The sequence below is a fragment of the Ruegeria sp. CF5 genome (assembly GCF_056537325.1).
The window spans coordinates 112266-168436 of sequence record NZ_JBQFRI010000005.1 but is presented as its reverse complement, the minus strand read 5'-3'; the positions used below and the strand labels follow the sequence as shown (position 1 = coordinate 168436).

Genomic DNA, 56171 nt, shown 5'->3' with positions numbered 1-56171 from the left:
GCGGGGCGAAGTTCGTCAGGACTTTGCCAGTGCTCGTTCGACGGTTTGGGCAAAACTGTCCAATGCACCTTCATAGCGGCCAAAGGTCAGATGCGTGTTCGCGCCCGAGGCCAGGCCCGCCTGAATCCCTTCGCCAATCGCAAAATCCTCTGCAAGCGTGATCCGGGTGATCTTTTGGTTTTGCGCCCAGTGCGTATCAAGATCCGGCCCGGCATCTGCGGGAACAACAGTGCTGATGCGCAGCTTTGATCGACCGGCGGACAGGGGCTCCAGATTGATCCATGCGATATGGTCCTGCTGCACCAACAGCTGATTTGCCGGAAAGACCGTATAAAGAAGGTTGGTGTGCTTGCGGATATCCCATTGGTCTTTGGGCACATCGCGCAGATCAGGCATTGTTGCACGAGGCAGAACTGATCGCATGTGCTGTCCGAAAATTTGATAGCTTGACAGATTGTCTTGAAAATACGGCCCGATGGTATCGGCATGCGCAACCTTGAAGTGATAGGCCTCGATCCCGCCTTCTACCAGAATCTTCCAGTTGGTATTCGATGTGATTTCGTCCGACTGAGCGACGCGCATGTTCTCCATGTTCAGCCACGCCAGATCAGGGGCGATTTCTGCTACGAAACCGTCAAAGTCGAATTCTCCGTCGACCTGCGGCAAAACCCAGATCCAGCCGAAACGCTCCCACGCCGGTAGCCGCTTCAGTCCCATCTTCGTCTTGTCGATATCCGGAAAGCCCTGCCGACCATGGGGGATACCGCGCAATTGGCCGGAATTCGTGAATGTCCATGCATGGTAGGGGCAGGAAAACAGGTGTTTGCACCCGCTTTTTTCTTCGACCAGTCGTGCGCCACGGTGTCGGCAGACGTTGAGAAACGCGTGAACTTCGCCGTCTTTGTCGCGGGTCAGCAGCCCAGGCAGGCCGGCAATTTCCCTTCGCATAAAAGATCCCGGTTCTGGCAACTCGCTGGAATGAATCACGATCTGGGGATGGGCGCGAAATACAGCCTGCATCTCGCGTTGGAAATGCGCCTCGTCCAGATAGTGAGCAACGTCCGATGTTGTAACAGTTTCGTCCAGATAGGCTGTTTGGCTGGCGTCCAGATCCAGCAACTCACTGATTAGCGCCAGTTCGGTTTCCCGTTGCATATTGCGTCTCCACCTGCTGCGTGCTTACCGATTGGTAAGTAACTTGCTTACCAATCGGTAAGCTGTCAAGACTTGCTGTGTGCCCGAGCAAATCCCGGAGCGGTAAATGGCCCAGACCCAAGATCAGATCATCACCGTCGCAACGCGGCTTTTCGCAGAGCGGGGGTTTTATGGCGTGAGCCTCGCCAATATCGCAGATGACCTGAACCTGACCAAACAGGCGCTGATCCATCACTTCGGAACCAAGGAGAAACTGTACGGCGCGGTGCTGCAGCGGATATCGGAACGTTTCATGAAGTCAGTGCAACGGGCGGGTGACACTGCAGGAGCGCCCGAAGATCGCCTGAGAACCTTCTTTGACAGATTCTTGTCCCACGCGTTGGCTCATTCGGGCGACACCCGCCTGATTTTGCGGGAACTTCTGGATAACAGGCATAGGGCGGAACAGGTTGAAAAATGGTACCTGAAACCGTTCCTTGAGGTGCTGATTTCGAATGTCCGGGAAACGCGGAAATGGGCTGACGCACCTGATGCACAGGCGTTGGCGGTCGCCTATCAGTTCTTTGGATCAATCAGCTATTTTGCGGTTTCGCAACCGACACTTTCCAGCATGTTCAGCGAAGAATTTTATCTGCAGCTGAAAGAACATTATGTCCGCGAATTCACCAAAGTCCTGTGTCTGACCTTTGAAAATTCGGCTGATACTACCTGAAGTAGTGCCGCCGCTGCAAAAGAACGGCGGCACCAGCTGATCAGACAGACATGCAGACGTATTTCATCTCAAGATAGTCTTCCATGCCGTGATGGCTGCCTTCGCGGCCAAGTCCGGATTGTTTGACGCCACCAAACGGGCCCAGCTCGGTCGAGATGATTCCTGTATTCACGCCAACAATGCCGTATTCAAGCGCTTCGGCCACCTTGTAAACGCGGCTCAGATCCTTGGCATAGAAGTACGAGGCCAGACCAAAGATCGTGTCATTGGCCATGGCGATCACGTCATCCTCATCCTCGAATTTGAACAGCGGGGCGAGCGGGCCAAAGGTTTCATCCTGTGCGACCATCATGTCCTGGGTTACGCCTGTCACGATCGTTGGCTGGAAGAAGGTGCCGCCCAAGTCATGTGGCAGACCGCCGGTCAGAATGGCGCCGCCCTTGGATGTAACGTCCTCGATATGTTCCTGCACCTTGGCAACCGCTTCGTCGTTGATTAGCGGGCCGGTTGTGGTGCCTTCGGCCAGACCGTCGCCGATTTTCAGCGCTTCGACGGCAGCCTTCAGCTTGGCGGCAAATGCGTCATAAACACCGGCCTGTACATAGATCCGGTTGGCGCAGACGCAGGTCTGGCCGTTGTTGCGGAACTTGCACAGCATCGCGCCTTCGACAGCTGCATCCAGATCGGCGTCGTCGAACACGATGAACGGCGCGTTGCCGCCCAGCTCCATCGAGCATTTCATGACCTGATCGGCGGCCTGCTTCAACAGAATGCGTCCAACTTCGGTCGAACCGGTAAAGGTCAGCTTGCGCACGCCGGGATTTTCGCAGAATTCCTTACCGATCTCGCTGGCGCGGGACGAGGGCACCACGTTGAACACACCCGCCGGGACGCCAGCCTCATGCGCCAGAACGGCCATCACCAACGCCGACAGGGGCGTTTCCTTGGCCGGGCGAGCGACAAATGCACAGCCGGCAGCCAGTGCCGGAGCCGCCTTGCGGGTGATCATCGCATTGGGGAAGTTCCAAGGGGTGATCGAGGCCGCAACCCCAATCGGCTGTTTCAGCACCATGATCCGCTTGTCGCGCTGGTGGCCGGGGATGGTTTCGCCATAGACGCGTTTGGCCTCTTCACCGAAGAATTCGATGAACGAGGCGCCGTAACCAATCTCACCCACGGCTTCGGCCAATGGCTTGCCCTGCTCAGCAGTCAGAATCTTGCCCAGATCCTCGGCGTTTTCCATCATCAGGTCGTACCAGCGGCGCAGGATCGCCGCGCGTTCCTTGCCGGTCAGTTTGGCCCATTCTTTTTGCGCCGCCTCCGCCTGTGCAATCGCACCCGCAACCTGCGCGCGGCTGACATCGGCCACTTCGGCCACCACATCGCCACGTGCGGGGTTGGTTACCTCGAATGTGCCATTGTCGCCATCCACCCATTGGCCGCCAATATAGGCCTTGGTTGCCAACAGGTCGGGGTTTTTCAGGATCGATTTCAGATCGGTTGTTGCGTCCAGCATGATAAGCCTCCGGCGGAAATTGGATTGCGCGCACCCAAGCAGGTGGCGACGCAATTGTCTATGGCCACTCTGGATGTGGAATCACTCCAGATTTGATCAAAATACTATTAACATGTTAAGTTAATCAAGTGTTCAAACTTAAAGACCCGCCAACATGCGATCTCGTCTATCTTTTTGTCGATGAGTTTGCCAATCTTCGCGGGAATTGTAGGCCCGAGGGGATGTAAATGACCGTAACATTCCCTATCTTATTGGGTAAATAAAGAAAATAGGGATAGAAAAGATGGCGAACCAGCAATTTGACGCGTTGATTCAGGAAACTCAGGCCAAAGTGCGTGAGAGTCAGTCGCAGATCGAAGGGCTGACCTCGCGGATCGAAGCGGCGCGTGCCAAGATCGGTACCGCCGAGGCGGATATCGACATCGAAAACGCCACGCTTGAGGATGTACATGCTCATACCGAGGTGATGAACGCCAATATCGCCGAGCTGATCATGGGCCTGGACGACGTCACCAACGCCTTTTCCAAGGATTTCGACGAGATGCGTTCGAAAACCGGATGGGAATCGTTCGTCGGCATCTTTTCCAAGGGCAAGTCCGAGTCGCTGCGGCAAGAACGGATGCGCACGGCCAATATCGACGACAAGCTGCAGGATCTGATCGCCAAATCGGATGTGATCGTGAAGCTATTGGAGGGTCAGTTGTCCGTTCTGGAAGAGCAGCGCGTGAAGGTTGAGGACAACCTGACCGTCACGCTGGACGACCGCGAAGCAACCGTGGCCGAGCTGGAGGCGTTGCGCACCGAGATTCAGGGCATGGACCCGACAATCATCACGCTGGAAAACAAGATCAGCGTCGAACAGGACGCCGCCGCGCGGACGCAGCTGGAAACCGAACTGGCCGAGCTGAACAAGCAGTACAACGCCAAGGTTCAGGAAGAGCAGGTCAAGCTGGCCAAGTCCCAGACGCTGGAGCGCTATATCGAAAAGGGCAAGACCTGGGTCGATTCACTGCAGAACCAGGCGGCGACGCAGATGGTGCTGATCAACAAGCTGCAGACAGACACCCAGCAGCGTGTGGTCCTGTATGACGCCCTGACCAAATCGCTGAAAACGGCGCAGCAGCAGGACGTTGCGCACCGCATCAACGAGATCGGCGTGCAGACGGACCAAGAGGCGCAGACCGCGATGGCCGCCATCGGTACCGCCACCAACCAAAAGATGGCCGATATGCTTGAGGCGCATGAAGACCACATGGTCTTTGCCCGCGATGTGCTGGAGAAAAAGGCCAAGGCTGATGAACGCTTTAACCGCCGGTTCGCGTCGATTGTCGAGAAGCACGATAAGAATTTGTATGGGGGTTGAGCTAGTTGCGCTACTCAACACGTGATGTCCTGAACACTATTCCCTTGTTGTTGCTAACCGCATTTTTAATAACGTTTGTCGTGGGTTTGACCTCGGGAATGCCAAATCTGAGTGCTTTTGCGGTTTGGGCCATGGTCGCACTTTCTTTGTATATGTCGATCTACTTAAACCCGAAAATGGAAGGCTTTGTAGATCCTGATCGCCGATTGAGCTTTATGGAAGCAATCCAATCAAGGCGTTTTTGGCGTATGTTCCTGAAAAAATATGCATGGTTGTTTATTGTCATGATGTGGGGGATGTCGAACTTTATTGATTGGGGGCTTACGGTTACTGCCGCAATTGGCCTTTACCTGTTCGCATTCCATCGACAGATAGAAGACTGCAGAATGCGACTAGAACGCCTAGACATTCCCAATGACTAACCCCACCCAAGACCATGTCGGCCTGACCGACACCTTCGCCTCGCGCCGGTATTTCCGCAAATTCGAGGTGATCACCGTCCACCTTCTGCGCGTGGCCGCGACGATGGAGGCTGAGGGCGCGATTAGCAAGCAAGAAGTGCGGATTATTTCGCGTTACCTTTCGGGGCTGCTCTATACCTTCCGCGCGCTTTCGATGAAATACTTGCTGGTCGGGCGCGATACGGGACGGTTTTTTGGCAGTCTCGCCATGGACAAGCGCGACAGCGGCTTTCCGGTAGCGGCTGAGCTGCTGACCATGGCTAATGACGCGCAGCAGGCGCAGGTGCATCTGGCGAACATGCCCTCGGAAGACGACCTGAAAACCGACATGGTTCGCACCATAATCGGTGATCAGGAAATCCCCACCAAACTGCAATTCGCGCTGTCCCAAAGGCTCTATTACGAGGAATTGCTGAAAGGACAGCTTTTTTGGGCTCGCAACGATCCCGAATGCCATTGGATTGGGAACGACGGCGAGCGGCGTAAATTCCTGATCCATTGGGCGGTGTATGACAGCCAGATCAACCTACCCGTGATTTATTTGATGCAGCTTGAGGACAGCGGAAAAACTGCGTTGCCCAAGGATCAGCGCCGCTGGCCCGAGGTGCAGGCGCATCTGATGGCGCAAGCGCTGGGTGGGTTGAAGCTGGTGACCATCGCCAAAGGTTTCGATCAGGATTTCGACGACCTGCACCCCAAACACCTGCGCCGCATCCATGTGGGTCCGATGTACTCCTCGGTCTATACCGAGCAATCCGGCCCTTTGCGCCAGGTGTTGGAAGATGCGCAGGCGCCCGAAGGGCAGGACTGGGCGCTGGCCTGGACCACTGAGGAGTTGGAAAGCGAAGAGGTGATCGAAGAGCGCGCCGGGTGGTTTTCCACCGTCGAGCGTGAGGTTTTTGCCCTTGACCCATTCGGCGGGCAGGGGGCCGAAACCGGGGCCACGCGCACGCAGCGGTCGATCATCCTGCCGCAGCGCCCGTTTCAGGTTCTGGCAGAACGCAACCCGCCGGGTTTTGCCGATGTGAACAAGTTCGTCGTCAGCAAGACGGGGCAAGTGTTGCGATATTGAAATTTTCACCCCGTTCGGACCCTGGAAGGGTCCTGCCGGGCAGCGGGACGACCGTAATTTGAACGAGAATAAGTAGGGTTGAGCAAATGAGTTTGACGTCAGATCAGATGGAATTGCGTGAGGCGGATATTCGCAAGCATTATCCGGCGGCGACCGCTTTGCTGAACGGTTTCGAACATGCGCCCCGAATTGCCAAGGCCGCTGAAGCGTCGACTACGCGGTCTCCGGGGGTATCGACCGGCCGGCGGTTTCGGTCCACCACGCCGGGTTTGGTGACCCGACGCACAGTGCGCGCCGACGGGGTGCATCTGGTCGAGCGGATAGAGGCGTCAGATGATGGCGATACGCTGGTCTCTCCTCCGCAGGCGACTGTGCAGCAGGCGATCCGGCGCGCCATTGCAATCGCTTTGGCCGTGGCCGAGGCCTATGCGGAACAGACCCCGTTGGCCGACCTGAAACGCGCGAACCTCGCCGGGGATTTGCCAGCCGCCCGTAAGACGGAATTCTCGGAACTGTTGGCGGCTGAGGCTCTGATCACTTCCCATACGTTCGGCAACGCGCTGGCCTATTTGATGTCCTCTCATCTGGGCGAAACTACGGTTGATATTGGCGAGATCGAAGAGGTTCTGACAGACAACGGCCAACTCGCACTGCACGGCGCGCTGTGGGAGCTGGACCAGACCCTTGCCAAGCACGCCCCCGACGATGCCCACCTTATCGCGGCAGCCAGCGCCTATGCCGAGCAACTGTTGGAAAAGGTCGCTCTGCGCGCCCAGTCCGCTGGCCATTTGGCCCCATTCCAGAACGCCGCTTGGCATATCGAGGCGGATGATCTGACGATCCGGGGGTTCGAACCAGCCTCCAAGGCCAAATCCACCACGCTTACCATGACGTTCAAGAAACCGAACGAGGTGGTGGGCAACCATATCGCCAAGTATCAGGCAATGAAGCTGGCCAAGATGCTGATGGCCTATGACTTCGACCGCCGCCTGAATCCGTTTGCCGAGCTTGGCGGGTTCATCTTCACCTTCATGGGTGACGGCAAACCGGGCACCGGTAAGACCACTCTGATCCAGATGATGGCCGGGCTGATCAACGACTATTGCCAGAACGCGGGCTATCCGTTCCGCTATCAGAACCTGAGCACCGACAATATCGACAGCTATCAGGGCAAATCCGGCCAGAACGCCAAAGCTTTCATCAACACGATCATCGACCCGTCGGTTATCGGTTTCGGCACCATCGACGATATCGACCAACTGGCGGGCAAACGCGGCGATCGGCAGTCGTCAGCCGGCCAATTGGAAATCACCGCCGTGCTGATGGAGAGCTTTGCAGGCGCCAACACCGTCGTGCGTGGCAACTGCACCTTTGGCATGTTCTCGAACTACCCCGAGAATGTGGACGACGCCTTGCGCCAGCGGGCGGGTGCGCGATTCTTGGTGGACGGGCCGCAAACGCGCGAGGATTACATCGACATCCTACACCTGCTGATGGGGCGCAACCACGACATCCCGCTGGGCGCACACGAAGCCTATGCCGCGCAGGAAATCAAAAAGGCCGTCGCCGCCAGTTTCGAAAGCCATTCCCGCCCGCATGAGGACGCATTGTTGCAGGTCTATGACCGCGTTTCAGGCGATATCGGCCAGATGGACACGATTGCCAAACTGGGCACCTACCTCAAGGCGATCCAACAGGCCGATGAGCGCTTTACCGGCCGCGCGATCAAGAACATCACCGACGCGGTCAAGGTTCGTGCGATGGACTTCGAACTGCCCGACGAGTGGATGGAAAACCCCGACCTGTTCCTGTTCCGCGACTACGACACCAAGAAGGCGATGATCGAGGACCTGCGCCAGCCGATCACGGTCGAGATGGTGATGCAAGAGATCAACCGCTACGCCGACAGCGAGTTCCGCTATGCCGACAAGAGCGACGAGGTCGCCATCGAGAATGCCGTCCGCGAGATGGGCCGGATGGAAGAAGCTAAGCGGCGGTATTTGGAGGGGAAGGGGTGATCAGTTTTATAGCGTTTCTGCTCCCACTCATCCTCGGAGTGCTTCTTTCAATATTGATTGGCAAGAGAACAAACAGAGCTTTGAAAGAAACCTTTGATCGAAATGAACGCCTGCTTCCTGTCGCAGTCAAATACACTGCTTCAGCCGTTGTTGCTGTTGTCGCGTTAAGTTTTGTTCTGGCAGCAATATTTGCGGACGTAACCGATACCCTAGACGGGAATGCTTCGCGTGAGCAGTTTGTTGGATATGCTAAATTTCAAGCGATTTGTATGTCGGTGTTCTTAATGCCTACGATGCTAATGGCGCTTCTTCTTGGGCGAAAGGGCGAATGAGAGTTTGATGTTAATAGGAAACATGAAACATAGGATGTTCGAGCTTGCGCAACAGTATTGTGCAAAAAAAGGTGTGCCATGATCCGCCTCATCGAAAAAGGCCTGATGTTCGGCAACCTCGTCCACATCTCCAGTCCGGCCCTGGTCGAGCGGTATAACCGCGCGCTGCAGCATCTGGCGGGCAAGACCACGGCGCTCACGGATTTTCACGTCGATATCTCGGGCTATTCGCCGGAGGTGGGGATTGAGCTGGAAGACGAGCTTTACCTCAACCCCAACGGGGTCAACCGACAGTTCATCCTGCTGACGACTGAGCAGAAGCGCGCGCCTCTGCTGAACGTCAAATTCTCGACCTCGCGCGATATCTTGCGGGAATTCATCGAGATGAACGAGGCACAGCTTTTTGCCCTGACCGCCACCGATGCGGTGGCCGGAGAGCTTGTGAACTCGGTCATCAAGCTCACCACGCCGCGCGATCTGTTGAACCTGCGCAAGATCGAGATCGAGGCCGATACCGCTGGCGGCACCCTGCGCAAGGCTCAGCAACTGGCGGGCATGGTCGAACGCTTCAAGTCCGAAGAGGACGCCTGGTTCGACGATGTGCTGATTGCAAAGATGATCGAAACCGCGAAGGAAACGGGCGACGTGACGCGCAATCCGGTCCGCCTGGGCCATACCGCGTTTGAACAGCGCAACTTCTGGACGGCGCATTTCGGCGGCCTGTACCTGTTCCCGGATATGGATCACCCGGCGGCGATCTGTATGGGTGACAAACCCGACGATCTGCCAATCAAATATGTCTTTGACCTGTCACAGCGAAACCAGATTGCAAAGTTCCTGGGCTACAACGATCTGGTCGAACCCATCGTCAAGGCGCGCGGTGTCGATGCCGCTGCGATCCTGCAGCAAAAGATGGACTTTCTGACCATCGACGCGGCGGCGGATGCAGGAGTTGATCTGACGGGGCTGGATCGCGGCGACATGCGGCGGCTCGCCCGCAACCACGCCGATCGTCTGCCCGAGGCTTATCACGGTCTGGCGCAACTGTTGCGCTGGGCCAAGGATGGCGGGCCGTGGCCGCGCATCACTTCGGATCATCCGGCTTATTTCTATACGTTGCGCGCCGCCGATACGCCGGACCGCGATCTGGTGAACATGTTGCTGGCCGAGCTTGCGCCTCTGGACCCGCGCCAGATGTTTATCTGCCATAAAGAGCTGTTTTACGGCACTTTCGCCACATGGCCGGACACCAAGAAAGCCTATGTTGCCGACTTCCTCGCGCGCGAGTATCAGGTGGACAAGGCAGGCGCCCGTGCCGCACTGTTCGGACATGAACCCGACATGAGCGGTGAGGACCGGATAAGCGAAACAATGATTTCGCGTGTCGGACCGTGGGGTGCCGTTAGGAGTAACTGAATGTTCGTCGCGCTGCGATTTCTTATCCCTCTGCTGATCGTACTGACGATCGTCTATGTCGCGGTGTCGCTCTATTCTCGTTGGGTTCGTCGCGGAAAGCTGATTGCGCATTGGGAGAAGAAGGGCATGACGGGCGATCGGGATGCTTTTGTTGAACGCGGATTGAAAAAATACGACAATTCCTTTCGCCGCAAGCTGATCCTGGGGGTCTATATCGTGCCATTGGGGCTGATCGCGATCCTGATCTATGTCACTAATTTCATGTAAGGTTTCTGCAAATGCGTTACATCAAATGGGCTATCGTCATCCTGTTCTGGGGCACCATTGCATCGGTATTGAACTACACCCTGCCGCAGCACGACATCGTTCGCATTTCGGACACTTATGAAAAGCGGATTGATCCGGGTGAAAACAGCATCTTCTGGTCGGTTCAGGACGTTGGCAGCGATCCGACCACGCCGAACCGCGACGTGTTTTTCATTCAAACGCGAAAGGCCAATGGTAAGGTCATGGTCTATCGGAACGAAGATACCGGCTGGGGTTGGCCACCCTATTTCAAACTGAACTCTTCAAATCTGCAGGCTGAAGCGGCGGATCTGAAATCAACGACTGAGGCACCGCGTTGGGTCGCGGTGCGCCATTACGGATGGCGCAGCGAGTTTTTGTCGATCTTCCCAAACGCCGTGAAACTCTGGCAGGTCGAGGATCCCGATGTTCGGATCATCCCCTGGTTCAACATTATTTTCCTGACCATATTTGCCGCAATCGCCTGGGCCATTCATGTTCGCTGGCGCCGCTTTCGGGTGTCGCGTATTGATCCCATGATCGAAAATGTCGAGGACGGCCTGTATGCGGCCGGGGACGCCATCGAGGAACGGCGCGGCAGGCTGCGCAGGTGGCTGGACAGTTGGAAATCGAAATAACCGCCAGGCGTTTCCTGGTAAACGGCCCTACCTAACGACGAACTCGGCATGTAAGGCACCTGCAGCTTTAATCGTTTTCAGAATGTCGATCATGTCGCGAGGTGAAACGCCAAGTGCATTCAACCCGGCCACGACCTCGGACAAGGTCGTGCTTTCGGCCAGTTCCGCTAATCCGGTGCCTTCGTCCTCTTCAATTTCGGCAACGGTTCTGGGAACGACAACAGTTTGCCCGTCAGCAAAGGGGTTGGGTTGTATAACGATTGGCGCTTCTTCGACACGAAGGGTCAGATTGCCCTGAGAGACCGCAACGCGCGAAATCCTTACATCGTCGCCCATAACGATTGTGCCCGACCTCTGGTCGACGACGACGCGGGCTTTGCGCTCGGGCTCGACCAGAATATTTTCGATCCGGCCAATCGCATGCGCGGTTGAAAATTCTCTGGTCGCTTCGACGTTCAGCTCGACGGTTCCGGAATCCCGCATGACGGCAACCGCGCGATTGAATTCGCGGTTGATAGCGGTTTCAATGCGGCCCGCCGTCGTGAAATCCGGTTCGCGCAACGCCAATCGCAACTGCGTCAGTGAATCCAGATCAAAGTCGATCTCGCGTTCGACCCGCGCCCCAGCCGGGATCACGCCCGAAGTGGGCACCCCGCGTACGACCGAGGCCGCGTCGCCCTCTGCGACTGCACCACCAGCCAGAACTGTGCCTTGCGCCACCGCATAAATCTGTCCGTCCGCCGCATTAAGAGGGGTCATGATCAACGTGCCGCCTAGCAGGCTTTTTGAATCTCCGATGGCCGAGACGGTGATGTCGATCTGGCCTCCGACGCGCGCGAAAGGTGGCAAGTTGGCAGTAACAAGAACGGCGGCCACGTTTTTGGGTCGAAAATCCTCGCCATTCACATTGACCCCCAAACGTTCGAGGATATTCGACATGATCTCTTCGGTGAAAGGTGCATTACGCAATCCGTCACCAGTACCGTTTAGGCCAACAACCAGGCCGTACCCGACAAGGTCGTTGCCGCGCACGCCATCAAAATCCACCAGGTCCTTCAGGCGGATTGCCCCGGCGAACGCGAATTCCGGTAACAGGAAAGCCAGCAGGAAACACAGAACCCTCATCTCAGGAAATTCACCAGAGAAAGGTTCGCATTGCGAACGGTGACAGAGTACAGGCTTTCCAATTGGAACTGAATGGTTTGCAATCGGGCTGCGGTGTCATAAGGGTCGGCGCCAATCAGTTCGTTCCTGGAGATTTCAATGCTGGTCTGAGCCGCCGAGTTATGCGATTGCGCATTCTCGATGCGGGCCTGGGCAGAACCGACTTCGGCGCGTAGGGCTACATTTCTGTCATTTGAATTCGCCAATCGAACGCCGATATCCTTGAACAATGCGGTTCGCTGATCCGTACTCAACGGCAGTGCTGAGTCCGTGGCAAGAGCTGCTACCGCCACATCGCGCAGCGCATCGCGAAATTCCGGATCGTCAGCCCTGATTGCCAGGGTAATATCTTCGGTGTCGGAAATCCGTATCGGAGCGAGGTCAGTGTTCGACCCCTGATAGATTATGGCCTCAAATCCGGTTGGATCATTGAACCAGTTGTCAGCGGCTTGCCGGACATCCGCCGCCGTTGTCAGTCCCGTCAGTTCACTTCGCAACGTGTTGAGCAGAGTATCGGCACTGGCCAATGGGGTCTGATCCGTGGCAGTTCCGGAAAACAGGCTGCGCCCACCGACACGGGTGTTCAATGCGGATATCATAGTATCCAGTTCGTTGCGGGCCTGAACGCTTGCGTGTTCGTGAGTTACGGTCTGGGTTGAAGTGCCGAACGCCAGTAGAGATGTGGACAAGGCGGCCACCGAGTCGCCGAATTTTGTCAGGCTGATCTGCATCCCATCAGTCAACAGTTTGGTTTCGGAATTCGCGACGGAATATGCATCCAGACGGGTTAGACCGCGTTCCAGATCCGCAATGTGCGAATAGTCGCCTTTCAGCCGGGCGGAAATACCCTGCACCTTCCCTGAGGACATCTCGTACGAAAGCGTCTCGATTTCCGTTTTGATTTGATGGCCACGCGCCTGAAGGGTAAGGCCTCGTGCCAGATCGCCAATTGAACTCAATGTCACATCTAAATCCTCAGCAGTGTTTGCATAAGTTCATCGACAACCGAGAGAATCCGGGCGTTGGCCGAATAGGCCTGTTCAATCCGCATCATGTGCTGCAACTCGGTGTCGGTATCCACGCCCTGTTCAGCCTCAATCCGCTGCATCTCCAGTTGTGCCGATGCGGCCTGCGTTTTTTGTTCTGACGCGTAATGGGCGTTCGTTCCAACCTTGGACATCAGCGCTTCAGCGATTTCGGCCGCGCTCATGTTGGCGGTTCCGAATGCCGCACCCGGTATCGGGCGCGCTTCGGTCAGAGCATCGCCAAATGCGCTGAGTTGTCTGGCATTTCCGGGATCACCCGGTCCGGCCGCTCCAAGACCGGAGCGAAGTTTCCAGCTATCGCCGCCAACCCCAGGATCTATGAGGGAATTGATTTCGATCCGTTCTGCCAGACCGACCGTTGCAGTTGGATCGAATCTGCTTCCGCGATCAGTGAACACGCCTGCGTCGGTGATCGAAACTGTCGGGTCGAGGCCCGGGTTCTCAAACCGCTCAATCAGGTCGCGCGCGACCGCATCGAGATCCGCCTGAGCTTCAACCGCAAGATTGTCACGGATTTCAAACTGGGCGGCCAGTTTGCCGCCGCGGATACCGGAATTCTCGCCCGTCGTTCTGACAGGCTGCCCGTTGATCTCAAGCCCGGACAGCAGCCCGTTCGAGATCGACATATGCGGCATAGTCTCTCCAGTGACGGAAAACGTGAATTCGGCTGCGGACCCTTCCAGAAGGATCAATCCGCCATCGGAATAAAGTGATACGCCGTCGTTTTCCCGTGCGATCGCATTGACGGGAATCAATTCGTTAATCTGGTCAATCAGACCTTGTCGCTGATCCAGCAGTGCACCAACATCACCGCCTGAATTGCGGATCGTCAAAATCTTTGCGTTCAGAGCCTCGACATCAGTGAGCGACCGGTTCAGTTTTTCGACTTCGGAGCCGATCTCCCGATCAGCCTGTGAGCGTAACTGGCGCACCCCCTCTGACGCCTTACTGATGTTGGACGCCAGACTCTTTGCCTGCGTTACCACGTCGTCGAGCCGCTGTTTCGATCCCGGCAGGCTGGCGGCAGTGATCAGACTGCTTTCAAAATTTGCCAGTTTGTTGATGATCGAACCGGGGTCATCGGCCGTCCCGACAAGTTTTTCGAGGTTGGTGTAATAACCTGATACAGCAGTCGTATTCGCCGCTTGAGCATCCGCGTTTCGCCGATTCGCCGTCAAAACCGGGTCCTGATGCCGAGTGACGCCAACGATTTGCACGCCGTTTCCCGACACCGGGCTGGTCGCCAGTTCCAGTGAACGCCGTGCGTATCCCGGCGTAAGAGCGTTCGCGATGTTTCCCGAGACAACGGCAGCCCCCCGGCTGGCTGCGGTCAGACCGCCAATTGCGTTGTTCAGGGCCGTAGACATATTCATTGGCTTAACTCCAATCTGTGATCACCGGCCGGTTCAACGTTTGATATTAGTTGTTTCCTGCAACATCTCATCAACGGTCTGGATGACTTTGGCGCTGGAGGAATAAGCCCGTTGGGTTTGAATCATCGCGGTCAGTTCCGTCGCGACATCCGTGGTCGATTCTTCGCGCGCGAATGAGACCAGATCACCGGTTGGTCCATCCCCGGCATTCCACAGAAAAAACGTGCCGCTTTCGCGGGAAGGGGCATAAGTCTGGCTGTCCAGCGCTGTCAGCCCGTTGGGATTGGGAACATCCGCCAGCGGTATCTGAAACATACGGCGGCTGATGCCGGTGTCATAGAAGGCGTATACAAACCCGTTTTCGTCTACTTCAACGCTGGTCATCGTGCCGACTGCGGACCCGTCCCGGGTAATGGAAACCGGGGCAAACGTGTCCGACAATTGGGTAATGCCGTTGGCGTCACCTATTTGGCCGATATTGACCTCCATGGGGCCGCCCGCCACGTTGACCAAGAAGCTTCCGGTGGCAGGATCATATGCACCTCCGGATACGGTGGTGACACTGGCCAAGGTTCCACCGGCTGTACGGCTGTCGGTGAAAGTCAGAGTGTACTCTCCGATCACGGCACCGCCCGATGCGGTATCCCGCAGTGTCATGGTCCATTCGTTGCTTGTACCAGTTGCGGGAACTGTGGGCACCAGTTCGATATCGACGTTTTCAGATTTGCCGAGGTTGTCGAAGTATTCGACCGACAGGGGCTGCGTATCGCCGGGAGATCCGGCCTCGGTCGCAGTGGCAGGAAGGTTCATCCGCAGGTTCATGCGGGTCGTTGGCGATCCCGACAGTTGATTGACGCTGAGCTGAACAGGCTGCAGTGCCGCAGGTGTGTCGCGCGGCACACTGGGAATCGATCCGTCTGGCTGCGCAGGCCATCCCAGAAGAACCAACCCGGATTCAGTGACCAGATACCCCTGTTCGTTGGCCCGGAAAGACCCGGTGGTCGTCAACAACATCTGCGATGAGCCGGAACCAATTTGTGAGCTGGGCCTGACCGGTAACATCCCGCGCCCACGTACCGCCAGATCGGTCGAATTGTTGGTAGTGACCAAAGATCCGCTCTGATCGATCAGGCGTTGGCTTGTCGTGCGAACCCCGCCAGCGGAATATGCGCCGCCAGAGCTGGAGGTGACCATGGAATGAAAATCCGTTTCGACCCGCTTGTACCCGAACGTCGAAGAATTCGCGATATTGTCGGAAATGGTGGCCAACCTGTTGGCATTGGCCTTCAGCGCCGCCACGCCCGCATTCAGCGAAGAGGAAATGGTCATCTGCACGCCTTTCTGTTGCGTCAATTGTTGTCGCAACAGATACCGCACGTCCCCTTAACAGCCCGCTAACAGATAAAATCCACGCGATTCTCCGAGTTCACGGGCTTCTGAGAAAGATGATTTCTATCCGGTTGTTGCGGGCTGCCATCGGATTGTCGACAGCGAGTTTGCGGTCCGCGTGACCGGTAATCCGTTGCAATCTTTTCGGGGCAACGCCCTTGCTTTCCAACATTTCCCGTACCGCCATTGCCCTGGATGCCGACAAGTCCCAAACCGGGTTCTGCACCAGAACTACGGGGTTCGCCCTTACATGACCTTCAACTGAAACGTTGTTTGTCACCAGATCTGACGATCTTGCCACCAACAGCGCAAGCGCCCGCATCATTCGGGTTGGCCTATCAGAGCCCTGTTCGAACAGGGCCGATTCGTCCGTGTCAAAAAGTTCAACGATCAGTCCTTTGTCTGTCACCCGGGTCACGATGTGCCTGAGCATTTTCTCGGAGACGCTGCTTTCACCGGTTCGACCGAGCAACCGCGCCTCAAGCGTCGAGAAATCCTCGTTCACGCCGCGCCCGCCACCATCGGCATCGACACCGGTCGAGCCGCGTGCCCGCTTGGCTTCGGTTGGGTTACGGTTGGTCGCACCGGATCCGTCCATCACCATCGTCTTCTCGGAAAACATGTTTTCGCCACCAAAGGCCCCGTCGCCGCCGCCCGAAACCGGGTTGACCGGAATGGTTGGCGAAAAGTAGTCCGCCAGTCCCTTGCGTTGTTTCTCCGTCGTTGCGTTCAGCAGCCACATCAGCATGAAGAAGGCCATCATGGCCGTCACGAAGTCCGCATAAGCGACCTTCCACGCGCCGCCGTGATGACCATCACCGCCAACGACCCGTTTCTTCTTGATGATGATTGGCGCCGCATTCGATTGCGCACCCATTTCCACCACCTGTCTTATCACCCGACAACCGGGATAGCAGAGCAGGTCTTAAGGGATATCTAACATCTAAAGTTGTTCGGAATTCCCCGGATGATCCCGAATACCGTTATTGCAGCGGCATCGCTCGGGCGCGGCGTAGGATCAGTGACAGCCGGTTGAAACTGTCCGCAACATTTTCCGATTCGGTCTTGCCAAAAAACGTATCCAGATCCGCGTGCGCGCGCACAGCCTGATCCAGAAGCGGGTCCGCGCCTTCGGAATACAACCCCGCCTTTATCATGACCTCGGATTGCTCGTAGCTGCCGACCAGTCTGCGGGTTTGGGTGATCAACTCGTTCTCTTCGGCCGTAGCCGCCTCGGGCAGGCTTCGCGAGACCGACCGGCTCAGATCGATGGCAGGAAACCGTCCGCGTTCGGCAATTTCACGGCTGAGCACGATATGCCCGTCCAGAACGCCGCGCAGGATATCTGCAACCGGCTCATCCATGTCGGAGCCGGCGACTAGAACGCTGAAAATCGCGGTGATATCCCCCTGTTCCTCTGTGCCTGGCCCCGCCCGTTCGCACAGACCCGAAATGAGAGGTGTCAGAGAAGCGGGAAAGCCCCGCAACGACGGTGCCTCGCCTGTTGCAACCGCGATTTCCCGATGTGCTTCGGCAAATCTAGTCACCGAATCCGCAAGAAACAAAACGTTCAACCCCTGATCGCGCAGGTGTTCTGCGACAGCCATCGCCGACCAGGCACAGCGGCGGCGCACAAGGGCGGACTGGTCCGAGGTTGCGGCCACAACGATTGCCCGCTTCATACCTTCGGCGCCCAGTGCTTTCTCGACAAACTCGTTCACCTCCCGGCCACGCTCTCCGATCAGAGCCACTACGACGGCATCGGCCTGCATGGATCGTGCAAGAGTTGCCAAAAGGGTTGATTTACCAACACCGGACCCTGCAAACAGTCCGACGCGCTGTCCGCGCACGATTGGCAGGACCGTGTTGAGCATGGTCAGTCCCGTGGTCATGCGCGGCCCCAGTGGCTTGCGTCGGACGGCAGGAGGCGGGTCCTGAACTATGTCTCTTGTCACCTCTCCCCCCAACAGGGGTTTTCCGTCCAGAGGTCGCCCGAACGGGTCAATGACACGGCCCAGCCAGTTCATCGCCGGTGCGAAAGCGGGAGTTTGTTCCAGCACCACCCTGTCGCCAAGTGAAACGCCGTCAGGTGCACCTGCAGGCAACATGTGGACTACTTGATGCGCGACATTCAGCACTTCGCCGGCCAGATGGGGGCCATGTTTTCGTTCCAACCGCAGATGATCCCCGGTTCTGGCCTGATCCGCCAGACCGGCAATCGTGATAAGCCCATTTGTGACCCCGGCAACGCGACCGACCTGGCCCAGAGGATTCAGTCGGTCAAAAGCGGCTTTCAGAGACATTGGTTCGGGCGCGGACATTGTGACTTCTCCAATCGAGTTCTGAAAACGGTTTCTAAAGGAATCGGGGTTAAGCCTTGATTGAAATTGATCGAGGGAGAAGCCCCGATGTTCTCGGACCTGAACGTCTTTAAGATATCGTACGCAATGGCAACACATGCCGGTCAACGACAAGCTGTCATATCCCGGAACATGGCCAATGCAGACACCCCGGGATACCGCGCACGCGATCTGGTGGCCTTTCAGACGGCCTATGGAAAGCAGGGTGCCGACTCCGAAATGACTGCTACGCGCAGCGGCCATCTTCAAGGCGCGTCATCCGATGCCCGGGTATGGGCAGAGGTCGTGCGGGACGGTGCCACAGATCCCAATGGAAACGGCGTTTCGGTCGAGCAGGAAGTGCTCAGGGCGGTTGACGTCAAGCGACAGCACGACCGAGCGCTGGCGATCTACCGGTCGTCGCTGAACATTCTGCGTACCGGTCTAGGCAAAGTGTAAGGAGATTGCGGGATGAGTGATTTTGCAAATGCCCTTGCCGCCTCGTCCAGCGCTCTGCGCGCGCAGGCGACCCGATTGCGCCACGTGTCCGAGAACATTTCGAACGCTGACACGCCGGGCTATCGGCGCAAGTCCGTTCCGTTTGAAATGGTCAGCGAAGCAGGCGCTGATCTGGTTCGCACCGGGAAAGTGCGTCTGGACCAAAGTGAGTTGACGCGGGTTTACGACCCCGGTCACCCATTGGCTGATAATGCAGGATTTTATCACGGCTCGAATGTCGATCTGATGATCGAAATTGCCGACGCGCGTGAGGCGCGCCGCAGTTACGAAGCCAATCTGAAAATGTTCGACCAGACCCGACAGATGTCAGCCAGTCTGATGGATCTTCTCCGCAAATAACAAGGACGACCAGAATGGATATCCGCTCAATCAGCGCAGTACAGAACTATGCCTCGGTACGCCCGGCAACGCAGGCCGACCCGAATTCCACAGCGGGGGTTCGTGAGGTTTTTAAGGACTTTGCAGCAACACTGCAACAAAGCGAGCAGGTGGCCCAGTCAGCCATGGTGGGTCAGGCCGATCCTCATGCGCTGGTGCAAGCGCTGGCTCAGACCGAACTCGCCGTCGAAACGGCTGTGATCGTGCGGAACAAGGTCGTCGAGGCCTATCAGGAAATCCTGCGTATGCCGGTTTGAGCGATGTTGAGTGAAGGTCTCTTTTACGACGTTCTGCGTCAGGCGCTTTGGGTCGCGGTGATAACCTCGGTTCCGATTCTGACGGTGGCGTTGGTCGCAGGGCTGGTTGTCGGCCTGTTTCAGGCGCTGACCTCTGTCCAGGAAATGACCCTAACATTCGTGCCAAAACTTTTGGCCATAATCGCGGTTTTCTGGGTCTCGATGGGCTTCATGACCCAAACCCTGGTCACCTTCTTCACCGCCACAATTGTTCCGCTGATTTCAGGAGGCCGCTGATGGATACGGCATATATCACTTTGTCCCGTCAATCGGGTCTGATGAATGAAATACGAGTGGTCGCCAACAATATCGCCAATGCCAACACCACCGGGTACCGGCAGCAGGGGCTCGTGTTTTCTGAGTTTGTCAGGGACATGGGACATCAGCCATCACTCTCGATGGCGCGGGCACAGACCCGGAGCACATCTCAGCAGCAGGGTGTCCTGACCCAGACCGGCGGACAGTTTGACTTTGCGATCGAAGGCGAGGGGTTCTTTATGCTGGAAACCCCATCCGGTCCCCGCCTGACCCGGGCCGGAAGTTTCACACCGAATGCTGAAGGCGATCTTGTTTCAGCCGACGGGTTTCCCGTTCTGGACGCGAACGGCTCTCCGATCTTCATACCGCCGGACGCCACTTCGATTGATGTTGGAAGTGACGGAACGCTGAGTGTCGAAGGCCGCCTGCTGGGCCAGATCGGGACCTATCGGCCTACGGACCCCCACAGTCTTGTCCGGGAGGGCGGCGTTGGATTTCGAATCGAAGGCGACGCGGAACCGTTGGAGGAACCTGTCGTCCTTCGTGGGTTTCTCGAGGGGTCAAATGTCAATGCCATCGAACAGGTTACCCGGCTTGTCGAGGTCCAGCGCGCCTATGAACTTGGGCAAAGCTTCCTCGAGGCCGAGGATGAGAGGGTGCGTAGTGCGCTCAAAACTCTGATGCGCTGATCAATAATCAAAGGAGTTTCCGACATGCGTGCCTTGCAAATTGCAGCTACCGGAATGACCGCACAGCAGATGCGGGTCGAGACTATTTCGAACAACCTCGCGAACATGAACACGATGGGTTACAACGCACGGCGGGCCGAGTTCGCCGATCTGCACTATCAGCAAATGGTCCGGGCGGGCACCGTGAATGCGGCAGACGGCACAGTTCTACCCACCGGCATTCAGCTCGGGCTTGGTGTTCGGCCGGCCGCAGTTACGGTGCAGTTGGCGCAGGGGACATTGTCCGCAACAGGCAGCGATCTGGATATCGCCATCGAAGGCCGGGGATATCTGGAAGTCACGCTGCCCAACGGACAATCTGCGTATACCCGTGATGGCAGCCTCAAGAAATCCGCCGAGGGGCTGATCGTGACGGCCGACGGTTTTGTTGTAACGCCCGAGGTCACAATTCCCGACGATGCACGCTCAATCTCGATCAACGCCTCGGGCGAGGTCTATGCCTATTTCGATGACACGGCCGAAGGGCAGCTGCTGGGTGAACTCACTCTGGCGAGCTTCTCAAATGCCAAGGGGCTGGAGGCGCTCGGCGGCAATCTGTTCAAGGAAACCGAAGCCTCGGGGAGCCCGGTTGTCGGGACACCCGGCGAGGATGGTCTGGGAACCCTGCGTCAGGGATATCTCGAGGATAGCTCGGTCGATGCGGTCCGCGAGGTGACGGAGCTGATCGAAGCGCAGCGTGGCTATGAGATGAACGCCAAGGTCATATCAGCGGTCGATCAGATGATGGGCGCAACGACGCAGGTACGGTGATGAAAACGGTTGCTTTGATACTGGCCCTGACTCACCCGGTGATCGCACAGGCCGAAATCGTCGTGCCCGCGCGAACCATCCGCGCCAAAGAGATCATTCTGGTCGAGGATCTGACCCAAAAACAGGCCGAGGTGCCGAATGCGGTCACGCAAGCGGATGTTCTGATCGGTATGGAAGCGCGCGTGACCCTTTATGCAGGGCGGCCAATTCGCCTGTCGGATGTCGGCCTCCCGGCTTTGGTCGACCGAAACGATCTGGTCACCATCCTCTTCGATCGCGGCGCCCTTTCCATCGCAACAGACGGTCGGGCACTGGGGCGGGGAGCCGAAGGTGAATTCATTCGGGTCATGAACCTGTCGTCACGCACAACCGTCACCGGCCGGATCCGCCCGGACGGCAATATCGAGGTTAAATAATGCAGAATCTCAAGCTTCTGAAACCAGCTTTGTTTGTTCTTCTCGTCACCTCCGCGTGTGGCCGGTTGGATCATCTGGGTAAGCCGCCGAGTTTTACACCCAATTCGGAGTCTCCGGAACATGTCGCGATGCTTTGGCCGGGGCTGCCCCTTCACACCCAGCCCCAGCGCCAAGTTGATCAGTCTTCCTTGTGGAGCGGCGGACAGAACTCTCTGCTGGGGGATCAGCGGGCGATGAAAAAAGGGGATATCCTGACCGTCGTCATCGAAATCGACGAAAAGGCCGAAATCTCGAACGACACCAAGCGCTCGCGTACAGGGGCGGAAACGTTGGGCGTACCGCATCTGTTCGGATATCCACAGCGTGCCGGTGAGAAGTTGCCCGAAGGGGCGTCGCTGGCCGAGGCCGTGTCGATCGATTCCAATTCTGAGACCAAAGGAAAGGGGTCGGTCAAGCGCAAGGAGAAGCTTACCTTGCGGGTCGCAGCGACGGTGGTTGATGTTTTACCCAACGGCGTACTGTCAATTTCCGGTTCGCAGGAACTTCGGGTCAATTTCGAGCTGCGCGAGTTGTTGGTTGCGGGCTATGTCCGCCCCGAAGACATTTCCCGGCAGAACGAAATCACCTATGACAAGATAGCCTCGGCACGCGTTTCCTATGGCGGGCGCGGGCAGATCACGGATGTCCAGCAGCCCCGGTATGGGCAGCAAATCCTTGACACGCTGCTTCCGTTCTGAGGCCTCGTCATGATCAAAAAAGTACTGCCAATACTGTTGCTGATCGGCGGATTTGGGGCCGGAGTGGCAGCAAGCATAGCCCTGAGTCCCCCGATCGAGCCGCAGGCGCAGCAAAGTCAGACGAAAGATGACAAGGCCACAGCAAAGGCTGAAACTGACAAGCAGAAGAAGGAAAACGTGAAGGTCAGTTCGGATACAAAGGATGAAAAGAAAGAACAGCACGAGTATCTGAAGCTGCCCAAACAATTCGTTGTCCCTGTGGTCGAGCAGGATCGGATCGCAGCCTTGGTGACCATGTCTCTCAGCCTGGAAACGCGCGCCGGAGTAAGCGAGGAGATCTATGCGATCGAACCGAACCTGAGGGACGGGTTTCTTCAGGTTCTGTTCGATCATGCCAATGTCGGCGGTTTTGACGGGAATTTCACCCACTCGGACAACCTGCAATTACTGCGGCGCACGCTTTTAGAAGAGGCACAAAAACATCTCGGGACCGACGTGTCCCGGGTTCTGATCATGAGCGTGAGCAGACAGGACACCTGAACGGCCTGACGTGTCAAAGACCGATATCGGATCCGACGCTATGAATGTTTGGTCAGGTTCTTAACGATTTCCCGAACAGCCTCGAGTTGACCGAATGCGTGCCGCAATTCGTCCATCTGTTGTAGTTTCTGCGCGCGTAACCGCGCCAGATCCATGTTTACAGTTCTGCGTGTTCCGGCCTCCCAACCATGCCACAGAATGTCGGCGCCGCAGAGGTGATAGCCCGACGTTTCACTGCCGCTCCTGCGGACCTCGGCCAACTGTTCGTCAAGACGGCTGATCTGACGGTTGAGGACCGCTTCCTGCTCGAGAACAGGCCGGACTTTTTCCAGCTTTTTGAGAAACAGAACCTCAGTCACTTTTCCTAGGTTCGAGAGGGCCGGCTTTTTCATCCCACCTGACCTTTCGCGCGCTTTCTCATGGCTTCTGCAAAGCGGATTGCGGCGGCAACGGGGCGATAATGCTCTGCTGGGATTTCCTGCCCGATTGCGACGGTCGCATGCAGGGCCCGTGCCGTAGGCGGATCCGGGTGAACGGGTACCCCCGCATCTTCGGCGGCAGCCCGGATAGCGGCGGCAATCTCGTCCACGCCCTTGGCGACGCACACTGGCGCTTCGCCCGGTGCGCGCGACCACTTCAGCGCAACCGCGTAATGGGTCGGGTTCACCACCACAACATCGGCAGTTGGAACATCCGCCATCATCTGGTTGGCGGCAATGTCCTGAGCGCGCCTCTGGCGTTGCTGCTTCATGTGCGGGTCTCCTTCCGAGTCTTTTGTTTCGTCAAGGATCTCCTTCCGGGACATTCTGTTTTTGCGAATGTGTTCCGAATATTGCCAAAGGTAGTCAACGACACCGATCATCAAAGCCACTGCAATTACGATGGCCAGAAAACGGGTTAAAAAGTTTACCATCAGCAGGATTGACGATCGCGGTTGTACCGCGCTGGAAGTGATGATTTCCGCAAGATTGGCGCGCAAAAACAATGCCAGGCATACGGAGTACAGGACAAGTTTGACAAAGCTCTTGGCAAATTCGAACAAACCCTGACGGCCAAATTTGTTTTGCGCGTTGGATATGACCGAAATGCGCGACAGTCGGGGCTTCAGTTTGTTTGGTGCAAGTATAAATGCCCGCTGCGCAACGAGGCTAAGAAGAACGGCCGCCGCAGGTATTGCAAAAAAGACCAGCACGGTTACGCCTATACGGGTCGAGATTTCAGCCACGAGGCTTTGGGACGGGCCACGGACAAGCTGCAGCGACAGGGGCCCGGATTGCTCGATCAGTATCAGAAACAGCGTACCCAGTTGTTCAACGGCAATTTTCCCGATTGTCAGAACTGCAATTGCCAGGCCGACATAAGCGGCCACAACCGACAGGTCCGAGGATTTCGCGATCTCTCCTTTCTCGCGCGCTTTCCTGAGCTTGTTCGGCGTCGGTTCGAATGGCTTTTCGCTGTCGTCGTCCTGCGGGTTCACGGCAATTCTCCGAAGGGATTGGCGAAGAACGCGAAAAGCGCATCTGACCAGACCGATAGGATCAAAGGCGCACCGGCAAAAAGCAGGAACAGCCCGGCCAGTGTGATGGCAGGGGCGCCGACGAATGCCACCATCAATTGAGGCATGGCCCGATTGATCACGCCGAGAGCAAGATTATAGACCAGCGACGCAATGACAAAAGGTACAGCCAGAGAAAACGACAGGGAAAATGCCTGGGATATCTGCCCGACACCCCATTCAGAAAGGGTCGCAGCGCTGAGTTGCGTTCCAATGGGCAACATGTCGTAAGTCCGGATCAGAAACTCGGCAGCCCGCACGTGAATTCCCATCAAACAGGCCAATGCGATACCAGCGATCATCAGCAGATATCCCATTGCCGGAACCGGCTCGGCGGCTGCTCCGCCCAGAATTTGCGACAAAGAGGTTGATTGCGCAGCAATCGAGCCTGCGGTCTGTAGGGCCAGAACAAACAGGCGGACGGCTATCCCCATGGCCAGACCGATCACGACCTCGGTCCCGACGAGGCCCAGAAGGGTGGCCAAGTCGGAAGCAACCGACGTGCCCTGAACAGCGGTTGCGATGATCAGCGTAAACGCCAGCGCTGCGCCCAACTTGACCCGGGCGGGAATGGACGGTTCGCCGAAAGCAGGTAACAATGCAACAAAGGCTGAAACACGCAGAAAAACCGTGAACAAATGCCAGAGTTCAAAGCCCAGCATTCCAAGAAGATCGGGTGGCAGCGCAATCATGCAGCGACTGTGCCCACAAGGGCTGGCCGCGCTTCCAGCCCGATTTCCTCGAATGACAGTACCGGATTGGATACGCCACGTGCATGCATGATCATCCGCAGCAGCCTGCGTCGCCTGGACGATGTGGCAAGCGCGGGAAACAGGCCCTGATCGGCGGATGAGGCCATTCGTTCGGCCAAACCATCCGCCAGCTTGTTGAAAAGATCCGGCGGCAATGCGACGTCCAGACCGGACGGGGCCGTGTCGATCTGGTATTGAGCGAACGTATCCTCCCATTCCGGGGCTAACTGAACCAGCGGGATTGATCCATCTTCGCGTTTCAGATCAGCGACCAACTGGAACCCAAGCCTCTGACGTACCTGTTCGCAGATGCCTTCGGGTTGCGTTGTTGTCAGGCGCGCTTCGGCAACGGTTTCCAGGATCAGAGGCATGTTGCGTATGGACACCCTTTCATCCAACAAAAGGCGTAACACAGCGTGCAGCGTGTCGATGGGCACCCTGTCAGGGATCAGTTCGTCCAGCAGTTTTCTGTTGGCTTCGGCCCGGACCGGGTCACTAAGCCGCGTCATCTCCGACAGCAGGCGGCGAAGGGATTTAAGCGTGAGCAGGCGCGCGAAATTCTGCTTGATAATTTCCAGCAGGTGCGTGGCTAGAATTTCCGGCGGCGACACGATTGTGGCCCCGTTCAGCGCAGCGGTCTCCTGATCCTTTGGCAAAATCCAACGGGCGGGGGCGCCATACACCGGTTCGGTAACGTCGTTACCGTCTGGCAGCAGGCCAGGTTCATCCTGAATCAGGGCAAGTACCAGATCAGGGTTCAGCACCCCGCGTGCCTGTTCGACGCCGTGAATGCGGACGACATAAGTTCCTTTGGGCAGATCCGCGCGATCCGTCAGGCGAATCTCCGGCATGACCAACCCATAATTTGACGCCACATATGTCCGCATATTTGTGATCCGAGCGTCCAGGCCGGTGCCGGGGTTTAGCACCATGCTGACAAGATCGGGTGCAAATTCCAGATGCACGTCGTCCAGATCCAGAATATCCCCGATGGCTTGCGTGACTGGCGCCTGCGCCTCACCACGCTCCGTATCCGGTTCTTCGGGTCCGCTTTTTCGCTTGATGGAATAGGCGGCAAAACCAAGAACGCCAGCCCCTAGAATAAAGGGCAGAAACGGCAGACCCGGGACCAAGGCAAACAGAACCATCAGGCCGGCAACCGTTCCCAGCGCCGCCGGGTGGCTGCCCAGCTGTGAGAAGATCGCAGTGTCGGTGGCGCCCTGGGTGCCGCCGCGCGCCAGTAACAAAGCCGAAGCAATCGAAATGATCACGGCTGGGATTTGTGACACCAGCCCGTCACCAACGGTCAGGATGGCATAGGTCTCAAAAGCCGCGGCAATGGGCATGCCATGCACGACGATGCCCATGATTAGGCCCATCACCAGATTGAGCAATGTTATCAATAACCCGGCAATCGCATCGCCCTTGACGAATTTCGAGGCACCATCCAGCGAGCCGAAGAAGGTAGTTTCCTGCTGCTCCAGCTCGCGCCTTTCCTTGGCCTGCTGGTGGTCGATCGCGCCTGCGGACATATCGCTGTCGATGGCAAGCTGCTTGCCCGGCATCCCGTCCAGCGCGAAGCGTGCGCCGACCTCGGCCATGCGGGCCGCGCCCTTTGTGATGACCATGAAATTGACGATCAGCAAGACGCCGAACACGACAAGGCCCAGAAAAATACTGCCGCCCATGATGAATTGGGCGAACCCTTCGATCACGTCGCCCGCTGCGTTAGGGCCAGTGTGACCCTGACCGATAATCAGTTTGGTGGACGAGACATTCAGCGACAGCCGCAGCATCAGCGAGGCAAGGAGGATCGTGGGAAAAGACGAGAACTCCAGCGGCCGTTCGATGAACAGGGTCAGTGTAAAAATCAGGATGGCCAGAGCGAAAGACGCGGCCAGCCCGACATCCAGCACCCAAGCGGGCATGGGCAGGATCATCATGACGATGACCGCCATGAGGGCCAGTGCCAGCAATACGGTGGGGGAAAACAGTGACCGGGCGTCGATTTGGAGCACACGAGCCTCCTAGTTGAGCGCGATGAAGGGCCCGGTATTGGCTGAGACCGGAACGAGGGAGCCGAGCGCCTTGGCCTGCTGCGACCGCTGAGGTACGGCCGGCGATATCAGAGGAATCGCTGCCGTGTGGAATGGGGCTGTTGGCGTGTTTTCATCTTGGAGCAATTGGGTGTCGCCAAGCTGCGCCAAAGCATCCTCAAAACGTTTGGAATACTTAGCTGCCAAAGATTGCGTGCGCGAATGATAGGCGCCAGCGGCAGCAGACCATGTCCCGAGTTCATCATGCAGTTCTTTCAAAAACCGGGCTGCTTGGGTTGCGTTTTCTGCAGGGTCGAACATTGCATCAATGGATCGGAACCGGTGGCCGTGCCATCGGTAATTGATCTGAAAACACCCCACGTCAAAACTGCGCGCACCCGCTTTGAACACCTTGAATACAAACGACTTCGCCTCAACCTCGCTGTTGAACCAGAAACCCTTGCCTTCCAGATTTATGGCCCAGGGCCAGGGCATCACCTGACCATCCCGGTGTCGACCGGTCTCCACGCGGGTGATCGCGCGCAACACGTCAAGAGGCACGCCCTCGGACAAGGCGGCCTGCCGGGCGGCCCGGTCGCAAATCCCAGCCGTGCGAGCATCCGTCGCCGCGCCCGCTGCGGAAACCGACAGGGCGATAAAGACCGGTATGAATATCAGGGCTGGGTATTTGGGCATTCTGCCTGTCCGGGATTCTCTGAGTCACGGACAGGCTATTCAGTCACCGGTTTACAGACGGTTATCGTAAACCGCCAACCGGTGAAAAACCCGCCCCGGTTTCAGGGCGGGCACAATTGTTCTCAGATGTCGAATTTGACACCCTGCGCCAGCGGCAGTTCCGCCGAATAGTTTACGGTATTGGTCTGACGGCGCATGTAAGCTTTCCACGCGTCCGATCCGCTTTCGCGACCGCCACCGGTTTCCTTTTCGCCACCAAACGCACCACCGATTTCTGCGCCCGAAGGCCCGATGTTGACGTTGGCGATGCCGCAATCTGAACCGGCCGCCGACAGGAATTGCTCTGCCTCACGCATATTCAGCGTGAAGACGCACGAGGATAGCCCCTGCGGAACGTCATTCTGGATATCCAGCGCGTCCGCAAAAACGTCATACCCCATCACATAAAGAATGGGTGCGAAGGTTTCGGTCTTTACGACGTCAGACTGCCCGGGCATCTCGACAATAGCCGGTTCCATATAGACGCCGCCTTCGGGTACGTCCTTGGTGACCCGGGCGCCGCCGTGGACCGTTCCGCCTTCGGCCTTGGCCGCTTCAAGGGCTGCAGTCATGGCTGCGCCGGATGCTTCATCGATCAACGGGCCGACAAGCGTTCCATCGGACAGAGGATTGCCAATAGGCAGGCCCGAATAGGCTTTGCTGAGCCGTGCCACGAGATCGTCCTTGATCGAGTTGTGCGCGATCAGCCGCCGCAGTGTGGTGCAGCGCTGACCAGCGGTGCCGACAGCGGAAAACACGATGGCGCGCACTGCCATTTCCAGATCGGCGGAAGGCCCGACGATCATGGCGTTGTTACCGCCCAGTTCCAGAATGGATTTGCCAAAGCGCTGGGCGACAATGGGTGCGACGGCCCGGCCCATGCGGGTGGAGCCGGTAGCCGAAATGATCGGAACATCCTCACTTTCAACCAGAGCCTTGCCCAGATCCGCGCCTCCGATCAGGGTTTGCAGCAGATGATCCGGCGCATCGCCAAAGCGGGCGATGGCACGTTCAAAAATCTTCTGGCACGCCAGCGCGGTCAGAGGTGTCTTTTCGGACGGCTTCCAGATCACTGGGTCACCGCAAACCAACGCCAGTGCCGTGTTCCACGACCAGACCGCGACTGGAAAGTTGAACGCGGTAATCACACCAACCGGCCCGGCGGGGTGCCATGTCTCCATCATCCGGTGGCCGGGGCGTTCGCTGGCGATGGTCAGGCCGTATAGCTGGCGCGATAGTCCAACGGCGAAATCGCAGATGTCGATCATCTCCTGCACTTCGCCCAGCCCTTCGGACGTGATCTTGCCTGCCTCCCAGCTAACAAGCGCGCCCAGTTCATCTTTGGCGGCGCGCAGCTCTTCGCCCAGCAGGCGGATCAATTCGCCGCGGCGAGGTGCCGGGACCGTGCGCCAAGCCTTGAACGCAGCTTTGGAGTTGGCAAAGATCCGGTCCATATCCGACGCGGGTGTTTCGTGCACTTCGGCCAAAAGGCCGCCGTCTATCGGCGAGTTCACCCGCAACGTACCGCCGCTCAGCTCGGCGGCGCTCAGGCCCAGTTTCGAAAGGGTGGTTTCAGCGGTCATGACAATGTCTTTCATGTCTCAGGCTGCCTTATTCTGTTCAGTTACGTCCCCCGCCCGGTACAGGCGGCCAAATTCGGTGTTCAGGAAATCTGCAAGCTTCACCTGCTCTTGCCGTACAAATCCCTTTGACGGCAGCGCACCGGTCCGCATCAGGTCGACGACGCCCAGTACGCCTGCGGCGGTGGTGATCTGGATGGCGCTCCAGACTTGCCCGTCGATCACACGGCTGAAGGATTTATTGATCAGCGACTTCTCACGAAGCTCGCCATTGATCAGGCCTTTGGCGGTGCAATAGACCAGCACCACGTCCTGATCGGTGCGGGGCAGGGCGGCTTCGAAAATTTCCTTCAGCAAATCGCGGCGGCGTTCCAGTCCCAGATCCGACAACAGCAGCTTGAGGATGTCGCGGTGACCCGGGTACCTGATCGAGCGATAGGATACCGCCCGCGCCTTGCCATCCAGCGTTTCGGGCAGGGTGCCAAGACCACCTGAGGTGTTGAAACATTCGTATTCTACGCCGTCGTGGCCCAGAATTTCATAATCCTCCAGCGGCGCGGTCTTGACGCGTTCGCCGTTTACGATTGCATCGCAGGGATTGCAGTATTCGTTGATCAGACCGTCGGTCGACCAGGTGAGATTGTATTTCAGCGCGTTGGTCGGATACAGCGGCAGCGCGCCTACCCGCATGTGCAGGCTGTCCAGTTCGTCGAAATCGTGAGCCAGCGCCGATCCTGCGATGCCAACAAATCCCGGTGCCAAACCACATTGGGGCATGAACGCGGTTTGGCTGTCCCCAGCCAGTTCGCGTACCGCATTTGTCGCAGCCACGTCCTCAGTCAGGTCGAAATAATGGGCACCTGCCTCTTTCGCCGCTTGCGCGATGGTTGGGGTCAGGAAAAACGGTGCTGCGGAAATAACCGCATCAAAGCCGCGCAAGCCCTCGGCCAGTCCCGATGCATCGCCAGCGTCGATCTGTTTGGTTGCAACGCCCATCTTTTTGAGCACTGCCAGTGCCGCAAGATCGTTATCGGCAACGGTTACCGAATAATTCGGCGAGGTTTTCAGTAGTGTCGCTATCATCTGGCCGATTTTCCCGGCTCCGATAACGCATATGTTCCAGCGCATTGCTCGTTTCCTTCCTTTTTCAGAAAGCCTGACGAATGCGCTGTTCGGTTTGTAGGGATCAGAGTGACGATATGAGTCTTGATGCCGTCATTATGACGACATTATCGTCAATGTGTTATCTGCGATCGATACGGCGCCCAAAAACCACGCTGGTATTGGTGCGCAGGACGCCGGGAATTGCAGCCAGTTCATCGACGAGGATATCCAGATCCTCGATCCTGGGCGCCTCGGCTGACAGCAAAAGATCATAATCGCCATTGATCGACAGACACAGTTTGATCTCGGGATACGCTTCGAGCCGCTTGATGATGCGCGAGGTTTCCTTTTGCTGCACTTCCAGCATGACCACCACGTTCACTCTGGGTTCGTCCTGAGGGTCGCGCAGCACGACCGAATATCCGGCAATCACGCCGCGATCTTCCATTCGGCTGATGCGTTCGTGCACGGTCGTGCGGGCGACACCAAGCTTGGCCGCGATCCCAGTTGTTGAGGCCCGCGCATTGTGTTGCAGGGCCGCTATGATGAGGCGGTCGAGTTGATCCATAAGGACTCCGCGTCAGAGTGTCTTTTCCCGACTTGGCACCAATTCAGCGGTACGCTCAAGGCTCTTTCGGATAGCTTGGGTGCAGATCGTCTATAATAACAGGATGGCGGTGTACCCCACTCCCGGTCAGGTGCGGGTGATCAGAAGGTAACCCATCGTGCGTGTGTTCAACGGGGCCTGCGTCTTTGCGGGGCCAGACCAGAAAGGCGGCAACGATCCCGAAGATCGACGTCGTTGCCAGAACCGCCAGTGCAACGGTTGCGCCGCTGACAGTCATCAGCCAGCCGGACAGTGGATACAGAACCAGCCAGCAGGCGTGTGATAGCGTGAACTGAGCCGCAAATACCGCGGGCCTGTCTTCGGGATGCGCCGATCGTGTCAGCAAACGACCCGATGGCGTCAGAGTCGTGGAATACCCGAACCCGACCGCGGCCCAGGCCACCGTCAGCAGGGACAAGGTAAACGGAAACGTTGCGGTTACGATTGCCGTGGCCGCCATTGCCCCGGTTCCCAGCGCTGCACCTGCCAGCATGACACGCCGATCCTCAATCCGTTCCAGCAGGCGCGGCAGGGCAAAGGCTGCCAGCATGGAACCGCCGCCAAACCCGGCCAGCGCGATTGCGACCGCACTTTCGGCCAGGCCCATGTCTGCGCGGACCAGAACAACGGTGTTCACGATCACCATCGAACTGAGCGCCGCGGCTGACCAGCTCAGTCCCAGCAAGCCCCGCAATCTGGGGGTTTTCAGATATATCCGGATGCCGCGTGTCGTACGTTCGTATACCCCTCGTCGTTCGGACGGTTTGGGGGACGGCAGCGCAACCGAAACGACCAGCAGTGCCGATGCGACAAAGCCAAGTCCCGTGCCCCAGAACAAGCTGTCAAAGCTGACAATCAGCAGCAGCATCGCCGCCAGCATGGGGCTGAGCAGGCTTTCCATGTCCATGGCCAGACGCGATAGCGACAGCGCCCTTGTGTAATCTTTTTCGTCGGTCAGCACATCCGGAATCGTGGCCTGAAATGCCGGAGTGAACCCTGCCGAGGCCGATTGCAGCGCGAAGATCAGCACATAGACCTGCCAGACCTCGGTCACGAACGGCAGGCAAACCGCCACGGCTGCGCGCACCAGATCCAGCGCCACCAGCATCCGGCGGCGGTCGAGCCTTTCAGCAAATGCCGCGGCGATCGGCGCGACAGTCACATAGGCGGCCATCTTGATGGTCAGGGCCGTGCCCAACACCATGCCAGCCGCGTCACCGGCCAGCTCAAAGGCAAGCAACCCCAGTGCGATCGTGGCCAGACCCGTACCGGTCAACGCAACGATCTGGGCTGCGAAGAGATGCCGATAGGTTCTGTTTCGCAAAATGTTCAGCATAGGTCACAGGTACTTTGTGATGGCCTTGAAATCCTCCACCCCGCCTTGGTCGTTATCGGCGGACAGGCAGTGGTCGATATGGTCGTGGATCAGCGCACGTTTGGCATTGGTTATTGCCTTCTCTACTGCAAAGAGTTGCTGCGCGATATTGGTGCAGGGTGCCTGATCATCCAGCATGGCAATCACCTTTGCCAGATGACCCTGAGCCCGCTTGAGGCGTGCCGAGATTTGCGGATGGGATTCGTGAATATGAGTGGTCATGTTAATATCCCTATCCTCCCCATGGGGATATTGTCAACTTTTGACGACGGGTCAGGCCGGCTATGTGCGTGTGACGTTGAGTTTGCCGGGCAAACCTCCTATCTCGGTGTCGACAAGGCACAAAGGACGACTCCGTGGCGAACCATCTGTATAAAAACGACCTGCCCGACGGGTTGGACCTTGGCCCGATTGTGGCCATCGACTGTGAGACCATGGGTCTGAACCCCCATCGCGACCGGTTGTGCGTGATCCAAATGTCGGGCGGCGATGGCAACAGTCATATCGTTCAGGTCGAAAAGGGTCAGACTTCGGCGCCAAACCTGTGCGCCATGCTGGAAAATCCGGACGTTCTGAAACTGTTCCATTTCGGACGTTTCGATATCGCAGCGATGTACCAAACCTTTGGCGCACTGGCCGCACCGGTCTACTGCACAAAAATCGCCAGCCGTCTTGTACGCACTTACACCGACCGGCACGGGCTCAAGAACCTGTGTCAGGAGATGCTGGGGATCGACATCTCAAAGCAACAGCAGATGAGCGATTGGGGGGCGGAGCAGCTGACCGATGCTCAGTTGGAATATGCAGCCTCGGATGTGCTGTACCTGCACCGGCTGCGGGATGCGCTGAACAAGCGGTTGGCCCGCGAGGACCGGATTGAAATGGCACAGGCCTGTTTCGATTTTCTGCCCATGCGCGCCCGGCTTGATCTGGCTGGCTGGCCCGAAACGGATATATTTGCACACTCATGACCGATACCGACTCATTCCTCAGAACCGCACGACAGGTCATTGCCGACGAGGCACGGGCGCTTGATGCTCTGGCCGATGGTCTTGATGATCATTTCGCCGAAGCGGTTGATCTGATTCTGCAGGCACAGGGCCGCATCATCGTCAGCGGCATCGGCAAGTCCGGCCATATCGGTCACAAGATCGCGGCAACGCTGGCCAGCACGGGAACGCCCGCCTATTTCGTGCATCCGGCCGAGGCCAGTCATGGCGATCTGGGCATGTTGTCCAAAGGCGACGTTGTTCTGGCGATCTCGAATTCCGGCGAAGCACCCGAGCTGGCAAATCTGCTGGCCTTTACCCGCCGGTTCGACATTCCGCTGATCGGACTGTCCAGCAAGCCCGAAAGCACACTGATGAAACAGGCCGATGTACATCTGCTGATACCGTCGATGGGCGAGGCCTGCGGCTTTGGCATGGTGCCTTCGATCTCGACCACGCTGACGCTGGCGATGGGGGACGCGTTGGCAATTGCGCTGATGAAATACCGCGACTTCCAGCCCGAGGACTTCCGCGCTTTCCACCCCGGCGGCAAACTGGGTGCGCGTCTGAGCACTGTGCGCGACCTGATGCACGCTGACACGCCACTGGTGGCGTCGGGCACTCTCATGAGCGAAGCCCTGCTTGTCATGACCCAGAAAGGCTTTGGTGTTGTTGGTGTGACCGACGCTCAGGGTAGACTATTGGGAATTGTCACCGATGGTGACCTGCGTCGCCATATGCAGGGGCTGCTGGAACTGACGGTGGATCAGGTCATGACCACCGATCCGCGAACCATCGGTCCGGACGAGCTCGCCGAAAAAGCGGTGGCACTGATGACCATGCAAACGCCCAAGATCACCTGCCTGTTCGTCGTGGATCCACAGGGCAATGGCTCGACGCAAGGTATTTTGCACATCCACGACTGCCTGCGCGTCGGTCTGGGCTAGGAGGGTACGGCGATGGACGGCTATTCCCGCATGGTGCAGTTCCTCAAGGTTCTGCTGCCGCTGGCGGCGATTGTGCTGCTGTCCACGGTGTTCCTGCTGTCGCGCAGTATCGATACGGATGTGTCCAGCCCCTTTAGCCAGCAGGACATTGACGAGCGGCTTGAGGGCCAGTTGGTCACCCGGCCTCATTATCGGGGCACGACCCGCAAAGGCGAAGAAGTTGAGGTGGAAGCGGTGCGGGCCAGTCCGGGTGATAACGCCTCAACCGTCGATGCGTCGGTTTTGCGCGGCCACTATCGCCTGTTGAATGGCAGGGAAATCGTTCTGGATTCCAACGCCGGTACGGTCCGGCCGGATGAGGGAACGGCCACCTTTGTCGGCGATGTCATAATCACGACAACCGACGGGATGCAGTTGACAACCGATTTGCTCAATACATCTCTGGACGAGATCAGGGGCGATACACCGGGCGAAGTTCGGGGAACAGGCCCTATCGGTAACTTTACCGCAGGCCGTATGACATTCGGGACTGAAAAAAAGGATGGGCCGGTCCATATTCTTTTTACAGATGGTGTGAAATTGATATATGAGCCTCCAAAAGCAGAAAGATAACCTGTGTTCGATTTTCGTGTAGTTTCACTGTCTGTTGTCCTGGCGTTTGGTGCGGTATCTGCATCCGCTCAGGAAACTCAGGTTGCGTTCGGATCCGTGAACAACGACCCGACCCTGCCGGTCGAAGTGACTTCGAAAACGCTGAACGTGAATCAGGAAGACGGTTCGGCTGAATTTCTGGGCGACGTGATCGTGATTCAGGGAGAGATGCGCCTAACGGCTGAACGTGTGCTGGTCATCTACAACGAAGAGCAATCCGCGATCGAACGAATGGAAGCGACCGAGAATGTGGTTCTGGTCAGCCCGCCTGATGCGGCCGAAGGCGATTGGGCTGAATATACGATCGAGTCGGGCGTCATCGTGATGAAAGGCAACGTGTTGTTGTCACAGGGGCCCAGCACCATCAGCGGCGATCAGATGAACGCGAATCTGACAACCGGACTGGCGACAGTGACTGGCAGAGTGAAAACAATCCTGCATACGGAGCAGAATTGATGGCAACACCGAAACTATCCGTTGCCAACGGTTCATCCGGGCTCAGGATCGAAAAGCTGCGGAAATCCTACCGCAAGAAAACGGTCATCCGTGACGTTTCAATGACGCTCGACCGGTCCGAAGTGGTGGCGCTGCTGGGACCAAACGGATCCGGCAAGACAACAACTTTCTATTCGGTTGCGGGGCTGGTTTTCCCCGAAGCGGGAACCGTGACCATCGATGGCCAGAACGCCACGACACTTCCGATGTACCGGCGCGCGCGCATGGGAATTGGCTATCTGCCGCAGGAGATGTCGATTTTTCGCGGGCTGAGCGTTGAAGACAACATCGCCGCCGTTCTCGACATCACGGTGGATCATGCCCACAGGCGGAAGGAACGCCTTGAGGAGCTGCTTTCCGATTTCTCCATCGAGCATCTGCGCCGCGCGCCCGCACTGGCCTTGTCGGGCGGTGAACGGCGCCGGGTCGAGATTGCGCGCTGTCTGGCGGCGGACCCGAAATACCTGCTGCTGGACGAACCGTTTGCCGGGGTGGATCCGATCAGTGTCGGCGATATCCGACATCTGGTTGCGGATCTGAAAAAGCGCGGAATCGGCGTTCTGATCACTGATCATAACGTGCGGGAAACGCTGGAAATTGTCGATCGCGCCTACATTTTGCACGACGGTCAGGTTCTGATGTCCGGAACGCCGGATGAAGTTGTAGAAAACGAGAACGTGCGCCGGGTGTATCTGGGCGAAAACTTCAAGATTTCATGAGCTTGAGCGGAATTGCGCTGGGTGCATGGCGGAAATCGCGTATATACACGACTGTTTTGATTGACTCTGCCGCCGTCTCTTGCCTCAATTGCCACATGGTATTTCTTCGGTTCCAGTCTGGATCGCGATATCCCTTCTCGGAAGGGTTCAATAACAGACAACCGCGGAACATGCCCCGTCCCACCACCCGATAAAAAAACGGATCGCTGCGATTTGCGGCGTCAGAATGGGTGTGAATTGTGAAGGAGATCACATGCGTTACCAAATCAGCGGAAAACAGATCGACATCGGCGCAGCACTGCAGACACACGTGCAGACCGAGCTGGGTGAGGTCGTGGGCAAATATGCCCAGAGACCGACCGACGCCAACGTCATCTTTTCCCGTTCGGCGCATGAATATGTATGCGAAACCACCGTCCATCTGTCGACCGGCCTGACGGCACAGGCCAAGGCGCACGCCACTGAAATCTACGCTGCGTTCGAAGGTTGTTGCGACAAGATGGAAACGCAGCTGCGCCGGTACAAGCGTCGCCTCAAGGACCATCACCGGGACCGCTCCGAGCCGGTTGAACTCTTTGGTGCGTCGTCCTATATCCTCGCGTCGGACGATTCGGGAGCTACGGGTGAGCCGGACTCTCTGCAGCCGATCATCGTGGCCGAAATGGAAACCAAGATCCCGTCGCTCAGCGTGGGTGAGGCTGTAATGCAAATGGAACTTGCGGGCGCTCCGGTGCTTGTGTTCCGGAATGAGAACAAAGACGGATTGAATGTCGTTTACCGCCGGGAAGACGGAAATATCGGCTGGATCGATCCGTAACAGGCAAGTGTAACTTGGGCGAACCTCTGCAGATGCCGGGGTTTGCCATGGAGCGTGATCATGGAGCTTTCGAGTATCCTAAGACCTGAGGCGGTTCGCGTGCTGTCGGCTGCGTCGAGCAAGAAAAGGCTGTTTCAGGAAATTGGCGACGTCGCTGCCAGTGCCCTGAAACTTGAAGCGCCGATGGTCGTCGAATCCCTGCTTGAGCGCGAAAGCCTTGGGCCAACCGGTGTTGGCCACGGGGTCGCCCTTCCGCATGCCCGTTTGCCGCAACTGGATTGTGTCGCCGGTGTATTTGTAATGCTGGAGAAGCCGATCGATTTCGGCGCGGTGGACCGACAACCGGTCGACATCGCCTTTTCGCTCTTTGCGCCAGAAGACGCCGGTGTCGAACATCTCAAGGCGCTGGCACTTGTGTCGCGCACGCTACGGGATTCGGCGGTCTGCACCAAACTGCGGGCCAACCCCGATCCGGTAAAGCTCTATGCGATTCTGACCGAAGCACAATCCGTGCAAGCGGCCTGAGAATCAGGAACAAAAGAAAAAGCCCCCGGATTTCGGGGGCTTTTTCTTTGGGCTTTGTAATTCAGGTTATCCGCCAGCACCCATTTCCAGCGTCCACCAAATCTTGCCGCCGCCTTCCTGATGCCAGGAGAATCCCATCTGTGTGGCCTTGGGGTCCATGATAACCGAACGCGGGCCCGGTTCTTCCATCCAGGCGGCCAGTGTTTCGGTTTCGGTTTCGTAGGTCTCGGAAATGGCTTCGCCCAGAAATGTTCCGAAATATCCAACACGTGCTGCACGATCGATAGGCGAAGACCCGTCTGAGCCAAAGTGCCAGGGCCTGTTTTGCCGCGCCATGTCCTTGGAATGGGTTGCCGCAGCGGCGTTCAACTGCGCGTTCAGCTGCACCGGCTGAATGCCCGAAGCCTGACGCAGCGCATTGACCGAATCGAGCATGCGAAACTGGATTTTTTCCGGGTTGCCGCGAATCTTGTAGACAGTGGGCAATGGCCTGCCATCCGAACCAAGAGCGGATGTGTTGGAAGAATCGGTACATGCCGCCAGTGCGACCAAGCAAATTGCCAAAATGGAAAAGATACGCGTCATGATCGGCCTTGTCATTGTGATGCAAAGCGAAATAGCCTGCTATGCGCCCCGTAGCAAATGCGCAGTGGCGGAACATTGCATGATTCTGCCGGTTTGATTTGCGACTGAGGCATTCTGGCAATAAACTGCCGAGAGATTTCAAGTGCCAACGTGATAAAGGACCGTATCCATGGTCAAGAAACACATTCAATCTTCGACACGGCGCGGCTTTCTGGCTAGCGCGACTGCGGTACTGGCAACACCCGCGATTGCCCAGTACATTCCCGGCGATCCTTTGCGACCGGCGCCCGAGCCTGAACCCGCCGTCCGGCGCAACGTATCGGGCTTCCGCGCGCTGGACTGGCAGCCGTATTTTTCGAATACACGGAATGGCGCGATACTGGTCGATACGGTATCGCGGGCGCTGCACTACTGGTCCGACGACCAGTCGGTCTACAAACTTTACCCATCTTCGGTTCCGCTGACCGAGGAACTGACGCGTCGCGGTCGTACAAGTGTGATCCGCAAGGTCGAGGGGCCAAGCTGGTCGCCAACGCCTTCGATGAAGAAAAGAAACCCGGAATGGCCTGACCATATCCCGCCGGGGCCGGATAACCCCCTGGGAACGCACGCTTTGTATCTGAGCTGGAAATATTACCGTATCCACGGCACGCATGACACACGCAAGATCGGGCGTCGATCATCGAACGGTTGTATCGGGCTGTACAACGAACACATTTCCGAGCTGTTCTCAATGACGAAGGTCGGCACGCAAGTGTTGCTAATTTGACGACATTTTCCGGTGCCAAGCCGCTTGGCGCGCAAGTTGCAATTGCAATCCAGCCGCATTGCTGATTAGAAAAAACCACGAGGTAAGTCTTGGGTGCGCGGTTCAAATATGTAGAATCGCGCAAATTCTGGAGGTTAATATGAAGAAACTCGTTCTCGCTGCTGCTCTGACTGCTGCTGCTTCGACCGCTTATGCCGGTAACCTGGAAGAGCCGATTGTTGAAGCACCGGTTGTCGTCGAAGAGACACAGGGCACTTCGAGCGGCATCGTTCTGCCGCTGGTTCTGCTGGTTCTGGTCGGCATCGCTGTTGCAGCAAGCTAAGACGACGCAAGTCATCAAAGAAAAGGCGGTGGAATTTTCCACCGCCTTTTTTTATGCCACGCGGCCGCCGTGGATCAGTCAAGCCAGCCGCTGAGGTTGTCCCGGGCGACCTTGCTCAATGCGGCGATGTGCGAATCGTCATCGTTCAGGCATGGGATGTAGGTGAAGTTATTGCCACCTGCCTCTTCAAAGCTTTCCCGAATCTCTTCGTTGATCTCTTCAAGGGTTTCGATGCAGTCAGCGGAAAAGGCCGGGGCAATGACGGCGATGTTCTTCTTGCCCTGTCTGGCCAGTTCGGCCACGTGATCCACCGTATAGGGTTTCAGCCACTCTTCCGGACCAAATCGGGACTGGAACGTTGAAACGAGCTGATCATCGCTCCAGCCCAACCGCTCCTGCAGCAGTCTGGTCGTCTTGACGCATTGGCAGTGATACGGATCGCCCTGCTGCAAATACCGCTCCGGCATGCCGTGATAGGAACAGACCAGAATATCCGGTTTGGAGCCCATCGCTGCATAAGCACGCTCCACCGATTGCGCCAACGCGTCGATATAGTCGGGTTGGTCAAAATAGGCCGGAACCGTACGTGCAGCCGGTTGCCATGCTTCCTCCATCAGCGCGCGGAAAAACTGGTCGTTTGCGGTTGCTGACGTTGCCCCGGCATATTGCGGGTAAAGCGGGAAAAACAGGATGCGCTCGCAGCCTGCGGCGACCATTTCCCGAACCTTCGATTTGGTTGACGGGTTGCCGTAGCGCATGCAGAAATCCACCATCACCCGGTCACCATAATGGGCCTCTATCATCTGGCGGAATTTCGCGGTCTGGCTTTTGGTGATGCTCATCAGCGGGCTTTCGCCCTTGTCGTGATTCCAGATCGATTTGTACGCTGCTCCTGAGCTGAACGGGCGTTTGGTCAGGATGATCGCCTGCAGGATTGGCTGCCATTTCCATGCGGGATAGTCGATCACCCGTTTGTCCGACAGAAACTCGTTCAGGTATCGGCGCATCGGCCAATAGGAATAGTCGTCGGGTGTTCCCAGATTGGCCAGAAGAATTCCGACGCGGCCCATCTTTACCTTCGGATGATCGGCTGGCGCATGAGCGGGGCGGGTGGCGTCAAACATTGAGGCTTCCAGATTTCATTCGTTCCGACCTCAGATAAAGGGAATTGCGCGCGCGTCAATCGGACAGATTGTTCTCGTCAGTACCCAGTGCATCAGCCAGCCGAGCCGTGGCCGATCCGGGACGCAACGGTTTGGGCTGACTTGCATCCGGCGACCATCCGGTCAGGCAGATCAGGTCGAACGTCGCGGTCAGGCGGCCTTGGGGCGTGGCAAAGTTCTGCGCGTAAATTGACTGTGCCCGCTCGAACACGGCTCGTCGCGTGGGGTGTCTTAGGCGTCCGGTCAGGGTGTTCGTTTCCCCCATGGCGCGCAGATCGTGCATCAGGTGCCAGATATCCCGGTATTCGGCTTTCAGCGCCACGTTGTCCGCGACCGGCAGGGCCAGCCCTGCGCGCTGCAGCAGGGCACCCAGTTCCCTCAGCTCTCCCATTGGGGCGATTCGCGGGCTGAGACCACCGGTCACTTCGACTTCGGCCTGACCAAGCGCCGCGCGCATTTCTTGCAGCGTTTCGCCGCCCAGACATATCGCCAGCATCAGACCGTCGGGCGACAGGGCGTGATTGCACTGGATCAACTGGCCCACCGGGTCGTTTGCCCAGTGCAGTGCCATGGCATGGACAACAAGATCATGTCGACCGGGTTCCAGCGCAAGCACATCGTCATCCGAAACGATCACCGCCCCGGGCAGAACGTCTTGCCACAGGTGTGGAAACGGGGTCACGACAGCGGGTGTCGTAAACGACCTGTTAACCATGGACAGACGATCCTGCACCTCGGTCACAGCGGCGCGATGCAGAAACAAGGCGTTATCGCTGGCGCGGGAGCGGCGCGACGCAAGGGCGGTCCGGTCGAAAAGAGAGGGTGCATTTGGTGCTGGCATTTTCATGACCCGCAGTTATCGCATGTGGCGCGGATTTCAAACCGCCGTTGAACTTGTCTATCCCCCGCGTTGTCTGGCCTGCGGTGACTTGGTGACGACTGACTTCGGCCTTTGCGGCCCGTGCTGGTGCCAGACACCCTTTATCGCCGGGGTGGTCTGCGAAAGCTGTGGCACGCCTCTGCCGGGCGAGGTTGATGGATATCGGGCCGAATGCGATGACTGCATGGCATCTCCGCGGTTGTGGCGCGATGGCCGCGCCGCCCTGCTGTATCAGGGGCAGGCGCGAAAGCTGATCTTGTCACTCAAACATGGCGACAGGCCGGAACTGGCGCGCCCCGCCGCGCGTTGGATGGCGCAGAGCGGCAGAGAGATGTTCCACGACAACATGCTGATCGCTCCGGTTCCGTTGCATTGGTCGCGTCTGGTCCGTCGACGTTATAATCAATCGGCGCTACTTGCGCAGTATCTTGGCCGGGAATGCGGGCTGCCGGTGTGTCCCGATCTGCTCAGGCGCCGCATCCGCACGCCGGTTCTGGATGGGAAAACTGCCACCGAGCGCTCGGCAGCACTTTCAAATGCTATCGTTACGCACCCCGGACGGCGCCGCCTGATTGCCGGGCGCGATGTGCTGTTGATCGACGATGTCATGACGTCGGGGGCGACATTGACTGCTTGCGCGCGGGCCTGTCTTGAGGCCGGCGCAAATCATATTTTCGTGTTGGTACTGGCGCGCGTTGCCAAGGATGCCTAATTCCCCCAAGATCACGCGGAACTCCAAGGGAACGGATCATGAAAACGGTTGAAATCTATACTTCGCCGCTCTGCGGCTTTTGCCACGCTGCCAAGCGGTTGCTGAAACAGAAAGGCGTTGAATTCAGTGAAATCGACGTTCTGATGCATCCCAAGCGTAAACCCGAGATGATCCAGCGCGCAGGTGGCCGTCGAACGGTACCGCAGATTTTCATCGGTGAAACCCATGTGGGCGGATGCGACGATCTGTATGACCTTGAACAGAGCGGTAAGCTTGATCCGCTTCTGGCAGCCTGATGAAGTCCGCCCTGCTGCAGATCACGTCCTCTGACGACCCTTTGGAAAATCTGGCCATGGTGCAGGCCATGATGGCCGAGGCCGCAGGGCAGGGTGCCCGATTCATTCTGACGCCCGAGGTGACGAACTGCGTCTCGACCAGCACTACGCGGCAGCGCGAGATTTTGCAGCACGAAGAGGATGACCAGACGTTGTCGGGGCTGCGCGAACAGGCGGCAAAGCTGGGCGTTTGGCTGCTGATCGGGTCGCTGGGTATCAAAACCCACGACGCGGACGGCCGCTTTGCCAACCGGTCCTTCATGATTGACCCGCAGGGGCAGATCGTGGCCCGGTACGACAAGATTCACATGTTCGACGTACAGGTCACCGAATCGGAAACGTTCCGCGAATCTGCCAACTATCGCCCCGGTGCCCGGGCAGTGATTGCGGAAACCGGGTTCGGGAAGGTGGGAATGACCATCTGCTATGATGTGCGGTTTCCGCACCTTTATGCGGCGTTGGCGCAGTCTGGCGCGCGCATTCTGACCGTGCCAGCGGCGTTTTCGCCGGTGACGGGGGCAGCGCATTGGCAATCGCTGCTTCGTGCGCGGGCTATTGAAACGGGATGCTGGGTGATCGCGCCCGCGCAGACCGGGGAACATCCGAAAACGCGCGGAAAGACGCGATATACCCATGGTCACAGCATGGTCGTCGCCCCGTGGGGAGAGGTGCTGATCGACGCAGGGACCGATCCTGGCATTCACTTTTTCGATTTGGATGATAAGTCTGTTGCAGAAGCACGCCAACGCGTGCCCTCTCTGACTCACGTCCGTCCCTTTGACGGCCCCTGACCCAGACACGGAAGATGGCAGACGATACAAATGCCCTGGCAGCGGCGCTGTTCAGTGAAATCCTGACCGCCGATCAGTTATTGCGGAACCGGCTCAGCCGCGTGCTGCCCAAAGGTATGGAAATTTCGCACTTTTCAGTTCTGAACCATCTGATCTTTGTTGGGGGAGAGCGGAGCCCGGCTCAGCTTGCAAGTACCTTTCACGTCACGCGCGGGGCGATGACCAATACCTTGGCCAAGCTGGAATGGGCCGGGTATATCCACGTGCGCCCCGATTGGGACGATGCCCGCCGCAAGATGGTGGCGATCAGCCCGGCCGGGCGACAGGCGCGGGAACAGGCGATCTCGGCGATTGTGCCGCTCATCAACCGTGTGGTCGGAGAGCTGGGGCCGGAACGCGTCCGCACTGCCCTGCCGGTTCTGCGTGACTTGCGGCTGCAGCTGGAAGATGAATAAGGCGCAAAACCCGGTCAGCCGGGTTTCACGCTTGCCGTGACGTAATTCACGCTCAGATCCCGGTCGGAAATCGACCAGTTCCAGGACACCGGATTGAATACGAACCCCTTGCGATCCACGGGGTCCATCCCGGCCCGGCGCAGCAGATCGAATAGCTCGTCTGGGGTGATGAACTTGGACCAGTCATGCGTGCCGCGCGGTAGCCAGCGCATCACCACTTCGGCCCCAAAAATCGCCATGGCATAGGATTTCGGATTTCGATTGATGGTCGAACAGATCTCCAGCCCACCGGATTTCAGCAACTGCTGCGTGGCGGTCAGATATTCAAGCGGGTCCGCGACATGTTCGACGACTTCCATGTTCAGAACCACATCGAATCGCTCGCCTTTTTCGGCCAGCGCTTCTGCGGTCGTGTGGCGGTAGTCGATCTCCAGCCCGGATTGTTCGGCGTGAATGCGTGCAACAGGCAGGTTGCCCTCTGCGGCATCTGCGCCCACCACCTCGGCACCCAACCGCGCCATTGGTTCGCTCAACAATCCACCGCCACAGCCTATATCCAGCAATCGCAGTCCTTCAAAAGGCCTTGAGGACGTCAGATCCCTATCGAATTCGCCCGCGATCTGTTGCGTGATATAATCCAGCCGACACGGGTTGAGCATGTGCAGCGGTTTGAACTTGCCATGCGGGTCCCACCATTCCGCGGCCATCGCCTCGAATTTTGCGATCTCGGACGGGTCCACCGTGTTCGGATGCGCTTGCATTCCTGTCTCCGTATGCTCTTTTACGCTTAAGGACTATATAGGCCCATAATGGACAAGTACCCGGACCAAAAGCGCGCAGTTCAATATCTGTATCCGCCGATCGACCCTTTCGATCAGCGAATCGTCGATGTGGGCGATGGGCATCGTATCTACGTGGAACAATGTGGTAATCCAGACGGGATTCCGGTTGTTGTGTTGCACGGTGGCCCCGGCGGTGGATGCAGCCCCGCGATGCGGCGTTATTTTGACCCACGTGCGTATCGGGTGATTCTGTTTGACCAGCGCGGCTGCGGTCGTTCACGCCCCCATGCGTCGGTCGAGAACAACACGACCTGGCATCTGGTCGATGACATCGAACGTATTCGCAAACTTCTGGAAATCGACGAGTGGGTTGTGTTTGGCGGCAGCTGGGGGGCAACTCTGGCGCTGATCTATGCTCAGGCGCAGCCCGATCATGTCAGCCGTCTGGTGCTTCGCGGTGTTTTCCTGATGACGCAGGCCGAACTGGACTGGTTCTATGGCGGCGGGGCCGGAAAGTTCTGGCCTGAACATTGGGCAAAATTCACATCTCTGCTGCCCGAGGCCGAACAGTCCGACACCATCCGCGCCTATCACAAGCGTCTGTTCTCGGGTGATCACGCAACCGAGGTTCTGTATGCGCGGGCTTGGTCAAACTGGGAAAACGCACTGGCGTCGATCCACAACAGCGGCGCCATGGGCGAAAGTCCCGGCGAATATGCCCGCGCGTTTGCTCGGCTGGAGAATCACTATTTCACGAACAGCGGTTTTCTGGACGAGGATGGTCAGATTCTAAAGCAGATGGACCGGATAACCCACATTCCCGGACATATCGTTCAGGGCCGCTATGACATGATCTGCCCGCCCACTGCCGCATGGAAACTGGCCGAACTTTGGCCGAATGCAGAACTGAAAATGATACGTCAGGCGGGACACGCCCTGTCAGAACCCGGAATCAGCGCCGAACTGGTCCGAATTATGGACCGCGTGGCCGAGGGGGTGGCATGACACGTCTCGACCGCCGTGCCCTTTTTGCCTCTGGTGCTGCGGCTGCCCTGCTGGCGGCGACGGGCGCTTCGCTTGCGGATACTCCGAAATCGGGCGGCGTGTTGCGACTGGCGGTGCCCCGCGACGACAGTCTGGAAAGGGTCGCGCGCGGCGCTGTGTTCGATACATTGACGGAGATTGCACCGGACGGCACCTTGCGTGGCGAATTGGCAACGGGCTGGCAAACCGATGCCGGGGCAAGGACCTGGACATTTGATCTACGCGATGACGTCGTATTCCACGATGGTGAACCACTTACGGTTCATGATGTGCTGGCGACCCTTGAAGGGGTCGGGCGGGCCGAAGCCTTGGCGCAGGGGCGCGTTCTTCTTGAACTGATGGAACCCAATCCCGGTTTGCCGTTCTATCTGGCCGACAGCCGGTTTGTCGTTACCCGCGACGGTCAGAGCGTTACGCCGCTGAAAGCTGCAAACGGAACCGGGTGTTACCGGGTCGAGCGGGCAGAGGATAACCGGCATTTTCTGGGTCGCCGTGTCCCCGGCCATTACAAGGACGGTCAGGCTGGTTGGGCGGACACGTTTGAAATCATCGTCATTCCCGATGCAGCCGTGCGGGCCGAGGCATTGCAGGACGGATATGTCGATATTGCCGCCTTGCCCTTGCCGGACACCCTTCGCGAACGCCGGTCCTTCCGCTTTCACCCGTCACAGTCGGATATGGCACTGGCGGTCGCCGCACCGGTCGGTATGCCACGGCACATAGGTGCACAGGGACCGTTGGACGACGGGCGCATCGCCGAAAGATGGTGGCGCGCCTGATCCGCAAAATTTGACAAGCGGGCCATACCCGTTACCCTTTTCATGTATTGGGAGGGTGTGCGCATGTCCGATACAACCATCATCGAAGAACGTGAAAACGGCCCACTGATCGTCAAGCATCTGCACTCCATGCGCGATGCGGACGGCAATCAGGTCGAAGTGAAGCAGGTCACGGCGCTATGCCGCTGTGGGCATTCGCAAAACAAGCCGTTCTGTGACGGTACGCACCAAAAGGTCGGTTTTCAAAGCCGGGGCGGCACTCCGGCAGGGCGGGACAGGATCATCGGCTATAAGGGTCAGCACGTGACGGTCAGCTTCAACCCGTTGCTCTGCTCTCATGCGGCGGAATGCGGTCGTCTGGCCTCGAATATCTTCAACCCCTCTCAAAAGCCGTGGATTCAGCCCGACAACGGGACCATCGAAGACGTGGAAGAGGTTGTTGCAGCCTGTCCGTCCGGTGCCCTGGCGATGGGCGAGGACGCGCCGCGCACGCATCTTTATGCATCCCGCGCGCAGATCGAAATTCAGAAAGATGGCCCATACTGGGTACTGGGGATCGATCCACCGACGGAACTGAAGGCCGAAGGGGCGTGTCGGGACAAATATGTCCTGTGTCGGTGCGGCAAATCGGGGAACAAGCCGTTTTGTGACGGAACGCATCGCGATCAGGGATGGTCGGATCAGGAATAGGCGGCCGCGGAAACAATATCGGACATTCGGCTTGCAGACTCGTCAATCCGTCTCTATATGGCTTGACAACAGCGGCGCGTCGGGTCCTTGGAACCGGGGTACCACCGGGAAAGTTCGACGGGCCGCGCGCCCGTTTTTTTGTACCCGATTGATAGGGTAAGTGAGCCGTATGACCAACGACCTGATAGCAAAGGCAGCCATAGACCGGCGTCTGGCCGAGATCATTACGCCCGTGATCGAGGATCTGGGGTATGAACTGGTCCGCATTCGCCTGATGAGCGGCAAGCAGACCACATTGCAGATCATGGCCGACAAGCCCGATGGTGGGATCGAAGTGGACGATTGCGCCGAAATCTCGAATGCGATCAGTGCCACGCTGGACGTCGAAGACCCGATTCTCGATGCCTACACGCTTGAGGTGTCCAGCCCCGGTATCGACCGGCCCCTGACCCGCCTCAAGGATTTCGAGATGTTCGAAGGGTATGAGGCCCGGCTGGAAACCGACGAACTGATCGATGGCCGCCGCCGTTTCAAGGGCGAACTGGCGGGTATCGAGGGGGATGAGGTTCTGATCAACATCCCGCAAGGCGATGAAACAATAACGATCGGTCTGCAATTCGACTGGCTGAGTGATGCCAAGCTGGTGCTGACGGATGATCTGATCAAGGAAATGCTGCGCCAGCGCAAAGACGCGGGTGCCCTGAACGAAGAGCAATTCGACGAGATTGAGACCGAAGGGTCCGAAGAGGAGACGAACTGATGGCAATCACCTCTGCAAACCAGCTGGAGCTGCTGCAAACCGCCGAGGCCGTGGCCCGCGAAAAGATGATCGACCCCGGTCTGGTCGTCGAGGCGATGGAAGAATCACTCGCCCGCGCCGCCAAAAGCCGCTACGGCGCCGAAATGGACATTCGCGTCTCGATCGATCGCAAGACCGGCAAGGCGACCTTTACCCGCGTCCGCACCGTGGTCGAGGATGAAGAGCTTGAGAACTATCAGGCCGAATTCACCGTCGAACAGGCAAAGCAGTACATGGAAAGCCCGGCCGTCGGCGATGTATTCGTTGAGGAGGTGCCGCCGGTTGAAATGGGCCGCATCGCCGCGCAATCGGCCAAGCAGGTGATCCTGCAAAAGGTCCGCGAGGCCGAGCGTGACCGTCAGTACGAAGAGTTCAAGGACCGTGCAGGCAGCATCATCAACGGTGTTGTCAAGCGTGAGGAATATGGCAACGTCATCGTCGATGTGGGCGCGGGCGAAGCGATTCTGCGCCGCAACGAAAAGATCGGCCGCGAAAGCTATCGCCCGAACGACCGCGTACGTTGCTACATTAAGGATGTCCGCCGCGAGGTGCGTGGCCCGCAGATCTTCCTGTCGCGCACCGCGCCGGAATTCATGGCCGAGCTGTTCAAGATGGAAGTGCCGGAAATCTATGATGGCATCATCGAGGTCAAGGCCGTTGCTCGCGATCCCGGATCGCGTGCCAAGATCGCCGTAATCTCGTATGACGGTTCGATCGACCCTGTCGGTGCCTGCGTTGGTATGCGCGGCAGCCGTGTGCAGGCCGTTGTGAACGAGCTGCAGGGCGAAAAGATCGACATCATCCCGTGGAACGAAGATCAGCCGACCTTCCTTGTGAACGCGTTGCAGCCCGCCGAGGTCTCCAAGGTGGTTCTGGATGAAGAGGCAGGCAAGATCGAGGTTGTGGTTCCCGAAGAGCAGCTGTCTCTGGCCATCGGCCGTCGCGGCCAGAACGTGCGTCTGGCCAGCCAGCTGACCAATCTGGACATCGATATCATGACCGAAGCCGAGGAATCGGCCCGCCGTCAGAAAGAATTCGAAGCCCGCACCGGCCTGTTCATGGAAAGCCTGGATCTGGATGAATTCTTTGCGCAGCTTCTGGTCTCCGAAGGCTTCACCAACCTCGAAGAGGTTGCCTATGTCGAACTGGACGAACTGCTGGTCATCGACGGCGTCGACGAGGGTACCGCAACCGAATTGCAGGCCCGTGCCCGTGATTACCTTGAGGCGCAGGCCAAGGCGGCACTGGACAATGCACGTGCATTGGGCGTCGAGGACAGCCTTATTGAATTCGAGGGGCTCACTCCCCAGATGGTTGAGGCGCTGGCCAAGGATGACGTCAAAAATCTGGAAGACTTTGCCACCTGTGCCGACTGGGAGCTCGCCGGCGGCTGGACCACTGTTGATGGCGAGCGGGTAAAGGACGACGGCATCCTTGAACCTTTCGGCGTTACGCTGGAAGAGGCGCAGGATATGGTCATGACGGCCCGCGTATTGCTTGGCTGGGTTGATCCGACCGAGCTGGAGGAAGCAGCGGAAGAAGTCGAAGAAGAAGTATCTGACGAGGAGGCTGGGGCCTGATCTCAGGCCCCGGGTGGTGCAGATGGGTCGCGGCGGCGTCTCAAAGGACAAATCGGGTGGGCCCGAGCGGAAATGTATCGCCACTGGCGAGGTTCAGCCTAGATATGGTTTAATCCGCTTTGTGGCCGGGCCGGACGGTCAGGTGTATCCTGATGTTGCAGCCAAGCTGCCGGGCCGTGGCGTCTATGTGGCTGCTGATCGCACCGCCTTGCAGCGGGCCATCAGCAAAAAGCTGTTTGCCCGGGGTCTGAAGACGCAGATCACGGCACCCGAGGGGCTGGTGGATGATGTCGAACGTCAGCTTTCGCGCCGGGTCGTCGATCTGATCAGCCTTGCTCGCAAGTCGGGCGACGCGGTTGCGGGCTATGAAAAGGTCAAGACCTGGCTCGACAAGGAAGAAGCCCAGGTGCTGCTGCAGGCGGTTGACGGTTCAGGGCGCGGCAAGTCGAAACTGAGTACGCCGCACCTTGGAAAATACATCGGCTGGCTGACCGCAGATGAATTGGGCATGGCATTTGGACGCCAAACAGTGATACATGCGGCGCTGGCCTCTGGCGGACTCGCTAAACGTGTTGTAGAGGAAGCGCAGCGCCTGCGTGGCTTGCGCGAAACGGATGACGGCGGCAAGGGCCGCTCGAAAGGGTAAGAAGCTTTATGAGCGATAGTGACGGCAAAAAGACATTGGGTCTGCGTGGCGGGGCACGCCCCGGGAATGTGAAACAGAGTTTCAGCCACGGACGGACCAAGAATGTCGTGGTGGAAACCAAGCGTAAACGCGTGGTGGTCCCCAAGCCGGGGGCGGCCAAGCCGGGTGGCAGCGGATCTGCCCCGGGCGGCGATCCCTCACGCCGTCCCGCCGGGATATCCGATGCCGAAATGGCGCGCCGGTTAAAGGCGCTGCAGGCTGCCAAGGCGCGTGAGGTTGAAGAAGCCGCGCAGCGCGAGGCCGAGGAAAAGGCCCGCGAGGAAGAGCGCGCCCGCCGCCGTGCCGAGCAGGAAGCGAAAGAACGCGAGCAGCGCGAAGCTGAAGAGCGTGCGCGCCAGAAGGCCGAAGAGGAAGAGCGTAAGCGCAAAGAGGCGGAAGAAGCTGCCAAACGCGCTGCTGCAGCCCCGGCGCCTGAAGAGCCTAAAGCAGCACGTGCCCCAGCCAGCAAACCCGCACCTGCTGCCACACCGCGCAAGCAGGAGCGTGAACGCGAACAGCGTGGCCGTGGCAAAGGTCGTGATGACAACCGTCGTTCCGGCAAGCTGACACTGGGTCAGGCAACTGGTGGCGAAGGCGGTCGCCAGCGCTCGATGGCGTCGATGAAGCGCAAGCAGGAGCGTGCGCGCCAGAAAGCCATGGGTGGTCCGGTCGAGCGGGAAAAGGTTATCCGCGACGTTCAGCTGCCCGAGGCAATCATGGTGTCCGAGCTGGCCAACCGTATGGCCGAACGTGTGGCCGATGTGGTCAAGTCGTTGATGCAGATGGGCATGATGGTCACGCAGAACCAGACTATCGACGCCGATACGGCCGAGCTGATCATCGAAGAATTTGGCCACAAGGTGACGCGCGTATCCGATTCGGATGTTGAGGACGTCATCAAAGAGGTCGAAGACAGCGAAGAAGATCTGCAGCCGCGTCCGCCGGTCATCACCATCATGGGCCACGTTGACCACGGCAAAACCTCGCTGCTGGATGCAATCCGCGATGCGCGGGTTGTTGCAGGTGAGGCCGGTGGTATCACCCAGCATATCGGTGCCTATCAGGTGAAAACCGATGGCGGTACCACGCTGACCTTCCTGGATACGCCGGGTCACGCGGCCTTTACATCGATGCGTTCGCGCGGTGCTCAGGTCACGGATATCGTAGTTCTGGTAGTTGCCGCCGATGACGCGGTGATGCCGCAGACGATTGAGGCGATCAACCACGCCAAGGCGGCTGAGGTCCCGATGATCGTGGCGATCAACAAGATCGACAAGCCTGATGCGAATCCGGACAAGGTACGCACCGATCTGCTGCAGCACGAAGTGATCGTCGAGAAAATGTCGGGTGAGGTTCAGGACGTCGAAGTGTCCGCTGTCACCGGTCAGGGTCTGGACGAGTTGCTGGAAGCCATCGCGCTGCAGGCCGAAATTCTGGAATTGAAAGCCAACCCGAACCGCGCCGCCCAAGGTGCCGTGATCGAGGCCCAGCTGGATGTGGGCCGCGGTCCCGTGGCGACCGTTCTGGTACAGAACGGCACGCTGCATCAGGGCGATATCTTTGTTGTGGGTGAGCAGTACGGTAAGGTCCGTGCGCTGATCAACGACAAGGGCGAACGCGTCAAGGAGGCCGGTCCTTCGGTTCCGGTCGAGGTTCTGGGTCTCAACGGCACGCCTGAGGCGGGTGACGTTCTGAACGTTACCGAGACCGAAGCGCAGGCGCGTGAGATCGCGGCCTACCGCGAACAGGCGGCCAAGGACAAACGTGCCGCTGCCGGTGCTGCGACAACTCTTGAGCAACTGATGCAGAAGGCCAAGGAAGACGAAAACGTCACCGAGCTGCCGATTCTGATGAAAGCCGACGTTCAGGGTTCTGCCGAAGCGATCGTTCAGGCGATGGAGAAAATCGGCAATGACGAAGTGCGCGTACGCGTGCTGCATTCGGGCGTTGGCGCAATCACCGAGACAGATGTCGGCCTGGCCGAGGCCTCGGGCGCACCGATCTTTGGCTTCAATGTTCGTGCCAACGCATCGGCGCGGAACACCGCGAACCAGAAGGGTGTTGAGATCCGCTATTACTCGGTGATCTATGACCTCGTGGACGACGTGAAAGCCGCTGCCTCAGGCCTGCTCAGTGCCGAGATTCGCGAGAAATTCATCGGCTATGCCGAAATTCGCGAAGTCTTCAAGGTCACTGGTGTCGGCAAGGTGGCCGGCTGTCTGGTGACCGAGGGTGTTGCCCGTCGTTCGGCTGGCGTCCGCCTGCTGCGCGACAACGTGGTGATCCACGAAGGTACGCTGAAGACGCTGAAACGCTTCAAGGACGAAGTGACCGAAGTTCAGTCGGGTCAGGAATGCGGTATGGCGTTCGAGAACTACGACGACATCCGCGCAGGCGACGTGATCGAAATCTTCGAGCGCGAGGAAGTCACGCGTACGCTGGACTGATCTGCGGATAATTGGCGAAAATAAAAAACAGCGGCCCTTTGTGGCCGCTGTTTTTGTAAGAAAAAGGGGGATGAAAATTCATCCCCTACTTGTTCGTGAGTGGGGGTGTAACCGCTGGTTAAGCGGTTTGCTCAGAAAAGTGCAGAACATACCGGTCCATTGGCATGAGAAACCCAAGTCAATCGTCCGGAGAATTCTGAACAAAGTCCATCAGAATCGATGACACACGATAGGTGTCGAGATTCTTCAGTGCATCACTCCTCTTTCGGGAGTTTGCATAAAATAAATATACGCCAAAACCTGAACATTTCACTTCACAATTCAGCCAAATCCAAAAAAGTGATCATGCAAACAGGGGATATCACGCGCAGATACTCCTGTTCTGTTCACCCAGACGGTAAGTTGCATGCGGGTTACAACCCTCTGATATGACGACCGGGTGCGGCTTTGCGCTGCAGTTCCTGTAACTTTTCACGCGATTTTTCGGTTTCACGAAAGGCCTGCGCGCCACCACTCAGGTATTGTTTGGGCCAGAACGCATCGTTGCGTGCACCGTACCAAGCGGCGGCCTGATGCGTGAAATATGGGTTCCAAAGATGCGGGCGCCCGATGGCCACCAGATCGGCGCGGCGGGTGTGCAGAATGGTGTTGACCTGCGCCGGTTCGGTGATCGCACCAACAGCCATGGTGGCGATTTTGGGCAGGTTGCGAACCGCTTCGGCCAGATGGGCTTGAAACATGCGGCCATATACGGGCTGCTGATCCGGGACTGTTTGCCCGGCAGAGACATCAATCAGATCACATCCCGCATCGCGGAAGGCTTCGGCAATGCCGATCAACTCAGCTTCGGTCACCCCGCCCTCTTTCCAGTCGCTGCCGGACAGGCGCACCGACATCGGACGTTCGGGAGGCCAAGCCTCACGCATGGCCGCAAAAACTTCCAGCGGGAAACGCAGACGGTTTTCCAGACTGCCGCCGTATTCGTCCTTACGATGATTGGTCAGGGGCGACAGGAATGACGCGAGCAGATATCCGTGTGCGCAATGAAGCTCCAGCATATCGAAACCAGCACGGGCAGCACGTTGGGTTGCCTGCACAAATTCTTCCTGAATCTCCGTCATTCCAGCCCGATCCAGTTGTTCCGGCACCTGACTTTCGCCATCAAACCACGGGATCGGTGATGCCGACACGAGCGGCCAGTTTGCGGCCGGGTCAGCTATGGGGTGATCCATCCGTTCCCATCCCAGCTGGGTCGACCCCTTGCGCCCGGAATGGCCCAGTTGCATTGCAACCTTGGCTGCGGAATTGGCGTGGATGAAATCGACGATCTCTTTCCACCTCGCTTCATGTTCATCGGTCCACATGCCCGGGCAACCTTCGGTAATGCGCGCAGTCGGCGACGTGCAAGTCATTTCGGTGTAGATCAACCCCATACCTCCGGTCGCGTGGCTGCAGTAATGAACCTTGTGCCACTCGGTCGGATTGCCGTCCTTGTCCGCCGAATATTGCGCCATCGGCGACATCACCACCCGATTACCCAATTCCATGCCCCGCAAGGTAAATTTGGAAAACATCGGGGTAGGGCGGGAAACGCGCAAATCCTCTCCGGTTTCGCGCAAGTGGCGCGCGTACCATTCATCATCCGCCTTTCGCACAAACTCGGCGTCGCGGATCAGCAGGTTGTCATAGGTGATCGACTTGGCCCTGCACATCACCACCATGGCGAACTGATAAGGTTCCATGTCCCATGACCGGTTCATATGTTCGAACCACGCAAGCGAAACATCGGCATTGTGCTGGATAATCTGGCAGGGCGTGCGCCTCGCATCGTCATAGGTCTGAAACGCCCTTTGTACATCGGATTCGGCGTGTTCAATCAGCGCATCGGACAATGCGATGGCGCATTCCATCGCCAGCTTGGTGCCCGACCCAATCGAAAAATGTGCGCTGGCCTTGGCGTCGCCCAAAATGACGATATTGTCCACGAACCAGTTCTCGCAGAATATCCGCGGAAAGTTGCGCCAGTTCGACCGGTTCAGCAACAGGGGATGCCCCTGCAGTTCCTCGGCGAAAATCCTCTCCAGCTTGGCTTTGGATCCTTCTTCGTCAAATTCTTCAAACCCGTGGCCTTGCCACGTAGCCTCGTCCATCTCGAACACCCAGGTCGAATGGTCCTTGTCGTACTGATAACAGTGGGCGACCATCTGCCCATGTTCCGTTTCGCGGAAGAAGTAGTTGAATTCATCCATCGGACGGGTCGAACCCATCCAGCAGAAGCGGTTCGATTTCCAGACAGTCGTCGGTTGAAAACCGTCCTCATGGTGGTTTCGGATCGCTGAATTGATGCCGTCACTGGCAACGATCACATCTGAATCCGGAAACTGAGACTTCAGGTTTCCCGCATCTATATCGGCGCCAAAGGTCATATCGACACCCAGCTCTGCGCACCGTTCCTGTAAAACGCGCAGCAGGGTATGGCGTGACGTGCCGCAAAAGCCGTTTCCGGCGCATCGCATTTCCTGACCCTTGAAATGAATCGCCACGTCGTCCCAATAGGCGAACTGATCACGCATCCGGTCGAAAACCGGTTTGTCCCGGCTCAGAAACTCATCCAGCGTTTCATCCGAAAAAACGACGCCGAACCCGAACGTATCATCGGCCTGATTGCGTTCGAATACCTCGACCTGCCAGTCCGGGCGCGCCTTTTTGGTCAAAAGCGCAGTGTAGAGTCCGCCCGGACCGCCTCCGATCACCGTGATTTTCATTGCTGCCCTCCCCTGATCTCTGGTCGACATCTACCACGTCCAGGTAATTAATTTAAGTATAAAATATTTAAGCATGCATCACCTACCATGAATCCGGATTACCGCGCGCTCGTGAAGCTCGTGGAATGCAGGATGATGTCAAAGTGATGCAGTCCTTTTTGCAGATCGAAACTGACGGAATGGCCTGCCTTGCGCAAAAGTTCGGCGTATTCACGGCTTTGGCGGACAAACTCGGGCGTGTCTCGTTCGGCCACGGTTACCCTATAGTGCGGTCCAGGGGCTGGAAGGTTAAGAACCGGGGATAGCTCCTGAATCTCCTGTGGAGTAAGCTGTATCGGATCGTTCACCGGCGTTTGCGCGACGGGCTCCAGATCGAAGACTCCGCTGATCAGGATCACCTCCCGAACTGTCAAACCTGCTTTGTTCAACTCATCTGCGGCGGTGGCCATGACCATCGCAGCCAGATGGCCACCTGCGCTGTGACCGGAAATCGTGATGTTTGACGGATCAAATCCCAACTCGGCGGCTCTCGACGCCAGCCAGAGCAAAGCCTGACGGCATTCGGCTATCATCTCACCCAGCCGCGCATCGGGTGCGATCGTGTAGTTCAGTGTGGCAAAGGCATGCCCGCTTTCCACAATCGCCGGTGCCATCATTGCCGAGTCGCGTTGGCTCAGTGCCTGCCAGTAGCCGCCGTGAATAAACACGTGCAGTGGCGCGTCGGAATTACGGCCCGGGAAAAAATCCAGAACGTGCGTCGGTCCACTGCCATATTGCAG

General features: G+C 57.8%; 62 protein-coding genes (1 of these 62 only partly in view). 38 read left to right on the top strand and 24 right to left on the bottom strand.

All coding sequences use genetic code 11. The features are described 5' to 3' along the window. Positions 1-15 precede the first annotated feature (15 nt). Complete coding sequence (locus ACR0NW_RS13840) at positions 16-1155, bottom strand: aromatic ring-hydroxylating oxygenase subunit alpha (RefSeq protein ID WP_480450767.1); 1140 nt, start codon at positions 1153-1155, stop codon at positions 16-18. Positions 1156-1261: 106 nt separating this feature from the next. Here ACR0NW_RS13840 and ACR0NW_RS13835 point away from each other — a divergent pair, with 106 nt between their 5' ends. Further along, positions 1262-1867 (top strand): TetR/AcrR family transcriptional regulator, encoded by a 606-nt coding sequence (locus tag ACR0NW_RS13835; RefSeq protein WP_480450765.1) that lies wholly within the window; start codon positions 1262-1264, stop codon positions 1865-1867. A 40-nt stretch (positions 1868-1907) separates the two neighbouring features. Here the strand turns inward: ACR0NW_RS13835 and ACR0NW_RS13830 are convergent, their stop codons facing one another. Then, the gene (locus ACR0NW_RS13830; RefSeq protein ID WP_170653735.1) at positions 1908-3383 is read right to left on the bottom strand and encodes an NAD-dependent succinate-semialdehyde dehydrogenase; all 1476 of its coding nucleotides are present in this window, start codon (positions 3381-3383) and stop codon (positions 1908-1910) included. A gap of 283 nt (positions 3384-3666) precedes the next feature. Between ACR0NW_RS13830 and ACR0NW_RS13825 the strand changes: the two genes are divergently transcribed. The 8 genes from ACR0NW_RS13825 (at position 3667) to ACR0NW_RS13790 (ending at position 10968) form a co-directional block, all read left to right on the top strand. Then, positions 3667-4746, top strand: coding sequence for a hypothetical protein (locus ACR0NW_RS13825; protein ID WP_480450764.1), 1080 nt, complete (start codon positions 3667-3669; stop codon positions 4744-4746). A 5-nt stretch (positions 4747-4751) separates the two neighbouring features. Then, positions 4752-5168 carry a hypothetical protein gene (locus ACR0NW_RS13820; protein WP_480450762.1) on the top strand — a complete coding sequence of 139 codons (417 nt, stop codon included), beginning with the start codon at positions 4752-4754 and terminating at the stop codon, positions 5166-5168. Continuing rightward, complete coding sequence (locus tag ACR0NW_RS13815; RefSeq protein ID WP_480450760.1) at positions 5161-6279, top strand: hypothetical protein; 1119 nt, start codon at positions 5161-5163, stop codon at positions 6277-6279. Before ACR0NW_RS13820 ends, ACR0NW_RS13815 begins: the two co-directional genes overlap by 8 nt. Before the next feature lie 86 nt (positions 6280-6365). Continuing rightward, entirely contained in the window at positions 6366-8297 is a 1932-nt protein-coding gene (locus tag ACR0NW_RS13810) for an AAA family ATPase (RefSeq protein WP_480450758.1), read from the top strand. Then, positions 8294-8629 carry a hypothetical protein gene (locus tag ACR0NW_RS13805; protein ID WP_480450757.1) on the top strand — a complete coding sequence of 112 codons (336 nt, stop codon included), beginning with the start codon at positions 8294-8296 and terminating at the stop codon, positions 8627-8629. Before ACR0NW_RS13810 ends, ACR0NW_RS13805 begins: the two co-directional genes overlap by 4 nt. Before the next feature lie 78 nt (positions 8630-8707). After that, positions 8708-10045, top strand: a complete 1338-nt coding sequence (locus ACR0NW_RS13800) for a DUF6638 family protein (RefSeq protein ID WP_480450755.1) — start codon at positions 8708-8710, stop codon at positions 10043-10045. Beyond that, complete coding sequence (locus tag ACR0NW_RS13795) at positions 10046-10312, top strand: hypothetical protein (protein WP_480450753.1); 267 nt, start codon at positions 10046-10048, stop codon at positions 10310-10312. It begins immediately after the preceding gene. Positions 10313-10323: 11 nt separating this feature from the next. Next, on the top strand, positions 10324-10968 hold the full coding sequence (locus tag ACR0NW_RS13790) for a DUF1523 family protein (RefSeq protein ID WP_170653749.1): 645 nt from the start codon (positions 10324-10326) through the stop codon (positions 10966-10968). 27 nt (positions 10969-10995) lie between these two features. On the opposite strand, the gene ACR0NW_RS13785 is transcribed toward ACR0NW_RS13790, so the two are convergent. From ACR0NW_RS13785 to ACR0NW_RS13760, 6 genes are all read right to left on the bottom strand, one after another. Then, positions 10996-12093: a flagellar basal body P-ring protein FlgI gene (locus tag ACR0NW_RS13785; RefSeq protein WP_480450752.1), complete on the bottom strand. Its 1098-nt coding sequence runs from the start codon at positions 12091-12093 to the stop codon at positions 10996-10998. Beyond that, complete coding sequence (locus ACR0NW_RS13780) at positions 12090-13097, bottom strand: flagellin (protein WP_480450751.1); 1008 nt, start codon at positions 13095-13097, stop codon at positions 12090-12092. Before ACR0NW_RS13780 ends, ACR0NW_RS13785 begins: the two co-directional genes overlap by 4 nt. A 2-nt stretch (positions 13098-13099) precedes the next feature. After that, a complete protein-coding gene (flgK, locus tag ACR0NW_RS13775; RefSeq protein WP_480450749.1) occupies positions 13100-14551 on the bottom strand; it encodes a flagellar hook-associated protein FlgK in 1452 nt (483 codons plus the stop codon). Positions 14552-14584: 33 nt separating this feature from the next. Continuing rightward, positions 14585-15880 (bottom strand): flagellar hook-basal body complex protein, encoded by a 1296-nt coding sequence (locus ACR0NW_RS13770; RefSeq protein ID WP_170653757.1) that lies wholly within the window; start codon positions 15878-15880, stop codon positions 14585-14587. Between the two features lie 97 nt (positions 15881-15977). Continuing rightward, a complete protein-coding gene (locus tag ACR0NW_RS13765; protein WP_480450747.1) occupies positions 15978-16817 on the bottom strand; it encodes a flagellar motor protein MotB in 840 nt (279 codons plus the stop codon). Positions 16818-16923: 106 nt separating this feature from the next. Next, a complete protein-coding gene (locus ACR0NW_RS13760; protein ID WP_480450745.1) occupies positions 16924-18261 on the bottom strand; it encodes a FliI/YscN family ATPase in 1338 nt (445 codons plus the stop codon). A gap of 87 nt (positions 18262-18348) precedes the next feature. Between ACR0NW_RS13760 and ACR0NW_RS13755 the strand changes: the two genes are divergently transcribed. From ACR0NW_RS13755 to ACR0NW_RS13715, 9 genes are read left to right on the top strand one after another with little or no spacing between them, the layout of a single operon-like run. Beyond that, positions 18349-18738: a FlgB family protein gene (locus tag ACR0NW_RS13755; RefSeq protein WP_480450980.1), complete on the top strand. Its 390-nt coding sequence runs from the start codon at positions 18349-18351 to the stop codon at positions 18736-18738. 12 nt (positions 18739-18750) lie between these two features. Continuing rightward, complete coding sequence (gene flgC, locus ACR0NW_RS13750; RefSeq protein ID WP_480450744.1) at positions 18751-19137, top strand: flagellar basal body rod protein FlgC; 387 nt, start codon at positions 18751-18753, stop codon at positions 19135-19137. A 14-nt stretch (positions 19138-19151) separates the two neighbouring features. Next, positions 19152-19433: a flagellar hook-basal body complex protein FliE gene (fliE, locus tag ACR0NW_RS13745; protein WP_480450743.1), complete on the top strand. Its 282-nt coding sequence runs from the start codon at positions 19152-19154 to the stop codon at positions 19431-19433. A gap of 3 nt (positions 19434-19436) precedes the next feature. Beyond that, positions 19437-19709 carry a flagellar biosynthetic protein FliQ gene (locus ACR0NW_RS13740; RefSeq protein ID WP_170653767.1) on the top strand — a complete coding sequence of 91 codons (273 nt, stop codon included), beginning with the start codon at positions 19437-19439 and terminating at the stop codon, positions 19707-19709. Beyond that, the gene (locus ACR0NW_RS13735) at positions 19709-20419 is read left to right on the top strand and encodes a flagellar hook-basal body complex protein (protein WP_480450741.1); all 711 of its coding nucleotides are present in this window, start codon (positions 19709-19711) and stop codon (positions 20417-20419) included. Before ACR0NW_RS13740 ends, ACR0NW_RS13735 begins: the two co-directional genes overlap by 1 nt. Before the next feature lie 24 nt (positions 20420-20443). Then, the gene (flgG, locus tag ACR0NW_RS13730) at positions 20444-21229 is read left to right on the top strand and encodes a flagellar basal-body rod protein FlgG (RefSeq protein WP_480450740.1); all 786 of its coding nucleotides are present in this window, start codon (positions 20444-20446) and stop codon (positions 21227-21229) included. Beyond that, positions 21229-21645, top strand: coding sequence for a flagellar basal body P-ring formation chaperone FlgA (flgA, locus tag ACR0NW_RS13725; RefSeq protein WP_480450739.1), 417 nt, complete (start codon positions 21229-21231; stop codon positions 21643-21645). The genes flgG and flgA overlap by 1 nt, the downstream gene beginning before the upstream one ends. Next, positions 21645-22382 carry a flagellar basal body L-ring protein FlgH gene (gene flgH / locus ACR0NW_RS13720; RefSeq protein WP_480450737.1) on the top strand — a complete coding sequence of 246 codons (738 nt, stop codon included), beginning with the start codon at positions 21645-21647 and terminating at the stop codon, positions 22380-22382. The genes flgA and flgH overlap by 1 nt, the downstream gene beginning before the upstream one ends. 9 nt (positions 22383-22391) lie before the next feature. Then, complete coding sequence (locus ACR0NW_RS13715; RefSeq protein WP_480450735.1) at positions 22392-22922, top strand: flagellar basal body-associated FliL family protein; 531 nt, start codon at positions 22392-22394, stop codon at positions 22920-22922. A gap of 38 nt (positions 22923-22960) precedes the next feature. On the opposite strand, the gene ACR0NW_RS13710 is transcribed toward ACR0NW_RS13715, so the two are convergent. The 10 genes from ACR0NW_RS13710 to ACR0NW_RS13665 form a co-directional block, all read right to left on the bottom strand. After that, a complete protein-coding gene (locus ACR0NW_RS13710; RefSeq protein ID WP_480450733.1) occupies positions 22961-23314 on the bottom strand; it encodes a hypothetical protein in 354 nt (117 codons plus the stop codon). After that, positions 23311-24399, bottom strand: a complete 1089-nt coding sequence (flhB, locus tag ACR0NW_RS13705) for a flagellar type III secretion system protein FlhB (protein ID WP_480450732.1) — start codon at positions 24397-24399, stop codon at positions 23311-23313. The genes ACR0NW_RS13710 and flhB overlap by 4 nt, the downstream gene beginning before the upstream one ends. Next, a complete protein-coding gene (locus ACR0NW_RS13700) occupies positions 24396-25169 on the bottom strand; it encodes a flagellar biosynthetic protein FliR (RefSeq protein ID WP_480450731.1) in 774 nt (257 codons plus the stop codon). The genes flhB and ACR0NW_RS13700 overlap by 4 nt, the downstream gene beginning before the upstream one ends. Beyond that, positions 25166-27187: a flagellar biosynthesis protein FlhA gene (gene flhA, locus ACR0NW_RS13695; RefSeq protein ID WP_480450978.1), complete on the bottom strand. Its 2022-nt coding sequence runs from the start codon at positions 27185-27187 to the stop codon at positions 25166-25168. Before flhA ends, ACR0NW_RS13700 begins: the two co-directional genes overlap by 4 nt. 69 nt (positions 27188-27256) lie before the next feature. Continuing rightward, entirely contained in the window at positions 27257-27961 is a 705-nt protein-coding gene (locus tag ACR0NW_RS13690; protein ID WP_480450729.1) for a transglycosylase SLT domain-containing protein, read from the bottom strand. A gap of 122 nt (positions 27962-28083) precedes the next feature. Then, a complete protein-coding gene (gene amaB, locus ACR0NW_RS13685; protein WP_480450728.1) occupies positions 28084-29598 on the bottom strand; it encodes an L-piperidine-6-carboxylate dehydrogenase in 1515 nt (504 codons plus the stop codon). Between the two features lie 3 nt (positions 29599-29601). Further along, entirely contained in the window at positions 29602-30708 is a 1107-nt protein-coding gene (locus ACR0NW_RS13680; protein WP_480450726.1) for a saccharopine dehydrogenase family protein, read from the bottom strand. 115 nt (positions 30709-30823) lie between these two features. Then, on the bottom strand, positions 30824-31252 hold the full coding sequence (locus tag ACR0NW_RS13675) for an Lrp/AsnC family transcriptional regulator (protein ID WP_480450724.1): 429 nt from the start codon (positions 31250-31252) through the stop codon (positions 30824-30826). 55 nt (positions 31253-31307) lie between these two features. Continuing rightward, the gene (locus ACR0NW_RS13670) at positions 31308-32627 is read right to left on the bottom strand and encodes an MFS transporter (RefSeq protein ID WP_480450722.1); all 1320 of its coding nucleotides are present in this window, start codon (positions 32625-32627) and stop codon (positions 31308-31310) included. A 3-nt stretch (positions 32628-32630) separates the two neighbouring features. Beyond that, complete coding sequence (locus ACR0NW_RS13665; RefSeq protein WP_480450720.1) at positions 32631-32888, bottom strand: metal-sensing transcriptional repressor; 258 nt, start codon at positions 32886-32888, stop codon at positions 32631-32633. Between the two features lie 134 nt (positions 32889-33022). Here ACR0NW_RS13665 and ACR0NW_RS13660 point away from each other — a divergent pair, with 134 nt between their 5' ends. From ACR0NW_RS13660 to ACR0NW_RS13630, 7 genes are all read left to right on the top strand, one after another. Beyond that, positions 33023-33637, top strand: coding sequence for a ribonuclease D (locus ACR0NW_RS13660; protein ID WP_480450719.1), 615 nt, complete (start codon positions 33023-33025; stop codon positions 33635-33637). Then, complete coding sequence (locus tag ACR0NW_RS13655; protein ID WP_480450717.1) at positions 33634-34602, top strand: KpsF/GutQ family sugar-phosphate isomerase; 969 nt, start codon at positions 33634-33636, stop codon at positions 34600-34602. Before ACR0NW_RS13660 ends, ACR0NW_RS13655 begins: the two co-directional genes overlap by 4 nt. Before the next feature lie 12 nt (positions 34603-34614). Then, positions 34615-35214: an LPS export ABC transporter periplasmic protein LptC gene (lptC, locus tag ACR0NW_RS13650; RefSeq protein ID WP_170653821.1), complete on the top strand. Its 600-nt coding sequence runs from the start codon at positions 34615-34617 to the stop codon at positions 35212-35214. 3 nt (positions 35215-35217) lie between these two features. Further along, positions 35218-35709, top strand: a complete 492-nt coding sequence (locus tag ACR0NW_RS13645) for an LptA/OstA family protein (RefSeq protein ID WP_480450715.1) — start codon at positions 35218-35220, stop codon at positions 35707-35709. Continuing rightward, positions 35709-36467 carry an LPS export ABC transporter ATP-binding protein gene (gene lptB, locus ACR0NW_RS13640; RefSeq protein WP_170653825.1) on the top strand — a complete coding sequence of 253 codons (759 nt, stop codon included), beginning with the start codon at positions 35709-35711 and terminating at the stop codon, positions 36465-36467. The genes ACR0NW_RS13645 and lptB overlap by 1 nt, the downstream gene beginning before the upstream one ends. Before the next feature lie 253 nt (positions 36468-36720). Next, positions 36721-37284 (top strand): ribosome hibernation-promoting factor, HPF/YfiA family, encoded by a 564-nt coding sequence (gene hpf, locus ACR0NW_RS13635; protein WP_170653827.1) that lies wholly within the window; start codon positions 36721-36723, stop codon positions 37282-37284. A gap of 60 nt (positions 37285-37344) precedes the next feature. Next, positions 37345-37809 carry a PTS sugar transporter subunit IIA gene (locus tag ACR0NW_RS13630; RefSeq protein ID WP_170653829.1) on the top strand — a complete coding sequence of 155 codons (465 nt, stop codon included), beginning with the start codon at positions 37345-37347 and terminating at the stop codon, positions 37807-37809. Positions 37810-37875: 66 nt separating this feature from the next. Here ACR0NW_RS13630 and dalA read toward each other — a convergent pair whose 3' ends face one another. After that, positions 37876-38394 (bottom strand): divisome-associated lipoprotein DalA, encoded by a 519-nt coding sequence (dalA, locus tag ACR0NW_RS13625; protein WP_170653831.1) that lies wholly within the window; start codon positions 38392-38394, stop codon positions 37876-37878. A gap of 169 nt (positions 38395-38563) precedes the next feature. Between dalA and ACR0NW_RS13620 the strand changes: the two genes are divergently transcribed. Next, on the top strand, positions 38564-39163 hold the full coding sequence (locus ACR0NW_RS13620; RefSeq protein ID WP_480450714.1) for a L,D-transpeptidase: 600 nt from the start codon (positions 38564-38566) through the stop codon (positions 39161-39163). Positions 39164-39302: 139 nt separating this feature from the next. Beyond that, on the top strand, positions 39303-39485 hold the full coding sequence (locus ACR0NW_RS13615) for a hypothetical protein (protein WP_170653835.1): 183 nt from the start codon (positions 39303-39305) through the stop codon (positions 39483-39485). A 74-nt stretch (positions 39486-39559) separates the two neighbouring features. Here ACR0NW_RS13615 and hemH read toward each other — a convergent pair whose 3' ends face one another. Both hemH and ACR0NW_RS13605 read right to left on the bottom strand, forming a co-directional pair. Beyond that, entirely contained in the window at positions 39560-40609 is a 1050-nt protein-coding gene (gene hemH, locus ACR0NW_RS13610; RefSeq protein ID WP_480450712.1) for a ferrochelatase, read from the bottom strand. Positions 40610-40664: 55 nt separating this feature from the next. After that, the gene (locus ACR0NW_RS13605) at positions 40665-41495 is read right to left on the bottom strand and encodes a class I SAM-dependent methyltransferase (RefSeq protein WP_480450711.1); all 831 of its coding nucleotides are present in this window, start codon (positions 41493-41495) and stop codon (positions 40665-40667) included. On the opposite strand from ACR0NW_RS13605, the gene ACR0NW_RS13600 reads away from it, so the two are divergent. Genes ACR0NW_RS13600 through ACR0NW_RS13585 form a run of 4 tightly spaced genes read left to right on the top strand, consistent with a single transcriptional unit; the run spans position 41494 to position 43821 of the window. After that, entirely contained in the window at positions 41494-42240 is a 747-nt protein-coding gene (locus ACR0NW_RS13600) for a double zinc ribbon domain-containing protein (RefSeq protein WP_480450709.1), read from the top strand. The two genes, ACR0NW_RS13605 and ACR0NW_RS13600, sit on opposite strands and share 2 nt — an antisense overlap. A gap of 38 nt (positions 42241-42278) precedes the next feature. After that, on the top strand, positions 42279-42536 hold the full coding sequence (gene grxC / locus ACR0NW_RS13595; protein WP_480450707.1) for a glutaredoxin 3: 258 nt from the start codon (positions 42279-42281) through the stop codon (positions 42534-42536). Continuing rightward, on the top strand, positions 42536-43366 hold the full coding sequence (locus tag ACR0NW_RS13590) for a carbon-nitrogen hydrolase family protein (RefSeq protein WP_480450706.1): 831 nt from the start codon (positions 42536-42538) through the stop codon (positions 43364-43366). Before grxC ends, ACR0NW_RS13590 begins: the two co-directional genes overlap by 1 nt. A gap of 14 nt (positions 43367-43380) precedes the next feature. Beyond that, on the top strand, positions 43381-43821 hold the full coding sequence (locus tag ACR0NW_RS13585) for a MarR family transcriptional regulator (protein WP_170653845.1): 441 nt from the start codon (positions 43381-43383) through the stop codon (positions 43819-43821). A 14-nt stretch (positions 43822-43835) separates the two neighbouring features. Here ACR0NW_RS13585 and ubiG read toward each other — a convergent pair whose 3' ends face one another. After that, the gene (gene ubiG, locus ACR0NW_RS13580; protein WP_480450704.1) at positions 43836-44582 is read right to left on the bottom strand and encodes a bifunctional 2-polyprenyl-6-hydroxyphenol methylase/3-demethylubiquinol 3-O-methyltransferase UbiG; all 747 of its coding nucleotides are present in this window, start codon (positions 44580-44582) and stop codon (positions 43836-43838) included. 48 nt (positions 44583-44630) lie between these two features. Here ubiG and pip point away from each other — a divergent pair, with 48 nt between their 5' ends. The 7 genes from pip to infB all read left to right on the top strand — a co-directional run bounded on the left by pip (position 44631) and on the right by infB (position 52627). Further along, positions 44631-45608 carry a prolyl aminopeptidase gene (gene pip, locus ACR0NW_RS13575; RefSeq protein ID WP_480450703.1) on the top strand — a complete coding sequence of 326 codons (978 nt, stop codon included), beginning with the start codon at positions 44631-44633 and terminating at the stop codon, positions 45606-45608. Continuing rightward, complete coding sequence (locus ACR0NW_RS13570) at positions 45605-46426, top strand: ABC transporter substrate-binding protein (protein ID WP_480450701.1); 822 nt, start codon at positions 45605-45607, stop codon at positions 46424-46426. Before pip ends, ACR0NW_RS13570 begins: the two co-directional genes overlap by 4 nt. A gap of 63 nt (positions 46427-46489) precedes the next feature. Continuing rightward, positions 46490-47116, top strand: coding sequence for a CDGSH iron-sulfur domain-containing protein (locus tag ACR0NW_RS13565; RefSeq protein WP_480450699.1), 627 nt, complete (start codon positions 46490-46492; stop codon positions 47114-47116). Between the two features lie 169 nt (positions 47117-47285). Next, a complete protein-coding gene (gene rimP / locus ACR0NW_RS13560) occupies positions 47286-47876 on the top strand; it encodes a ribosome maturation factor RimP (protein ID WP_170653855.1) in 591 nt (196 codons plus the stop codon). Further along, positions 47876-49495 (top strand): transcription termination factor NusA, encoded by a 1620-nt coding sequence (gene nusA, locus ACR0NW_RS13555; RefSeq protein WP_170653857.1) that lies wholly within the window; start codon positions 47876-47878, stop codon positions 49493-49495. The genes rimP and nusA overlap by 1 nt, the downstream gene beginning before the upstream one ends. 22 nt (positions 49496-49517) lie before the next feature. After that, positions 49518-50141 carry an RNA-binding protein gene (locus ACR0NW_RS13550; RefSeq protein ID WP_480450697.1) on the top strand — a complete coding sequence of 208 codons (624 nt, stop codon included), beginning with the start codon at positions 49518-49520 and terminating at the stop codon, positions 50139-50141. An 8-nt stretch (positions 50142-50149) separates the two neighbouring features. Continuing rightward, positions 50150-52627: a translation initiation factor IF-2 gene (gene infB, locus ACR0NW_RS13545; protein WP_480450696.1), complete on the top strand. Its 2478-nt coding sequence runs from the start codon at positions 50150-50152 to the stop codon at positions 52625-52627. Positions 52628-53040: 413 nt separating this feature from the next. Here the strand turns inward: infB and ACR0NW_RS13540 are convergent, their stop codons facing one another. Together ACR0NW_RS13540 and ACR0NW_RS13535 are read right to left on the bottom strand one after the other, a co-directional pair. Next, positions 53041-55392, bottom strand: coding sequence for an oxidoreductase (locus ACR0NW_RS13540; protein WP_480450694.1), 2352 nt, complete (start codon positions 55390-55392; stop codon positions 53041-53043). A 98-nt stretch (positions 55393-55490) separates the two neighbouring features. Then, positions 55491-56171 carry the 3' portion of an alpha/beta hydrolase gene (locus tag ACR0NW_RS13535; protein WP_480450692.1) on the bottom strand. 144 nt of this gene lie beyond the right edge of the window, so the window shows 681 of its 825 coding nt (coding positions 145-825); its start codon lies off the right edge, out of view; it ends in the stop codon at positions 55491-55493.

Coding starts and splice junctions, on each gene's coding strand:
- ACR0NW_RS13690 (WP_480450729.1), bottom strand. CDS start 27,961: ATGCCCAAATACCCAGCCCTGATATTCATACCGGTCTTTATCGCCCTG.
- ACR0NW_RS13670 (WP_480450722.1), bottom strand. CDS start 32,627: ATGCTGAACATTTTGCGAAACAGAACCTATCGGCATCTCTTCGCAGCC.
- ACR0NW_RS13710 (WP_480450733.1), bottom strand. CDS start 23,314: ATGAAAAAGCCGGCCCTCTCGAACCTAGGAAAAGTGACTGAGGTTCTG.
- amaB (WP_480450728.1), bottom strand. CDS start 29,598: ATGAAAGACATTGTCATGACCGCTGAAACCACCCTTTCGAAACTGGGC.
- grxC (WP_480450707.1), top strand. CDS start 42,279: ATGAAAACGGTTGAAATCTATACTTCGCCGCTCTGCGGCTTTTGCCAC.
- ACR0NW_RS13790 (WP_170653749.1), top strand. CDS start 10,324: ATGCGTTACATCAAATGGGCTATCGTCATCCTGTTCTGGGGCACCATT.
- ACR0NW_RS13825 (WP_480450764.1), top strand. CDS start 3,667: ATGGCGAACCAGCAATTTGACGCGTTGATTCAGGAAACTCAGGCCAAA.
- ACR0NW_RS13615 (WP_170653835.1), top strand. CDS start 39,303: ATGAAGAAACTCGTTCTCGCTGCTGCTCTGACTGCTGCTGCTTCGACC.
- rimP (WP_170653855.1), top strand. CDS start 47,286: ATGACCAACGACCTGATAGCAAAGGCAGCCATAGACCGGCGTCTGGCC.
- hpf (WP_170653827.1), top strand. CDS start 36,721: ATGCGTTACCAAATCAGCGGAAAACAGATCGACATCGGCGCAGCACTG.
- infB (WP_480450696.1), top strand. CDS start 50,150: ATGAGCGATAGTGACGGCAAAAAGACATTGGGTCTGCGTGGCGGGGCA.
- flgG (WP_480450740.1), top strand. CDS start 20,444: ATGCGTGCCTTGCAAATTGCAGCTACCGGAATGACCGCACAGCAGATG.
- ACR0NW_RS13600 (WP_480450709.1), top strand. CDS start 41,494: ATGACCCGCAGTTATCGCATGTGGCGCGGATTTCAAACCGCCGTTGAA.
- dalA (WP_170653831.1), bottom strand. CDS start 38,394: ATGACGCGTATCTTTTCCATTTTGGCAATTTGCTTGGTCGCACTGGCG.
- ACR0NW_RS13630 (WP_170653829.1), top strand. CDS start 37,345: ATGGAGCTTTCGAGTATCCTAAGACCTGAGGCGGTTCGCGTGCTGTCG.
- flgK (WP_480450749.1), bottom strand. CDS start 14,551: ATGAATATGTCTACGGCCCTGAACAACGCAATTGGCGGTCTGACCGCA.
- ACR0NW_RS13740 (WP_170653767.1), top strand. CDS start 19,437: ATGTTGAGTGAAGGTCTCTTTTACGACGTTCTGCGTCAGGCGCTTTGG.
- pip (WP_480450703.1), top strand. CDS start 44,631: ATGGACAAGTACCCGGACCAAAAGCGCGCAGTTCAATATCTGTATCCG.
- ACR0NW_RS13585 (WP_170653845.1), top strand. CDS start 43,381: ATGGCAGACGATACAAATGCCCTGGCAGCGGCGCTGTTCAGTGAAATC.
- ACR0NW_RS13785 (WP_480450752.1), bottom strand. CDS start 12,093: ATGAGGGTTCTGTGTTTCCTGCTGGCTTTCCTGTTACCGGAATTCGCG.
- ACR0NW_RS13675 (WP_480450724.1), bottom strand. CDS start 31,252: ATGGATCAACTCGACCGCCTCATCATAGCGGCCCTGCAACACAATGCG.
- ubiG (WP_480450704.1), bottom strand. CDS start 44,582: ATGCAAGCGCATCCGAACACGGTGGACCCGTCCGAGATCGCAAAATTC.
- fliE (WP_480450743.1), top strand. CDS start 19,152: ATGGATATCCGCTCAATCAGCGCAGTACAGAACTATGCCTCGGTACGC.
- ACR0NW_RS13570 (WP_480450701.1), top strand. CDS start 45,605: ATGACACGTCTCGACCGCCGTGCCCTTTTTGCCTCTGGTGCTGCGGCT.
- ACR0NW_RS13815 (WP_480450760.1), top strand. CDS start 5,161: ATGACTAACCCCACCCAAGACCATGTCGGCCTGACCGACACCTTCGCC.
- flgA (WP_480450739.1), top strand. CDS start 21,229: ATGAAAACGGTTGCTTTGATACTGGCCCTGACTCACCCGGTGATCGCA.
- ACR0NW_RS13830 (WP_170653735.1), bottom strand. CDS start 3,383: ATGCTGGACGCAACAACCGATCTGAAATCGATCCTGAAAAACCCCGAC.
- ACR0NW_RS13760 (WP_480450745.1), bottom strand. CDS start 18,261: ATGTCCGCGCCCGAACCAATGTCTCTGAAAGCCGCTTTTGACCGACTG.
- ACR0NW_RS13765 (WP_480450747.1), bottom strand. CDS start 16,817: ATGGGTGCGCAATCGAATGCGGCGCCAATCATCATCAAGAAGAAACGG.
- ACR0NW_RS13770 (WP_170653757.1), bottom strand. CDS start 15,880: ATGACCATTTCCTCTTCGCTGAATGCGGGCGTGGCGGCGCTGAAGGCC.
- ACR0NW_RS13680 (WP_480450726.1), bottom strand. CDS start 30,708: ATGCGCTGGAACATATGCGTTATCGGAGCCGGGAAAATCGGCCAGATG.
- ACR0NW_RS13755 (WP_480450980.1), top strand. CDS start 18,349: ATGTTCTCGGACCTGAACGTCTTTAAGATATCGTACGCAATGGCAACA.
- lptB (WP_170653825.1), top strand. CDS start 35,709: ATGGCAACACCGAAACTATCCGTTGCCAACGGTTCATCCGGGCTCAGG.
- ACR0NW_RS13700 (WP_480450731.1), bottom strand. CDS start 25,169: ATGATTGCGCTGCCACCCGATCTTCTTGGAATGCTGGGCTTTGAACTC.
- ACR0NW_RS13655 (WP_480450717.1), top strand. CDS start 33,634: ATGACCGATACCGACTCATTCCTCAGAACCGCACGACAGGTCATTGCC.
- flhA (WP_480450978.1), bottom strand. CDS start 27,187: ATGGCGGTCATCGTCATGATGATCCTGCCCATGCCCGCTTGGGTGCTG.
- ACR0NW_RS13550 (WP_480450697.1), top strand. CDS start 49,518: ATGGGTCGCGGCGGCGTCTCAAAGGACAAATCGGGTGGGCCCGAGCGG.
- flgH (WP_480450737.1), top strand. CDS start 21,645: ATGCAGAATCTCAAGCTTCTGAAACCAGCTTTGTTTGTTCTTCTCGTC.
- ACR0NW_RS13835 (WP_480450765.1), top strand. CDS start 1,262: ATGGCCCAGACCCAAGATCAGATCATCACCGTCGCAACGCGGCTTTTC.
- ACR0NW_RS13810 (WP_480450758.1), top strand. CDS start 6,366: ATGAGTTTGACGTCAGATCAGATGGAATTGCGTGAGGCGGATATTCGC.
- ACR0NW_RS13620 (WP_480450714.1), top strand. CDS start 38,564: ATGGTCAAGAAACACATTCAATCTTCGACACGGCGCGGCTTTCTGGCT.
- ACR0NW_RS13840 (WP_480450767.1), bottom strand. CDS start 1,155: ATGCAACGGGAAACCGAACTGGCGCTAATCAGTGAGTTGCTGGATCTG.
- ACR0NW_RS13565 (WP_480450699.1), top strand. CDS start 46,490: ATGTCCGATACAACCATCATCGAAGAACGTGAAAACGGCCCACTGATC.
- ACR0NW_RS13590 (WP_480450706.1), top strand. CDS start 42,536: ATGAAGTCCGCCCTGCTGCAGATCACGTCCTCTGACGACCCTTTGGAA.
- ACR0NW_RS13795 (WP_480450753.1), top strand. CDS start 10,046: ATGTTCGTCGCGCTGCGATTTCTTATCCCTCTGCTGATCGTACTGACG.
- flgC (WP_480450744.1), top strand. CDS start 18,751: ATGAGTGATTTTGCAAATGCCCTTGCCGCCTCGTCCAGCGCTCTGCGC.
- nusA (WP_170653857.1), top strand. CDS start 47,876: ATGGCAATCACCTCTGCAAACCAGCTGGAGCTGCTGCAAACCGCCGAG.
- ACR0NW_RS13605 (WP_480450711.1), bottom strand. CDS start 41,495: ATGAAAATGCCAGCACCAAATGCACCCTCTCTTTTCGACCGGACCGCC.
- hemH (WP_480450712.1), bottom strand. CDS start 40,609: ATGTTTGACGCCACCCGCCCCGCTCATGCGCCAGCCGATCATCCGAAG.
- ACR0NW_RS13735 (WP_480450741.1), top strand. CDS start 19,709: ATGGATACGGCATATATCACTTTGTCCCGTCAATCGGGTCTGATGAAT.
- ACR0NW_RS13665 (WP_480450720.1), bottom strand. CDS start 32,888: ATGACCACTCATATTCACGAATCCCATCCGCAAATCTCGGCACGCCTC.
- ACR0NW_RS13800 (WP_480450755.1), top strand. CDS start 8,708: ATGATCCGCCTCATCGAAAAAGGCCTGATGTTCGGCAACCTCGTCCAC.
- ACR0NW_RS13540 (WP_480450694.1), bottom strand. CDS start 55,392: ATGAAAATCACGGTGATCGGAGGCGGTCCGGGCGGACTCTACACTGCG.
- ACR0NW_RS13715 (WP_480450735.1), top strand. CDS start 22,392: ATGATCAAAAAAGTACTGCCAATACTGTTGCTGATCGGCGGATTTGGG.
- lptC (WP_170653821.1), top strand. CDS start 34,615: ATGGACGGCTATTCCCGCATGGTGCAGTTCCTCAAGGTTCTGCTGCCG.